The sequence below is a fragment of the Ruegeria sp. CL5 genome (genome assembly GCF_056536485.1).
Genome location: NZ_JBQFPS010000002.1, coordinates 392898 through 448263 on the forward strand (window position 1 = coordinate 392898; position 55366 = coordinate 448263).

At 57.2% G+C, this 55366-nt stretch carries 56 protein-coding genes (2 of these 56 only partly in view); 33 read left to right on the plus strand and 23 right to left on the minus strand.

What is annotated here, in order from left to right; translation table 11 throughout:
* The 3 genes from ACR0IU_RS05625 to ACR0IU_RS05635 all read right to left on the minus strand — a co-directional run.
* Positions 1-629: the 5' portion of an SDR family NAD(P)-dependent oxidoreductase gene (locus ACR0IU_RS05625; protein ID WP_480715542.1), read on the minus strand. Its footprint begins 103 nt before the window's first position; the window shows 629 of its 732 coding nt (coding positions 1-629); it begins with the start codon at positions 627-629; its stop codon lies beyond the left edge, outside the window.
* A gap of 12 nt (positions 630-641) precedes the next feature.
* Positions 642-1745: a mandelate racemase/muconate lactonizing enzyme family protein gene (locus ACR0IU_RS05630; RefSeq protein WP_480715543.1), complete on the minus strand. Its 1104-nt coding sequence runs from the start codon at positions 1743-1745 to the stop codon at positions 642-644.
* A 78-nt stretch (positions 1746-1823) separates the two neighbouring features.
* Complete coding sequence (locus ACR0IU_RS05635) at positions 1824-3374, minus strand: trimethylamine methyltransferase family protein (protein WP_480715544.1); 1551 nt, start codon at positions 3372-3374, stop codon at positions 1824-1826.
* 304 nt (positions 3375-3678) lie between these two features.
* Between ACR0IU_RS05635 and ACR0IU_RS05640 the strand changes: the two genes are divergently transcribed.
* Complete coding sequence (locus ACR0IU_RS05640; RefSeq protein ID WP_480715545.1) at positions 3679-4989, plus strand: YfiM family lipoprotein; 1311 nt, start codon at positions 3679-3681, stop codon at positions 4987-4989.
* 385 nt (positions 4990-5374) lie between these two features.
* Here ACR0IU_RS05640 and ACR0IU_RS05645 read toward each other — a convergent pair whose 3' ends face one another.
* Positions 5375-6460 carry a DUF2652 domain-containing protein gene (locus tag ACR0IU_RS05645; protein WP_480715546.1) on the minus strand — a complete coding sequence of 362 codons (1086 nt, stop codon included), beginning with the start codon at positions 6458-6460 and terminating at the stop codon, positions 5375-5377.
* A gap of 254 nt (positions 6461-6714) precedes the next feature.
* Positions 6715-7965: a tyrosine--tRNA ligase gene (gene tyrS / locus ACR0IU_RS05650; protein WP_170773883.1), complete on the minus strand. Its 1251-nt coding sequence runs from the start codon at positions 7963-7965 to the stop codon at positions 6715-6717.
* Between the two features lie 231 nt (positions 7966-8196).
* Here tyrS and ACR0IU_RS05655 point away from each other — a divergent pair, with 231 nt between their 5' ends.
* Positions 8197-9276 (plus strand): anhydro-N-acetylmuramic acid kinase, encoded by a 1080-nt coding sequence (locus tag ACR0IU_RS05655; RefSeq protein ID WP_480651664.1) that lies wholly within the window; start codon positions 8197-8199, stop codon positions 9274-9276.
* Positions 9277-9377: 101 nt separating this feature from the next.
* On the opposite strand, the gene ACR0IU_RS05660 is transcribed toward ACR0IU_RS05655, so the two are convergent.
* On the minus strand, positions 9378-9797 hold the full coding sequence (locus tag ACR0IU_RS05660; protein ID WP_480715547.1) for a cupin domain-containing protein: 420 nt from the start codon (positions 9795-9797) through the stop codon (positions 9378-9380).
* Positions 9798-9884: 87 nt separating this feature from the next.
* Between ACR0IU_RS05660 and ACR0IU_RS05665 the strand changes: the two genes are divergently transcribed.
* Positions 9885-11303, plus strand: a complete 1419-nt coding sequence (locus ACR0IU_RS05665; RefSeq protein ID WP_480715633.1) for a protein adenylyltransferase SelO — start codon at positions 9885-9887, stop codon at positions 11301-11303.
* On the opposite strand, the gene ACR0IU_RS05670 is transcribed toward ACR0IU_RS05665, so the two are convergent.
* Complete coding sequence (locus ACR0IU_RS05670; RefSeq protein WP_480715548.1) at positions 11279-12190, minus strand: FHA domain-containing protein; 912 nt, start codon at positions 12188-12190, stop codon at positions 11279-11281. The two genes, ACR0IU_RS05665 and ACR0IU_RS05670, sit on opposite strands and share 25 nt — an antisense overlap.
* Before the next feature lie 215 nt (positions 12191-12405).
* Here ACR0IU_RS05670 and ACR0IU_RS05675 point away from each other — a divergent pair, with 215 nt between their 5' ends.
* The 6 genes from ACR0IU_RS05675 to ACR0IU_RS05700 all read left to right on the plus strand — a co-directional run bounded on the left by ACR0IU_RS05675 (position 12406) and on the right by ACR0IU_RS05700 (position 16754).
* Positions 12406-13110 carry an endonuclease/exonuclease/phosphatase family protein gene (locus tag ACR0IU_RS05675; protein ID WP_029621850.1) on the plus strand — a complete coding sequence of 235 codons (705 nt, stop codon included), beginning with the start codon at positions 12406-12408 and terminating at the stop codon, positions 13108-13110.
* Positions 13111-13182: 72 nt separating this feature from the next.
* Positions 13183-13596, plus strand: a complete 414-nt coding sequence (locus tag ACR0IU_RS05680) for a Fur family transcriptional regulator (protein ID WP_010440496.1) — start codon at positions 13183-13185, stop codon at positions 13594-13596.
* A gap of 136 nt (positions 13597-13732) precedes the next feature.
* Positions 13733-14611 (plus strand): DMT family transporter, encoded by an 879-nt coding sequence (locus ACR0IU_RS05685; protein ID WP_480715549.1) that lies wholly within the window; start codon positions 13733-13735, stop codon positions 14609-14611.
* Between the two features lie 144 nt (positions 14612-14755).
* On the plus strand, positions 14756-16033 hold the full coding sequence (gene eno, locus ACR0IU_RS05690; RefSeq protein WP_480715550.1) for a phosphopyruvate hydratase: 1278 nt from the start codon (positions 14756-14758) through the stop codon (positions 16031-16033).
* A 135-nt stretch (positions 16034-16168) separates the two neighbouring features.
* Complete coding sequence (locus ACR0IU_RS05695) at positions 16169-16486, plus strand: hypothetical protein (RefSeq protein ID WP_480606050.1); 318 nt, start codon at positions 16169-16171, stop codon at positions 16484-16486.
* A gap of 100 nt (positions 16487-16586) precedes the next feature.
* Positions 16587-16754: a hypothetical protein gene (locus tag ACR0IU_RS05700; protein ID WP_010440483.1), complete on the plus strand. Its 168-nt coding sequence runs from the start codon at positions 16587-16589 to the stop codon at positions 16752-16754.
* Here ACR0IU_RS05700 and ACR0IU_RS05705 read toward each other — a convergent pair.
* From ACR0IU_RS05705 to mazG, 3 genes are all read right to left on the minus strand, one after another.
* Positions 16751-17200 carry a GNAT family N-acetyltransferase gene (locus tag ACR0IU_RS05705; RefSeq protein ID WP_480715551.1) on the minus strand — a complete coding sequence of 150 codons (450 nt, stop codon included), beginning with the start codon at positions 17198-17200 and terminating at the stop codon, positions 16751-16753. The two genes, ACR0IU_RS05700 and ACR0IU_RS05705, sit on opposite strands and share 4 nt — an antisense overlap.
* Complete coding sequence (locus ACR0IU_RS05710; RefSeq protein ID WP_480715552.1) at positions 17197-18135, minus strand: nucleoside hydrolase; 939 nt, start codon at positions 18133-18135, stop codon at positions 17197-17199. Before ACR0IU_RS05710 ends, ACR0IU_RS05705 begins: the two co-directional genes overlap by 4 nt.
* A 63-nt stretch (positions 18136-18198) precedes the next feature.
* Positions 18199-19056, minus strand: coding sequence for a nucleoside triphosphate pyrophosphohydrolase (gene mazG, locus ACR0IU_RS05715; RefSeq protein WP_037321041.1), 858 nt, complete (start codon positions 19054-19056; stop codon positions 18199-18201).
* Between the two features lie 66 nt (positions 19057-19122).
* Here mazG and ACR0IU_RS05720 point away from each other — a divergent pair, with 66 nt between their 5' ends.
* From ACR0IU_RS05720 to ACR0IU_RS05735, 4 genes are read left to right on the plus strand one after another with little or no spacing between them, the layout of a single operon-like run.
* Positions 19123-20286, plus strand: coding sequence for a M20 aminoacylase family protein (locus tag ACR0IU_RS05720; RefSeq protein ID WP_480715553.1), 1164 nt, complete (start codon positions 19123-19125; stop codon positions 20284-20286).
* Positions 20287-20298: 12 nt separating this feature from the next.
* Positions 20299-21267, plus strand: a complete 969-nt coding sequence (gene speB / locus ACR0IU_RS05725) for an agmatinase (protein WP_480715554.1) — start codon at positions 20299-20301, stop codon at positions 21265-21267.
* Positions 21268-21326: 59 nt separating this feature from the next.
* Entirely contained in the window at positions 21327-22274 is a 948-nt protein-coding gene (speB, locus tag ACR0IU_RS05730; RefSeq protein WP_480715555.1) for an agmatinase, read from the plus strand.
* A 55-nt stretch (positions 22275-22329) separates the two neighbouring features.
* The gene (locus ACR0IU_RS05735; protein ID WP_480715556.1) at positions 22330-22731 is read left to right on the plus strand and encodes a DUF1499 domain-containing protein; all 402 of its coding nucleotides are present in this window, start codon (positions 22330-22332) and stop codon (positions 22729-22731) included.
* Here ACR0IU_RS05735 and ACR0IU_RS05740 read toward each other — a convergent pair.
* Positions 22657-22959, minus strand: a complete 303-nt coding sequence (locus ACR0IU_RS05740; protein WP_480715557.1) for a hypothetical protein — start codon at positions 22957-22959, stop codon at positions 22657-22659. The two genes, ACR0IU_RS05735 and ACR0IU_RS05740, sit on opposite strands and share 75 nt — an antisense overlap.
* 62 nt (positions 22960-23021) lie before the next feature.
* Here ACR0IU_RS05740 and prfA point away from each other — a divergent pair, with 62 nt between their 5' ends.
* The 3 genes from prfA to ACR0IU_RS05755 all read left to right on the plus strand — a co-directional run bounded on the left by prfA (position 23022) and on the right by ACR0IU_RS05755 (position 25738).
* Positions 23022-24077: a peptide chain release factor 1 gene (prfA, locus tag ACR0IU_RS05745; RefSeq protein WP_170540433.1), complete on the plus strand. Its 1056-nt coding sequence runs from the start codon at positions 23022-23024 to the stop codon at positions 24075-24077.
* Positions 24074-24931 carry a peptide chain release factor N(5)-glutamine methyltransferase gene (gene prmC / locus ACR0IU_RS05750; RefSeq protein WP_480715558.1) on the plus strand — a complete coding sequence of 286 codons (858 nt, stop codon included), beginning with the start codon at positions 24074-24076 and terminating at the stop codon, positions 24929-24931. The genes prfA and prmC overlap by 4 nt, the downstream gene beginning before the upstream one ends.
* A gap of 228 nt (positions 24932-25159) precedes the next feature.
* A complete protein-coding gene (locus ACR0IU_RS05755; RefSeq protein WP_480715559.1) occupies positions 25160-25738 on the plus strand; it encodes a DUF4167 domain-containing protein in 579 nt (192 codons plus the stop codon).
* A 56-nt stretch (positions 25739-25794) separates the two neighbouring features.
* On the opposite strand, the gene rsmA is transcribed toward ACR0IU_RS05755, so the two are convergent.
* From rsmA to lptG, 5 genes are all read right to left on the minus strand, one after another.
* Positions 25795-26637 (minus strand): 16S rRNA (adenine(1518)-N(6)/adenine(1519)-N(6))-dimethyltransferase RsmA, encoded by an 843-nt coding sequence (gene rsmA, locus ACR0IU_RS05760; RefSeq protein WP_170773904.1) that lies wholly within the window; start codon positions 26635-26637, stop codon positions 25795-25797.
* Positions 26638-26718: 81 nt separating this feature from the next.
* Positions 26719-27684, minus strand: a complete 966-nt coding sequence (pdxA, locus tag ACR0IU_RS05765; RefSeq protein WP_480715560.1) for a 4-hydroxythreonine-4-phosphate dehydrogenase PdxA — start codon at positions 27682-27684, stop codon at positions 26719-26721.
* Positions 27681-28934, minus strand: a complete 1254-nt coding sequence (locus ACR0IU_RS05770) for a peptidylprolyl isomerase (protein WP_170470756.1) — start codon at positions 28932-28934, stop codon at positions 27681-27683. Before ACR0IU_RS05770 ends, pdxA begins: the two co-directional genes overlap by 4 nt.
* Positions 28925-31090: an LPS-assembly protein LptD gene (locus ACR0IU_RS05775; protein WP_480715561.1), complete on the minus strand. Its 2166-nt coding sequence runs from the start codon at positions 31088-31090 to the stop codon at positions 28925-28927. The genes ACR0IU_RS05770 and ACR0IU_RS05775 overlap by 10 nt, the downstream gene beginning before the upstream one ends.
* On the minus strand, positions 31090-32190 hold the full coding sequence (gene lptG / locus ACR0IU_RS05780) for an LPS export ABC transporter permease LptG (RefSeq protein ID WP_480715634.1): 1101 nt from the start codon (positions 32188-32190) through the stop codon (positions 31090-31092). Before lptG ends, ACR0IU_RS05775 begins: the two co-directional genes overlap by 1 nt.
* A gap of 219 nt (positions 32191-32409) precedes the next feature.
* On the opposite strand from lptG, the gene ACR0IU_RS05785 reads away from it, so the two are divergent.
* Genes ACR0IU_RS05785 through ACR0IU_RS05795 form a run of 3 tightly spaced genes read left to right on the plus strand, consistent with a single transcriptional unit; the run spans position 32410 to position 35430 of the window.
* Positions 32410-33888 (plus strand): leucyl aminopeptidase, encoded by a 1479-nt coding sequence (locus tag ACR0IU_RS05785; RefSeq protein ID WP_480715562.1) that lies wholly within the window; start codon positions 32410-32412, stop codon positions 33886-33888.
* 4 nt (positions 33889-33892) lie between these two features.
* Entirely contained in the window at positions 33893-34351 is a 459-nt protein-coding gene (locus ACR0IU_RS05790) for a DNA polymerase III subunit chi (protein WP_480715563.1), read from the plus strand.
* A 32-nt stretch (positions 34352-34383) separates the two neighbouring features.
* Positions 34384-35430 carry an aldo/keto reductase gene (locus ACR0IU_RS05795; protein WP_480715564.1) on the plus strand — a complete coding sequence of 349 codons (1047 nt, stop codon included), beginning with the start codon at positions 34384-34386 and terminating at the stop codon, positions 35428-35430.
* Between the two features lie 75 nt (positions 35431-35505).
* Here ACR0IU_RS05795 and ACR0IU_RS05800 read toward each other — a convergent pair whose 3' ends face one another.
* Positions 35506-36492 carry a GlxA family transcriptional regulator gene (locus ACR0IU_RS05800; protein ID WP_480715565.1) on the minus strand — a complete coding sequence of 329 codons (987 nt, stop codon included), beginning with the start codon at positions 36490-36492 and terminating at the stop codon, positions 35506-35508.
* Positions 36493-36624: 132 nt separating this feature from the next.
* Here ACR0IU_RS05800 and bcoG point away from each other — a divergent pair, with 132 nt between their 5' ends.
* Genes bcoG through ACR0IU_RS05815 form a run of 3 tightly spaced genes read left to right on the plus strand, consistent with a single transcriptional unit; the run spans position 36625 to position 39802 of the window.
* On the plus strand, positions 36625-37548 hold the full coding sequence (gene bcoG / locus ACR0IU_RS05805) for a 3-dehydrocarnitine:acetyl-CoA trimethylamine transferase BcoG (RefSeq protein ID WP_480715566.1): 924 nt from the start codon (positions 36625-36627) through the stop codon (positions 37546-37548).
* 29 nt (positions 37549-37577) lie between these two features.
* Positions 37578-39044, plus strand: a complete 1467-nt coding sequence (locus ACR0IU_RS05810) for a carnitine 3-dehydrogenase (RefSeq protein ID WP_480715567.1) — start codon at positions 37578-37580, stop codon at positions 39042-39044.
* Positions 39041-39802 (plus strand): SDR family oxidoreductase, encoded by a 762-nt coding sequence (locus ACR0IU_RS05815; protein WP_480715568.1) that lies wholly within the window; start codon positions 39041-39043, stop codon positions 39800-39802. The genes ACR0IU_RS05810 and ACR0IU_RS05815 overlap by 4 nt, the downstream gene beginning before the upstream one ends.
* 1 nt (position 39803) lies before the next feature.
* Here ACR0IU_RS05815 and ACR0IU_RS05820 read toward each other — a convergent pair whose 3' ends face one another.
* Together ACR0IU_RS05820 and ACR0IU_RS05825 are read right to left on the minus strand one after the other, a co-directional pair.
* Complete coding sequence (locus ACR0IU_RS05820) at positions 39804-39986, minus strand: hypothetical protein (protein ID WP_010440418.1); 183 nt, start codon at positions 39984-39986, stop codon at positions 39804-39806.
* 76 nt (positions 39987-40062) lie between these two features.
* A complete protein-coding gene (locus ACR0IU_RS05825) occupies positions 40063-40929 on the minus strand; it encodes a helix-turn-helix domain-containing protein (RefSeq protein WP_480715569.1) in 867 nt (288 codons plus the stop codon).
* A gap of 108 nt (positions 40930-41037) precedes the next feature.
* On the opposite strand from ACR0IU_RS05825, the gene ACR0IU_RS05830 reads away from it, so the two are divergent.
* The 3 genes from ACR0IU_RS05830 to ACR0IU_RS05840 are packed head-to-tail and all read left to right on the plus strand — an operon-like array spanning position 41038 to position 43060.
* Entirely contained in the window at positions 41038-41241 is a 204-nt protein-coding gene (locus tag ACR0IU_RS05830) for a DUF2061 domain-containing protein (RefSeq protein ID WP_010440411.1), read from the plus strand.
* On the plus strand, positions 41234-42136 hold the full coding sequence (locus ACR0IU_RS05835) for a fatty acid desaturase (RefSeq protein ID WP_480715570.1): 903 nt from the start codon (positions 41234-41236) through the stop codon (positions 42134-42136). The genes ACR0IU_RS05830 and ACR0IU_RS05835 overlap by 8 nt, the downstream gene beginning before the upstream one ends.
* 21 nt (positions 42137-42157) lie before the next feature.
* Positions 42158-43060 (plus strand): EamA family transporter, encoded by a 903-nt coding sequence (locus ACR0IU_RS05840; RefSeq protein WP_480715571.1) that lies wholly within the window; start codon positions 42158-42160, stop codon positions 43058-43060.
* On the opposite strand, the gene ACR0IU_RS05845 is transcribed toward ACR0IU_RS05840, so the two are convergent.
* The 3 genes from ACR0IU_RS05845 to ACR0IU_RS05855 all read right to left on the minus strand — a co-directional run bounded on the left by ACR0IU_RS05845 (position 43057) and on the right by ACR0IU_RS05855 (position 47144).
* Positions 43057-44409: a DEAD/DEAH box helicase gene (locus ACR0IU_RS05845; RefSeq protein WP_480715572.1), complete on the minus strand. Its 1353-nt coding sequence runs from the start codon at positions 44407-44409 to the stop codon at positions 43057-43059. The genes ACR0IU_RS05840 and ACR0IU_RS05845 overlap by 4 nt on opposite strands.
* A gap of 183 nt (positions 44410-44592) precedes the next feature.
* On the minus strand, positions 44593-45498 hold the full coding sequence (locus ACR0IU_RS05850) for a glycosyltransferase family 2 protein (RefSeq protein ID WP_480715573.1): 906 nt from the start codon (positions 45496-45498) through the stop codon (positions 44593-44595).
* 41 nt (positions 45499-45539) lie between these two features.
* The gene (locus tag ACR0IU_RS05855) at positions 45540-47144 is read right to left on the minus strand and encodes a peptide chain release factor 3 (protein WP_480715574.1); all 1605 of its coding nucleotides are present in this window, start codon (positions 47142-47144) and stop codon (positions 45540-45542) included.
* A gap of 108 nt (positions 47145-47252) precedes the next feature.
* Between ACR0IU_RS05855 and ACR0IU_RS05860 the strand changes: the two genes are divergently transcribed.
* From ACR0IU_RS05860 to ACR0IU_RS05895, 8 genes are all read left to right on the plus strand, one after another.
* Entirely contained in the window at positions 47253-47615 is a 363-nt protein-coding gene (locus ACR0IU_RS05860) for a SnoaL-like domain-containing protein (protein WP_170396787.1), read from the plus strand.
* Positions 47616-47687: 72 nt separating this feature from the next.
* On the plus strand, positions 47688-48467 hold the full coding sequence (locus tag ACR0IU_RS05865) for an SDR family oxidoreductase (protein WP_480715575.1): 780 nt from the start codon (positions 47688-47690) through the stop codon (positions 48465-48467).
* A gap of 2 nt (positions 48468-48469) precedes the next feature.
* Positions 48470-49582 carry a hypothetical protein gene (locus ACR0IU_RS05870; protein WP_480715576.1) on the plus strand — a complete coding sequence of 371 codons (1113 nt, stop codon included), beginning with the start codon at positions 48470-48472 and terminating at the stop codon, positions 49580-49582.
* A 96-nt stretch (positions 49583-49678) separates the two neighbouring features.
* A complete protein-coding gene (locus ACR0IU_RS05875; RefSeq protein WP_480715577.1) occupies positions 49679-50725 on the plus strand; it encodes a methyltransferase domain-containing protein in 1047 nt (348 codons plus the stop codon).
* Positions 50726-50805: 80 nt separating this feature from the next.
* Positions 50806-51891, plus strand: a complete 1086-nt coding sequence (locus tag ACR0IU_RS05880; RefSeq protein ID WP_029621845.1) for an ABC transporter ATP-binding protein — start codon at positions 50806-50808, stop codon at positions 51889-51891.
* 118 nt (positions 51892-52009) lie between these two features.
* Positions 52010-52792, plus strand: coding sequence for a 5'/3'-nucleotidase SurE (gene surE / locus ACR0IU_RS05885; protein WP_170470720.1), 783 nt, complete (start codon positions 52010-52012; stop codon positions 52790-52792).
* Positions 52789-53439, plus strand: a complete 651-nt coding sequence (locus tag ACR0IU_RS05890; protein WP_480715578.1) for a protein-L-isoaspartate(D-aspartate) O-methyltransferase — start codon at positions 52789-52791, stop codon at positions 53437-53439. Before surE ends, ACR0IU_RS05890 begins: the two co-directional genes overlap by 4 nt.
* 59 nt (positions 53440-53498) lie before the next feature.
* A complete protein-coding gene (locus ACR0IU_RS05895) occupies positions 53499-54662 on the plus strand; it encodes a peptidoglycan DD-metalloendopeptidase family protein (RefSeq protein WP_480606009.1) in 1164 nt (387 codons plus the stop codon).
* A 63-nt stretch (positions 54663-54725) separates the two neighbouring features.
* Here the strand turns inward: ACR0IU_RS05895 and ACR0IU_RS05900 are convergent, their stop codons facing one another.
* Positions 54726-55366 carry the 3' portion of a helix-turn-helix transcriptional regulator gene (locus ACR0IU_RS05900; protein WP_170540139.1) on the minus strand. The gene runs 31 nt beyond the window's last position, so only the last 641 of its 672 coding nucleotides appear in the window; the start codon falls outside the window, past its right edge; its stop codon occupies positions 54726-54728.

Below are 55366 nucleotides of genomic sequence, written 5' to 3' on the forward strand. Positions count from 1 at the left end.
TCGGCAATCCGGCCCAACGGCACTGATTTTCCAAGCTCGGCAACGGCACTATCGGGATCAAACCCCCGTTTTGCAAAGCCGGAGCGCAGCATCGGTGTGTTCACTTCATTCGGGCAAACGGCGTTTATGCGGATGCCCTGATGCGCGTGATCCTGCCCCATGCATTGTGTGAGGCTGGCAATGGCCGCTTTGGTCATGCAGTAGATCGCATGATCCGGGCCGGGTCGGAGGCCCCAGCAGGACGCGATGTTCACGATTGTTCCGCCTCCTGCCGCGGCCATGATTGGAATGGCGGCCCGGCAGATGCGGAACGGCGCCTCGACATTCACGCCCAGCGACAGGGACCAATCCTCATCCGAAGCCTCGGTCACAGCCCCGCGCGTGATAACGCCAGCGTTGTTGACCACGATATCAAGACCGCCCAGGGCCTGTGCGGCTTTGGCGGGTAGCCCGTCGGCATAGGCCGGATCCAACAGATCGCCGGGCAGATGCGCTTCTGCTTCGATCCCCTCCAGCGAGCGGTCAGCCACCGCCACTTGCGCACCTGCTGCGCGCAGGCGCTGTACGAGAGAGGCTCCAATACCTCCGGCGGCACCGGTCACTAGGGCTGTTATTCCATTGAACTCCATGTTTGCCCCCAATCAGAACGATGCGACTGGCGCGCCAAATCGGCTTTCGTCAGGTGATACGCCAAGCCCCGGTGCGGTCGGAACGCGAATATGGCCGCCCTCAATCCGGATGCCGTTTTCGGGATCATAGTTGCCTTCGATATAGGGTGCAGCGAGCCATACGCCTTCGAGTAGTTCAGGCTTTACCGTCGCGCCGATGTGGGTGCAGGCAGCCGCGATAATGTCTCCGCCCCAACTGTCATCACAGGTATGGGGTAGGTTGCGGGCCTCGCACAGGTCGCGGAAGGCGCGCATCGGGTGCAGGCCGCCTATACGCGTAACTTTCATGCCGAACCCGTCCACCAGCCCAGTGCCTGCCGCGGTGATGATGGTGTTCAGACTGGTGCTGTTTTCATCCATGTAGATCGCGTGGCCAACCTGTGGTCGGATTTTCTGCAGATCTTCGATCGTGTTGCAGGGCTGCTCCATGATGAATGGAATGTCGGGACATTCGCGGCTGACACGCAGCGCGTCGCGCGTTGTCCAGCCACGGTTGCCATCCACGGCAAGGCGCATGCCCGAGCCGCTGATTACCTCCCAAACTTTGCGGATGGTTTCGATATCCAGTTCGACCGGGCGACCGCCGACCTTGATCTGCAGGCGAGGATAGCCTTCGGACTGCTTATCCGCAGACAACCGGGCGATGTCATCCGGTGCGCCGACGCCTGTTGCGTAATACGAGGGCACTTTGTCGGTTACAGCACCTCCCAGCAGGGTCGATACACTTACACCATAGTGTTTGCCCAACAGATCGTGCGCCGCGATATCAATTGCCGCTTTGGCGTAGTTATGACCGTTCAAAAGGCCGTCCATTTGGCGATGCAAGCCAAGCGGCGAGACCTCAGCGCCCAGCAGATCTGGTGCCATCTGCGCTAGCGCGGCCCGTGCGCCTGCCGAATGTGCTTCGGCATAGGTGGGACCGACCGGACAGGTCTCGCCCCATCCGACAAGGCCGTTATCGGCAACCAGTTTGACCAGAGTTGTATCCAGAGCCCAGACCTGGGCGCGGGCCATGGTGTATGGGCCATTTTTCACCGGTAGATCATGGCCGTAGATGTGGATTTCAGCAATTCTCACGTTTTGTGTTTCCCGATGTCTCTGAATGGAAAAGACCCGCCCAATAGTTCGGGCGGGTGAGTTTCAGGGGAGTGTATCTCAGTATATTTGATTCAACTCATCGGCTGCCGGAATTTCTCGTTCACGCCGTGCGATGTAGTCCAGCAGCTCTTCGTTCTTTGCGATGTCGAGAGTCGGCTCCTGATACTCGGCTAACAGTTTCCGGGCGTGTCTGAGGGCGCGTTCGGTGATCTCGACGCAGCCCTCGGCCTGCCATTGCTCGATCGAGTTATTGTCGAACATGTCGGGCATGAAGAACGCGCTTTGGAAATTGTCCTGCGTGTGGGGGTGCCCCAGATAGTGCCCGCCCGGGCCGATATCACCGACGGCAGAAACGGCCTGATCAAAATCGTGCCACTTTGGACCCTCGGCCATGCGATAAGCCATGGCACATTGTTCTGCATCGACGATGAACTTAGCGGTCGAGCAGTGCATCCCGGCTTCGTTCCAGCCTGCCGAATGCCAGATATAGTTCGCCCCTGCATGGATCACGGCCTGCAGAGTGGTTGCGGATTCATAGCCTGCCTGTGCGTCAAAGGTTTTTGCCCCGCCCAGCGTGTTCGAGGTGCGCCATGGTACGTCATAGTACCGGGCCATCTGTCCGATCATGAAGTTCATCAGGCTGATCTCGGGCGTACCGGCCATCGGTGCACCAGATTTCATCGATACAGTCGACAGGTAGTGCCCGTAAATCGCAGGCGCGCCTTTGCGGATCACCTGCGTATAGGCCAACGCGCTGAGCGCTTCGGCGTTCAGCTGCGCCACGGTGGCGGGTACACTGGCAGGCGTGTTGGCCCCGCCTAGTACGAAGGGCGAGCACAGCACAGGCTGCTTACGGCGACAGAAGGCCCGCATTGCCCCCAACATGGTTTCATCCCAGACTAGCGGGGAGTTGCCGTTGCAGTTGCCAGTGGTGACAGGGTGATCCTCAAGGAAATCCTCGCCAAACAGGATCGCGCACATCTCCATGACATCTTCGGCATTCTTGGGACTGGTGGTCATGCCCATGAAGGTCTTGTCCGAGTGTTTCATCGACGAATAGGTGATCCGCAGATGTCGCTGGCTGATCGGGTGGTCATAGGGTTCGACGATATGATGGGCCGACGAATGAAGCGCGGGTAACATGTGGCTGAGCTTGTGGAACATCGCCAGATCTTCCAGCGTCGGGTTGCGGCGCACATCGTCCAGATCGCGCAGGAACGGCGCGCCGGTCATCGGTACAAAAATCGAGTGTTTGCCACCAAGTCGAACGTTCTTTTTCGGATCGCGCGCGTGGTAGGTGAAGTCTGACGGGATGGTCGCGATCAACTCGCGCACCAGACCGCGATCCAGATAGACCAGTTCACCTTCAACTTTGGCACCGGCCTTTTTCCAGTCTTCCAGCGCGATGGGGTCGCGGAACTGGACACCCACGTTTTCCAGAATTTCCATCGATGCCGCATCGATGCGTTCAACCTGAGTTCCGTCCATCACTTCGCAGAGCGGTAAGCCATGGGTCAGCCCTGGTAGCATCTCGAAATTTGGAGCGGTGCGGATGGCGCGTCGGGCAGAGCGCCCTCCGGTACGTGTGGCAGTGGCAGTTCTGGTCATATGGTGCCTCCTTCCGGTTCAGAGTGGAACGGAAAGGGTGGGGCTCACATGCAGGAATGCGAAAGTCTGTTGCGAAATACGACGCCGGGAGTCGTCAATAATGCGGCAATCCGAAGAAGGTTATTGATGTTGGTATTGTTGTCTCAGGTTTGACAGTCTCATGACCAATTAAGCATTGGCATTTTCCGATGCTTGGGCTGCATTATCCAAATTCGTTTCACAGGTTGGCGTTCATCGATTTCAGATGATTTCTTTTTTGAGGGCTTGCATACTTAAATAGTGTTGTTGGCCGAGTGGATTATGCATGTTGCGCAGGTTTCTAAAGATATCGATAATTTCATTTGCCGCAGTGTTGATGGCTTTGATTGTGTTTGTCCTGGTCGTCGTCGAGGACGCTCCACTAGTCGAAGCAGGAGCACCACCTTCTCCTAAAGATGTGACAGAAGCGCGTGAATTCGTACGAGGCCTGAGGTCCGCTATTCAGCCAAAGCTATCAGAAACGGCTTCATTCACTACGAACGAGGATCAACTCAATAGTGTCTTAAAGCTAGGAGGGCGCTTCGTTCCCGGATTTCGCGGCGAACTCAGTGTTGATGGTAAGAGCGTTTATGGAATTGCCTCAGTCCCGGTTCCGTACACTAACAAATGGATGAACCTGCGTGCATCTGTACCTGAATTTGAAGGCCCATTTGTGCTTTCAAGCGTTCAACTAGGGCCCGTCACAGTCCCTCCAAGTCTCGCAATTAGCCTCGCGCGAATAGGCGGTAATGTAATTGTGGGAGAGCAGTTCGGTAATATCGTTCTGAACGTCGCGGATAGCATGCATATTCATGATGGCAACGTGGCCTTCCGTCTGACGATGAACGAAATGGGTAGTAACGGATTAATGCGAGGGATTTTTGGGAGCTTGCGTGGTTCCGACATGCCCGACTCAGGAGACATTGACCGCTATTATTTGGAGTTTCGTTCAGCAATGGATCTCGGCGAACTGCCGACAAGCGGAAGTTACCTGCCCTACTTGCTGTTTATGCTAGAGGCCGCTCAAGAAGGAAGCCAATCCGAGGGTGTGGCGAACGCTTACACGTCCGCGATTATTGCCCTTACACTGATTTGTGGCGCGAAAGACTTTACCTTGATTGTTGGTGGTATGGTTGGAAGTGAATTTGCTGAGGACAATAACTGGAAAGCTGATTGTGGTGAATTGACTCTGAATGGGCGCATTGACAGTCGCCGACACTTCACAACTGCCGCCGCGTTGCAAGCTGCAAGCAACCGTGGCTTTGCCGTATCAGTAGGAGAATTCAAGGAGCTCTACGACACCGTTAAGTCTGGAGGTTTCGACTTCACCGACTTGGCGGCGAATAATTCTGGAATTCGGATGTCGAACAAATTTATGTCTACACCAGCCCCTGATTGGGCTGAACTCATACATGGGATCCGGTCGGAAAATGATGTCATCATAGGATTCGAAGATATTCCCCAGATCATGTCCGAAGAAGATTTTGAGAATAACTACAAAGATGTCGAGAGCATCGAGTATCTTAAAATGCTGAATCTGATCGAGGCTCGGATCGATGAACTTGAATTGCATAGACGCGGTAATCGCATCGATTGAACGTCATTCACCTTTGGTGGACTTAGACGCGAGGAAATGCCCAGTCCGAACTCAAAGCGCACCTCTGCCAGCCTGGCGCTAATATAATTCAGATTGAATTGTTCAATCTGAAATACCAGCTGCTAATCTGTGGAAGCCCAAAGGTGGCCGTTTACCTAGATCAACCCAGTTTCACCACCGTTCCACTTTTTTCTGCACTTTGTATGATCGGCGTTGGCAGCACCGACGCGGTGACCATCAGGCCCGCATCTGCCACCTTGCGGGCAACCGGTACAATCTGGCTCTAGGTGAACAACCCTGATTGCAAAGATAGCATATTGTTCGATGATGGTACGATATTCTCAGCCCATCAAGGTGCGTAGATGCCGTCAAAGATTCAGCGTTATCACTCTTGTTTCTTTTGATTAAACTCCAGCGCCATCTCATCGAGAATGCCAAAAGCCACCGGATAAAAGCTTTCGAATAATTCGATCACCGCAGCTTCCTCCGCCGGATGATGTTTTCCGTCAGAGTCTGTTAGTCGGCCCATACGAAATACAATTTCGGTGCCTTCTTCAGTCGGGACCAATTCATAAGTCTCAATATTCGTAAGACCTTCGATGGAGGAGTTGTGCAGAATGTCGGTTACATATTCGAATGGCTGCCAGTCGACGATCAGCATCTGAAAATGTGCGGCTTCATGAATGCAGTGCAAACGAACGCCGACCGATGTGCGCGATGCATCTCCTTCGCGGTAGGCGTCCTTCAACATCATCCAGCGCATCTTGAGCCGGGGATCTGTAAGCATTTCCCAAGCCACTCCCGGGGGTGCGTTCAGCATGTGCCGAGTTGTGAATACGGCATCTTCGTCTGTAACGCGGACAGGTCCGGCGACTTCTCGGTATCGTTGCCAGGCTGCAGCAAGGTCATACACCCGCATCGGCACGTCGCCAAAGTGCTCGAACTGAGCGCTGTATTGCATGAGATCAGACTCGATGCCCATTGCCTGGAACGCGTCTTCCGAGAACAGCGCGTAGCTGAGGATACCAGTATACTCTTTCACATCGGTTTTCGCCATCCGATGCACGAGTATGACGTCAGCACCGGAAATATCTTTCATTGGGCCAATCGAAAGCTCTTCAAATTTCCCGTGATGCGCAAGGATCTTCAGATCGAGATCAGCAACGTTGCGACATGCATTGCAGGGACAAGTTGTGTTCTGCACAATGTTTCGACGGCGTTCGGCAAACGCCCGATAAAGGCTTTCACATATGTTGAGGAAAGTTTCACCTGAAGGGAACGGTCCACTCGAATACGCGAGAACGGCGTCACCCTCGAGGCCTCGCAACTTCATCGGGTCTTTCAGTTCCATCACAATTGCCTCAAGCAAAGAATGGATGATTGGGTTGGCGTGTTCCAACTCAGACCGGGTCAAGTATCCTGTGTAACCGGTGATATCGGCGATTAGCAGGTAACCTGTCTGAACAGACATAATCACAATATCCCTAATTTCGAACGTCAAAACTCATGGTAGACTTTGAAACTATTTCGGGCAACGCAGTTCAAAAACAAGAGCTGAACGACCAGAAATGGCACAGGCTGATACCAGTTTCTGACAATTGATCTTCTCTTTCGGACCCATGGCGATCTTCGTCGGGTGAATGCAAAAAAAATTGCAGATCGAGTTACTCGATCTGCAACAATTTCTCCAAAGGACAAATGCTTGATAGAAGTTCTTTGACTGGATTAACCAAGTTTCACCAGCGCGTGGCGCTTCTTACCTGCGCTCAATTTGATGGGCGATGACAGTGCGCCTGCGTCGATCATCAGGCCCGTATCAGTCAGCGGGGCATCATCCAGCTTGGCGCCGTTTTCGGCGATCAGGCGCTTGGCCTCTTTACCGGATTTGGCGAGGCCAGATTTAACGATCAACTGAACGATGGACATGCCGTCACCCAGTTCCGATGCGCTGAGGGTTAGGGTCGGGAGGTCTCCGCCAACGCCGCCTTTTTCGAACACTTCGCGCGCGGTTGCCTCTGCGGTTGCTGCGGCTTCGGCACCGTGCAGCAGGGTGGTGACTTCGTTTGCAAGGCGCACCTTGGCCTCATTGACCTCGGACCCTTGCAGCGCGCCCATGCGATCGCATTCGTCGACCGGAAGCTCGGTAAAAATTTTCAGGAACCGGCCTACATCAGCGTCGGTGGTGTTGCGCCAGAACTGCCAGAATTCGTAGGGCGACAGCATATCGCCGTTCAGCCACACGGCACCGCCCTGCGACTTGCCCATTTTACGGCCATCGCTTGTGGTCAGCAGGGGCGTGGTCAGGCCGTAGATTTCGTGATCCAATACGCGGCGCGTCAGGTCGATGCCGTTCACGATGTTGCCCCACTGGTCCGAGCCGCCCATCTGCAGAACGCAACTATACCGGCGGTTCAGTTCGAGGAAATCATAGGCCTGCAGGATCATGTAGTTGAATTCGAGGAACGACAGTGATTGCTCGCGATCCAGCCGCGATTTCACGGATTCAAAGCTCAGCATCCGGTTTACTGAGAAATGCCGCCCGATATCGCGCAGGAAATCGAGGTAGTTCAGGCTGTCCAGCCACTCGGCATTGTTCAGCATCAGCGCGCCGGTCTCGCTGTCATCATAGGACAGGTATTTCGAGAACACCTGTTTCATGCCCGCGATGTTGGCGTCGATTTGTTCAGGGCCCAGTAGCGGGCGCTCGTCCGAGCGGAACGAGGGATCGCCGACCTTGGTTGTGCCGCCACCCATCAGGGTGATCGGTTTGTGCCCGGTCTTTTGCAGCCAGCGCAGCACCATAATGTTCATCAGGTGTCCCACATGCAGAGACTGCGCCGTGGCGTCATAGCCGATATAAGCCGTCTGCACCCCAGAGATCAGCGCGTCGTCAAGGCCCTGATAATCGGTGCAGTCGGCGAGAAAGCCGCGCTCGATCATCGTGGCGATGAAATCCGATTTGGGGTGGTAGGTCATATCGTGCCCTTTGGGTTAGGTTTGCGGGGCACTGTATATGCGGCGTCAGAGGCAAGGAAAAGGCACCATTTCCAAGAAAAATGCCGCTCGCGCAGGATGTGGCTTGCCTTGTCTTTGTATTACCGTGCAGGTTGTGCCCAGAACCCTGCGAAACGGGTGTATGAACGGAACAATGAGGTCGATGTGGGCAGGGTCATCAGCAAATCGGGAGCGATCAGATCGTTAGGCGCCATGTCAGGAACCTCTCTGGACGGTGTCGACGCGGCAGTGATCGAAACCGATGGGCAGGAAATTTTTGATTTTGGACCAATTGCCTACCGGGCGTATTCAGAGGAAGAGCGTGAGACCTTGCGCTCAGCGCTCGGGCAGTGGCATGGCTCCAAAGTCGATACTGCAGCTGAATTGGTAACTCGCGCGCATGCCGAGGTTCTGTCTGAATTCGAAGAAGTTGACCTGATCGGCTTCCACGGCCAAACGCTGGCGCATGAACCACGTGGGCGTGGGACTTTGCAGGTGGGTGACGGTTTGGGCCTGTCGCAGGCCCTTGGATTACCAGTGGTTTGGGACTTTCGCAGCGACGATGTGGCGCTGGGCGGCGAAGGGGCACCGTTGGCACCGTTCTTTCACTTTGCCTGCGCCAAGTGGATTGGGGCGCAAGAGCCGATGTGTTTCCTCAACCTGGGAGGTGTGGGAAACCTGACTTATGTCGATCCGTCATTTGATGGACCCGAAGCACCTGGGGCGTTGCTGGCTTTCGATACCGGGCCAGCCAATGCGCCGGTAGATGACCTGATGCAGGCGCGATTGGGCCTGCCGATGGACCAGGATGGCGAGCTGGCGCGTGGTGGGACGGTCGAAACCGGTGCGCTGGAGCTGTTTCTGGCCGAACCTTTCTTTAATCGTATGCCCCCCAAGTCGCTGGATCGGAATGATTTCTCGGAAATGATCGATCTGGTGAAGGAACTGAACGACGCAGACGCGGTCGCCACGTTGACGGGCATGAGTGCAGCAGGTGTTGTGCAGGGAATGGAGCATTGCCCCAAGCCACCTTCGCGCATTCTGGTGACCGGGGGTGGCCGCAAGAACCCGGTGTTGATGGAAATGCTGCGCGTATCGCTGGATTGCCCGGTAGGGCCGGTTGAGGCGGTTGGTCTGGACGGCGATATGCTTGAAGCCCAAGCATTTGCCTATCTTGCGGTCCGGGTGGCGCGGGGCTTACCAACATCTGGTCCGGGTACAACCGGGGTCAGTGCGTTGGTTGGAGGCGGCGTCGTGTCGTCGCCAGCGCGGAGTGAGGTGGTTGGCGGGTAGGGCGCTCTGCCCTCGGTCGCTGCGCGTCCTCCCACGGGGTATTTTGGGCCAGATGAAGAAGCAGATAGCTTTGGTGCGTAATCCTGTGGGTCCAGTGATTATTATTTTGCGGGTATATCGAAGTCGGGGCCTGCAAGCTCGAAACCTTCAAACTCAAAGCCTGGGGATACCGTGCAACTGACCAATGTGTAAGCGCCAGTGCTGCGCGCGGCTTGCCAATGCCCCTTGGGAACAATCAGCTGGGGTGCGCCGTTGGCCAAGTCCGGGGTGAGCGTGTAAGCGATTGCCGGACCCGCATCGGTTGCGCTGATCGACAAGGTCAACGGTGCGCCTGAATGGTAGAGCCAGATCTCGGTCGCGTCGACTTTGTGCCAATGGCTGCTTTGACCTTCGGTCAGCAGGAAGTAGATGCAAGTACCGGTGGCGCGGCCGGGATTGTCGGCCCGCCAGGTTTCTTTGAACCAACCTCCTTCGGGGTGCGGTTGCAGATCCAGGTGATTGATGATGTCTTGTGGTTTCATGGCGGCCTCGGGTTCGATTGCGCTGATTATGCACGGCGTCGTATGATCCGCTATGGCAATTGTGTAACCAGCGCATATGTTTGCCGCATGACCATGATGATCCCTTTTGACAATAGTTACGCCCGCCTGCCGGAGGGGTTCTTTGCGCGGCAGGCTCCTGTACCGGTCCGCGCGCCGCGTTTGATTGCGTTTAATACCGATCTGGCACAGCTATTGCGGATAACGCTCGATGAGGCTGAAGAGATGGCACAGGCGTTTGCAGGGAATATCGTTCCGGAAGGTGCCGAGCCCTTGGCGCAGCTGTATTCCGGGCATCAGTTTGGTACCTATAACCCCCAGCTTGGAGATGGACGTGCAGTTCTGTTAGGCGAGACCATCGGCGCAGACGGGGTCAGGCGGGATATTCAGCTGAAAGGCTCGGGCCAGACGCCGTTTTCGCGCCGGGGCGACGGGCGCGCCTGGCTAGGGCCGGTGTTGCGCGAATATGTCGTGTCTGAGGCGATGCATGCGCTGGGCATTCCGACGACACGCGCCCTGGCGGCGGTCGAGACCGGTGAGATCGTGTTACGGGAAGGTCCGATGCCCGGTGCGATCCTGACGCGCGTGGCGCAGAGCCATTTACGCGTGGGTACCTTTCAGGTTTTTGCCGCCCGAGAACAGTTGGACAATCTGCGAAAGCTGACAGACTATGCTATTCAGCGTCACTATCCGGACGCACAAGGTCCGATGGGATTGCTGCGTGCTGTGCGCGATGCGCAGGCGCGACTGATTGCCCAGTGGATGAGCGTTGGATTTATTCACGGGGTGATGAATACGGACAACAGCTCGATCGCGGGTGAAACCATAGATTATGGACCTTGCGCCTTTATGGATTCCTATCATCCGAATACGGTGTTCAGCTCGATTGACCGGATGGGGCGTTATGCCTATTCCAACCAGCCTGAGATTGCGGTCTGGAATCTGGCGCAATTGGCGACTTCATTGATTCAGCAGTTCGAAGACAAAGACGCGGCGGTTGAAGAAGCAACCGAAATTGTCCATGCCATGCCTGACCTGATGCAAGAGCATTGGTTGAAGAGGTTCCGGGCCAAGATCGGATTGGTTCGAGCTGAGGAGGGAGACCTTGAACTGATCTCGGACCTGCTGGTGCGGATGGCGCAGAATCAGGCAGACTTTACCAACACGTTTCGTGCGCTGGGCGGTGATCATGCGCGGGATCAGTTCACTGATCCTGCGGCGTATGACGAATGGGCTGAAGGATGGCGCGCGCGTTTGCAGCGCGAAGATACTCCTGACGTCGTAATGAGTGCTGCAAACCCGGCTTTCATTCCGCGCAACCACCGGATTGAGCAGATGATACAGTCGGCTGTTCAGGGAGATTACGGACCATTCCATCGTTTGAACGACGTTTTGTCACGACCCTACGAGGATCAGTCCGATGCGGTTGATCTGACACGCCCTCCATCCGAGAGCGAAGTGGTTCATGCCACGTTCTGTGGTACCTGACTGCGGCCCAAAAGCTCGAACTGCAGGCAGGTTTCGGACTGTTCAATGGGCAGCGCTGGAGAAATCCAGCCGCTGTCTGCCAACATGACGGATTCACGCTTGAGCTGGATTTCACGACCAGCCTCAGATTTCAGATAGGTACCGGATGTGCTGCGGTCTGAAAGGATCAATTTGCCATCCTTGATACTGAGAACAGCATGCAGGCGCGACACCCATGGTTGGGAGAGCACGACGTCGCAATCTTGTGATCGGCCAATTGCCAGTTCGCCATTCTCGTGGCAGCGCCACGAGCGCTCCCCATGGCTAAGCAAAAGGGTCAAGCGTTCCGCTGGCTTCCAGTGATCTTCGGTCCGGCCATGGGACAGCGGCAATCGGGTTTGCGTAAACGGGTCCATGTCCGGGTTCATCAGGGAATAGACCATGAACCGCTCTGTCAGACCCTTGAGGTTGAGTTGCCCAAGCGGTTTGAGAATCTGGCGCAAGTTTTCCTGTAGCATCGTCGCGACGCCATTGCTGACACAGGCCTCTCCTGGGTTGGCGGCTGTCGCAAGACGGGCGGTCACATTCACCGCTTCGCCATAAACACCTTTTTCGGCGATGACGATCGGTCCGCAATGTACACCAACATGCACCGACAGTGAGGTTTCCGGGGACTGTTCGATCAGACCCATCGCTGCATTCACCGCTGCGTTCGGATCCAGGAAAAAGCTTAGAACATCATCCCCTTTCTGGCCAACTTGTGTGCCACCATGGGTTGCAAGTACGCGACGTAGCCGATCAAGTTCCAATTGGATAAGACGCTGCGCTTCGCCTTCGCCCACTGCTTTGTACAATGGGGTGCTCCCTGAAATGTCTGCGATTACCAGGGTGGCGAATGTTGTATTCACGGTTGATCCTTAGTTTGGCTTTACGGGCACTTTACCCATAGAGATGCACGTGTACACGATATTTGCGTTTTGGTGGAGCGCATTGTGGCAAAAGCAATTTTAAGTTGAATGGTGGTGATTGAACCAAAGCAACCTATCTGGTTCCTGCGGGATTTTCATGTTGCACCAGGTGCTGAGCGTGGCACTCTTGGTGCTTGAGTAAACATCGGAATCCCATGGTCCTTCAGTCAACACTGCGTCTAGCCAGTTACAACATTCAGAAATGTGTGGGACTCGACTTCCGGCGTCAACCGCAGCGGATATTGCAGGTTATTGAGAGTATGCAGGCGGATATTGTTGTGCTGCAGGAGGCCGACAAACGTTTGCCACCGCGCCCTGCCGCGTTGCCGCATTTCATGTTGGACGAAGCCGGCTGGCAGATTGTCGATCTGGGTGGTGCGGGTAGCCTGGGTTGGCACGGCAACGCCGTCATCTGGCGTGGAGACACAATTGCGGTGCGCCGGACCGGGCATCACGAGTTGCCGGGGCTGGAGCCGCGTGGTGCTGTGCGGGTCGAATTTGATACACAGATCGGGCCTTTGCGCGTGATGGGGATGCATCTGGGGTTATTGCCCGCGTCGCGACGCCAGCAAATCAACCATATCAAGCGCTGTGACTCCGATCTTGAGGATATGCCCACCGTCTGGGCTGGCGATTTCAACGAATGGTCGCGACAACCGGTTCTGGATCATCTGGCTCCGGACATGAGGTTTTTGCCGCCCGTGCCCAGCTTTCCGGCGGCGCAGCCATTGGGGGCGCTGGACAGGATCGCAGTGGGACAGGGGCTTGAGGCAGCATTGCACGGGGTGCACGATGCGCGACCGGCGCACATCGCGTCTGACCATTTGCCGGTTTGGGCCGATTTGCGACGCGCTGCCTGATACGTAAATCCTGTGTGGCGCAAGGCACTCAGACATACTATGACAGAGTTTCGAACAGTTCCGGGGGTCACCATGTCCGATACGATTATCGCCCGTTGCGAAGCCAAGGGCCTGCGCATGACGGGTCAACGCCGGACCATCGCCCAGGTCTTGCAGCAGAGCGAGGATCACCCGGATGTGGAAGAGCTGTATGCCCGTGCCTCGGCCGAGGATTCGGGGATTTCGATCGCAACGGTCTATCGCACCGTTAAGCTGTTCGAAGAGGCCGGGATATTGGAGCGGTTGGAGTTCGGTGATGGCCGCGCGCGATACGAGGACGCAGAGCGTGATCACCACGACCACCTGATCGACATGCAGTCAGGCGAGGTTATCGAATTCGTAGACCCCGAGATTGAAGCACTGCAGGAAAAGATTGCGGCCAAGCTTGGGTATAAGCTGAAAGGCCATCGCCTGGAATTGTACGGCGTACCGCTGGAAAAAGACTGACTCATCACGAAAATCGATTGGTCGGCGCACGGGAAATCATCGAACATGTCGCAATACTGCTTGCGACGTCGCGAAGGTTACGATTTTTGTGCTGGAAGGACTCGCCTGTTAGCGGTCAATTCCAACGGAAACGCGCATGAACAACGTAAACGGCATTTTGCTGATCATCGGCTCGATGGCAGCCTTCGCGCTTGAGGACATGTTCATCAAGTACCTTTCGGTCAGTGTCTCGACAGGGCAGATCATGATCGTGTTGGGTCTGTTCTGCGGAACCGTCTTTGCAATCATGTCGTTGGTGACACGTAAACGCATTTTCGATCCTGTCGCGTGGGAACCGCTGCCACTGCTTCGGGCAGGGACCGAGGCTTTTGGAGCGCTCAGCTTCGTGACCGCTTTGTCATTGGTCGATCTGTCGACTGTTGCGGCGGTTTTTCAGGCGATGCCGCTATTCGTCACCATGGGGGCGGCGTTGTTTCTAGGCGAGCAGGTCGGCTGGCGTCGTTGGAGCGCCATCGGCATTGGCTTTGTTGGCGTCTTGATGATCATTCGCCCCGGACTCGAAGGTTTCCAGCCAGAATCTCTGTTTGTTTTGGTTTCGGTTGTTGCGATCGCAGCGCGTGATCTGATCACACGCAGGCTGGATGTTCGTGTAGCCTCGTCGGTCGTCGCATTGCAGGCCTATATCGGAGTAGCGCTGGCTGGTGCGGCCCTGATGGTGTTCACAGCACAGCCCATCGTGCCGCTGCAGCCTGCGCAGATCGGGCCTTATCTGGGTGCCATCGGGTTCGGCGTTTTGGGCTATTATGGCATCGTTACCGCGATGCGGATTGGTGAAGCTTCAGCGCTGACGCCGTTTCGATATACCCGGTTGGTGTTTTCGATCATGGCCGGGATGCTGATGTTCGGCGAACGCCCTGACAGCATGACGTTGGCCGGTGCCGGTCTGATTATCGGGTCGGGTCTGTACACCTTCATTCGCGAACGCCAGTTGGCGCGGACGCTGGCAGTCGCCTAAGCGCCCACGATCTGTTGGCGCAAACAGCAAACTGTTAGCCCTAAAGGCTGAAAAATATACGTGTTAGCGATAACGGAAACGGTTTACTTTTTGCCTCGTGCTGCTATGAGGCATGCAACTGTTGGCATCATCGGGACCCATATCATGAGCACGATCATCGACATCCACGCACGCGAAATTCTGGACAGCCGGGGCAACCCGACGGTCGAGGTGGACGTGATTCTGGAAGACGGCACTATGGGCCGCGCTGCCGTGCCCTCGGGCGCATCAACCGGTGCCTATGAGGCAGTGGAAAAGCGTGATGGCGACAAGGCCCGCTATATGGGCAAGGGCGTTCTGGAAGCGGTTGCTGCCGTTAACGGCGAGATCGCCGAGGAACTGGCGGGTTTCGACGCGACGGAGCAGGTGGCCATCGATCAGGCGATGATTGAACTCGACGGGACCGAGAACAAAGGCCGTCTGGGTGCGAACGCCATTCTTGGTGTCTCGCTGGCGACGGCAAAGGCGGCGGCGGATTTCACCACACAGCCTCTGTATCGCTATGTTGGCGGTACTTCGGCGCGCGTTCTTCCGGTACCGATGATGAACATCATCAATGGTGGAGAACACGCCGACAATCCGATCGATATTCAGGAATTCATGATCATGCCGACCTCGGCCGCGAATATCCGTGAGGCCGTGCGCATGGGGTCTGAGGTATTTCACACGTTGAAGAAAGAACTCTCGGCGGCTGGTCTGGCCACTGGTGTGGGCGATGAGGGCGGCTTTGCTCCGAACATCGCGTCGACTCGTGAGGCACTGGATTTCATTTTGAAATCCATCGAAAAAGCGGGCTACAAGCCGGGTGAGGAAATCCATCTGGCGCTGGATTGCGCCGCGACCGAGTATTTCAAGGACGGTAAGTACGTGCTGGCGGGTGAGGGCATTTCGCTGACATCCGATGAAAACGCCGCCTATCTGGCCGCACTAGTCAACGATTACCCGATCATCTCGATCGAAGACGGTATGTCCGAAGATGACTGGGATGGCTGGAAGGCCCTGACCGACGCTATCGGTGACAAGGTGCAGCTGGTCGGCGACGATCTGTTCGTGACCAATCCGGCGCGTCTGGCCGAAGGAATCGAGCGTGGCTGTGCGAACTCGATGCTGGTCAAGGTGAACCAGATCGGTTCGCTGACCGAGACCCTTCGTGCCGTCGATATGGCCCACCGCGCGCGATACACCAACGTAATGTCGCACCGCTCGGGCGAGACCGAAGACGCCACGATTGCCGATCTGGCGGTCGCGACAAACTGTGGCCAGATCAAAACCGGCTCGCTGGCGCGCTCGGACCGGTTGGCGAAATATAACCAGTTGATCCGTATTGAGGAATCGCTGGGCGAGGTCGCGGAATATGCAGGTTCGTCTATCCTGAAACGCTGATCTGCGTCTCTACATTTGGACTTGAATGGGCCTCGGCGGCATCGCCGGGGCTATTTTTTTCTTTGTCTTGTCGTCGTTCCGTCTAATCTGTGTGAGATAGGCCATCACGGGGTGGTCGATGAGAGAGGACGTCATATGAGCCATCTAAAACTCATCGTGGGTGCAGTTTCGCTGTTGATCTCGCCTCAGTTGGTGTTGGCTGATCGACCGCCAGAGGCAGTGTGCCAGAAGATGGTGGAAGGCGATCCCAGCGGGCAGATCACGATGGAGGAATGTCTGTGTACTTATAACGTCGCCGATACGGTGCTGGACGATGACATCAAAGCCCTTTTGTTCGACTCCTGGTACACCGGCGAGAACATAACCGAGCAGCTCAACGCGCTGCCGCAGCCCAAGCGGGTGCCAAGGCAACTGAAAACCATGGAACAGACGTTCAACAAGAATTGCCTCTAAGCTAGAATATTCCGACATAAAAATCATTATGTGTGAACTTGTTCCTATTGCGGCGGAACAAACCCCGATATTCTGCCTGTATTGCAGAAAGGGGGACGATATGTCTGCTTCAAAGATCTTTCTTGTAATTTCAATGCTTTCCGTCGGGCTTCTGGCCGCTTGCTCGGAGCCGGGGACCTATCCAATCACGGGGATGGAGGTCTCGCAGGATGATCCGGTGCAGGACATGGTGAATCCCGCTGTGATCTTCCGGGGTGAATCGCGCTAGAGCAATTTGCTCATCAGCATGTAGCGTTCGCGCGGTTTGAAACCCGACCGGAGATAAAGCTTCTGCGCAGCCTCATTGGTGCGGTCGACTTCAAGATGCAGGGCGGTCAAGCCAGCCTCGGCCAGCGCTTTGGGGAGATCGTGTAGCACTTCGGTTGCTATACCGCGGCCTCGGACAGCAGGGCGGATGTAAATCTCATCCACAAAAGCGTCCATGCCACCAAACTCGACCGACCAGCCGAAGGTGAGGATGACATAGCCCAGCGGCGCTCGGCCCGGCCCGATCAGATAGATGCAGCCATGCGGTATGCCATCCAGCAGAGGGGCCAGCGCGTTGCGGCGCTTCTCGTCATCCTGCGCGATGCCGGATTCCGAATGAAACGCTGCGACCAGTGCCATCAGGCGATCCAGATCGTCAGGACGGGCAAGGCGGAGTGCGGCAGTCATAGGCGGGCAAGCCTTTCTGTAAGCAGGTCGAAGAAGCCCTGAGCGTCCACGTCACCTATGAACATGGCATTTGGTGCGCGGTCGGTGACACCCCACCAGTCGGCCACAGTCATGCCCAACGTCAATTCTGATTGGGTTTCGATCTCAACATTGATGTGGCGGCCCGAGAACAGATCGGGCCGGATCAGATAGGCGGTCACGCAGGGGTCGTGCAGCGGCGCGCCTTCCGAGCCGTATTTTTCTTTGTCGAAGCGTTCGAAGAAATCGGTCATTTCTGCCACCGCATGACCGACCTTGCTGTCCAATGCTCGGAAGGCGTCATTGCGATGAGGCGTGACCAGCGCGTCATGGGTCACGTCCAGCGGCATCACCACGATGTGGGTGCCGGATTTAAACACGATATCAGCCGCTTCCGGGTCGACATAGATGTTAAATTCCGCAGCTGGAGTTATATTTCCAACTTCGAAATAGGCGCCGCCCATTAAAACGATCTCTTGCACCCGGTCGATGATATCGGGCGCCTTCAGAAAAGCCGTGGCGATGTTGGTCAGCGGCCCCAGCGGGCAGAGCGTGACCGTGCCGGGCTCATGCGCGCGCAGGGTTTCGATGATGAAATCGACCGCGTGTCCTTCGGCCAGAGGCATTTCAGGATCGGGGAGAACAGGACCGTCGAGCCCGGTTTTGCCATGAACATGTTCGGCGGTGACAAGCGGGCGTTTCAGCGGTCGGTCGCATCCGGCATAGACGGGGATATCGGTATGGCCCGCCAATTCACACACGATGCGTGCATTCTTGGCGGTTAGTTCCAGCGGAACGTTTCCGGCGACGGCGGTGATGCCCAGAACCTCGATCTCTTCAGGGCTGGCAAGGGCGAGAAGTATCGCAACGGCGTCGTCCTGACCGGGATCGGTATCGATGATGATTTTACGGGGCATTGGGGTCTCCGAGGGCCGTGAAGGTGGGACACTCGCAAGTGTCGCGGGACTTGTCTAGCCGAATTACGTGTCTGCCGGAGCATTCACCGGCGGGAGTTTGCCATTGGCGCGGTGCTCCTCGAATTTCACCTCATCCCACAGCGCATCCATTTCGGCCAGATCGCTTTGGGTGGGCGTTTTTCCGCGTTTAGCCAGCCGGGCTTCGACCTTCTCGAAACGGCGGGTAAACTTGGCGTTTGTGCGGCGCAGGGCAGCCTCGGGTTCGATGCCTAAGTGGCGGCCGAGGTTGACGATCACGAACAGCAGATCACCGAATTCATCTTCTAGCGCATCGGCATCCATGCTGTCGCGCGCTTCTTCCAGTTCGGCGGCCTCTTCGGTGATCTTTGCCAGCACATGGCTGGCGTCGGGCCAGTCAAAGCCCACACGCGCGGCACGTTTCTGCAGTTTATGCGCACGTAGCAAAGCAGGCAGGTTGGCGGCGACGCCGTCCAGTGCGCCTTTCTGTTCTTTGCCCGCGCGTTCGGCGGCTTTGATGGTCTCCCAATCCTTCGTTTGTTGGTCGGCGGACTTGTCACGGGATTCGTCACCGAACACATGCGGGTGGCGGTCAACCATCTTGTCCGACATGGTGCGCACTACGTCCTGAAAGGTGAAATGCCCAGCCTCTTCAGCCATTTGCGCGTGGAAGACGGATTGGAACAGCAGGTCACCCAGCTCCCCTTTTAACTCGTCATAGGCCTTGCGTTCGATGGCATCTGCGACCTCATAGGCTTCTTCGATCGTATAGGGCGCGATGGTGGCGAAATCCTGTTCGATATCCCAAGGGCAGCCGGTTTCCGGATCGCGCAGACGACGCATGATTTCCAGCAAACGCTCGATACCTGCGTCGGTATCGTGGATCAGAGGATTTTCGGCCATTGCGAACCCTTTCGTTCCGGTGTCAGATGCATCCATCCCGCAGTCAGGATCAGGAGTCCACCCCAGATGCCCGTCGTCAACCGAATTGCCGATTACGCCGCCGATATGGCCAAGTGGCGCCAGCACCTTCACACCATCCCCGAACTAGAATTCGAATGCTATGAGACCGCTGCTTTCGTGGCCGAGCGTCTACGCGAGTTCGGCGTGGATGAGCTGCACGAAGGGATCGCCAAAACAGGCATGGTCGCGATCATCAATGGGCAGGGCGAGGGTCCGACCATTGGTCTGCGTGCCGATATGGATGCGCTGCCGATTACCGAGGAGACGGGCGTAGATTACGCTTCGAAGAACCCCGGCATGATGCATGCGTGTGGTCATGACGGGCATACCACCATGCTGTTAGGCGCAGCGCGCTATCTGGCTGAGACGCGGAATTTCGCGGGTCGCGTTGCGCTGATCTTTCAGCCCGCCGAGGAAGAAGGTGGTGGCGCAGGCGTCATGGTTGAAGAAGGCATCATGGATCGGTTCGATATCTCTCAGGTCTATGGCATCCATAACACTCCGGGTCGGCCTGAAGGTCTGTTCGAGACCACGCCGGGGCCGCTGATGGCAGCTGTGGATACGTTCGAGATCCATATTCAAGGTGTTGGCGGCCACGGAGCCATGCCACATGAAACGAAAGACCCGGTGATGGCGGCTTGCGGGATGGCGCAGGCAATTCAGACAATTGTCAGTCGAAATCACTATGCACTTGACGATCTGGTGGTATCGGTGACGCAGATCCACACCGGAACGGTGAACAATGTCATTCCCGACACCGCTTATTTGAACGGCACTGTCCGCACCTTTGATCCTGTAGTGCAGAAAATGGTCAAAGAACGGATGGCGCAGATTGTGGCGGGGCAGGCGGCCTCGTACGGTGTTGAGGCCAAACTGGAGTATCAAGAGGGTTATCCTGCCACCATCAATGATGCCGAAAAGGCCGCGTTTGCGGCCGAAGTGGCGCGGGATGTGTCAGGTGCGGAACGTGTGAAGGATAATGCTGGGCGTGAGATGGGGGCAGAGGATTTTTCCTACATGCTGCAGGCCCGACCCGGTGCTTATCTGTTCATGGGTCAAGGAGAGGGTGCCGGGCTGCACCATCCGAAATACAACTTCAATGATGACGTCGCGCCGGTCGGAGCGTCCTTCTTTGCGCGGATCGTCGAAAAGGCACAGCCGTTGGGCTGATAGGGAAAAGACATGGCACTGGAAGATGCAAAGAACCAGGTGGATGAGGCGTTCACCAACCCCGATCTCAAGGGGCTGTCCTATGAGAACACCTTTGGCGGCGCGACCTCATTCCTGCGGCGGCTCTATACCAAAGACCTGACCGGAGCGGATATCGCGGTAACCGGCGTGCCTTTCGATCAGGCGGTGACAAACCGCCCCGGAACCCGGCTTGGCCCTCGTGCGATCCGCGAGGCCAGTTCGTTGCAATCGCCTGATGCGCCTTATGGCTGGCCTTTTGATGCTCTGAGTGAGCTGGCCATCGTGGATTATGGCGACATGGCCTATGACTATGCCAATATCCCGGCTTTTCCCGACACGCTGACCGACCACATCCGTACCATTCTGAAGGCCGATGTCGCTTCGGTCACGCTGGGCGGGGATCATTATATCAGCTTCCCGATCCTCAAAGCTTATGCCGAGAAATATGGGCCGATGTCGCTGCTGCAATTCGATGCGCATACGGACACCTGGGCCGATGATGATATGTCCCGCGTGGATCACGGGACGATGTTCTACAAGGCCGTGAAATCGGGGATCGTGGACCCGAAACATTCGGTTCAGGTGGGGATACGCACCACAAATGAGGACACGCTAGGCGTCAACATCATCGATGCGCGCGAAGTTTACGAATCCGGTCCCGCCGCTGTGGCGCAGAAGATCAAAGGGATATTGGGCGACAGACCCGTTTATCTGAGCTTTGACATAGACGGTCTGGACCCGGCTTTTGCCCCGGGCACCGGGACACCGGTCTGGGGTGGGCTGAGCTCCATTCAAGCACAAATCATCCTGCGGGACATTGCCGGGATCAACATCAAAGGTGGCGATGTGGTCGAGGTCTCTCCGCCATACGATACCTCCGGTGCAACGGCGATTGCGGGGGCCCATGTGGCGACGCAGATCATTTGCCTGTTGGGGTGGAACAAGCTGGTGAAGCCTTAACCTTTGGTTAGGCATAATACCGGTATCTGCTTGGTGAGGCACCGGATCGGAGACAGTACATGACCGAATATAACCAACCCATTGGAGGCAATGATCTGGCGCGGTTTTCGGGGCCGAATACATTCATGCGCCTGCCGCAGGCGTCGTCGCTTGAAGGGCTGGATGTGGCGATCCTGGGCGTTCCGATGGATATCGGTACGTCCTGGCGTTCGGGAACGCGATTCGGGCCCAAGCAGATCCGTAGCGAAAGTGCGATGATCCGACCTTATAACATGGCCAATGGGGCGGCCCCGTTTGAGCATTTGCAAATCGCAGATATCGGGGATCTGGCGATCAACACCTTCTCTCTGGCGGACAGCCTGAAGATCATCAAGGACAGCTATGACGGCATTCTGGCGCAGGACGTGACCCCGGTGGCGATGGGAGGGGATCATTCGATCACCCTGCCGATCCTGCGGGCAATGGCGGCCAAACACGGGCCGGTCGCTCTGGTGCATGTGGACGCTCATGCTGATGTCAATGACGAGATGTTTGGCGAGAAGGAAACCCATGGCACTGTCTTCCGCCGCGCCTATGAGGAAGGGCTGATCGTTCCTGACACGACCTTCCAGATCGGCATTCGCGGATCAGGCTATGCCGCCAGCGACTTTACCGAGGCGCAGGGCTGGGGCTTTCGCCAGTACCCGGCGTGGGAGCTGTGGCAACAGAACCTGACCGAAATCGGCTCACTTATCCGCAAGACGGTCGAGGATCATCCGGTTTATATCACCTACGATATCGACAGCCTCGACCCGGCTTATGCGCCCGGCACCGGCACGCCCGAGATCGCGGGTCTGACAACGCCACAGGCGCTGCAACTGATCCATGCGCTGGCGGGCATGAACGTGGTTGGCTGCGATCTGGTCGAGGTCTCTCCGCCCTATGATCCGTCGGGCAATACGGCGCTGACGGCAGCAAATCTGCTGTTCGAGATGCTGTGCATTCTGCCGGGCGTGACGCCACGATAGGGGTGTTGGTCGCCCTCGGACCGGGTAGGCTTTGCGCAAAGGGATCGAAGGGCAGATGAAAATGGTGCTTTGGCTGTTGATTTCGGTGGGCATTGCGATGGGTGCATATGTTCGCCTTGCGCCGTCTGACCCAACGCGCTGGCATGTTGCCCCCGAAGGATTGGATCGAGATTTTAGGAACGGCGTAGTGCGGGTCGTTGAGGCAGCCCCGGAAGCGATGGAGCAACTCGATCATATCGCCCGCTCGACGCCGCGCACGACCGTGCTGGCAGGTTCGATCGAAGAGGGAATGATAACTTATGTCATCCGTTCCAAGGTATTCGGGTTTCCCGACTACACCACCGTTCAGCATGACGGGGATAAGCTGCGCATCTATGCGCGCTCAAGATTTGGTCGGAAAGATTTCGGCGTCAATCGACAGCGGGTCACCCACTGGGTTGCTTTGCTGCAACCCTGACGACAAACACCCCTCCTGCACCTCACGCCACATGGGCACGTTCAACGACATCTGGCATTGGGCCATGAACATGCGGCCGTCGACCTGCAGGCAGATCATCTCTCCCAATTCGACGCGGGTGCCTGATTTGTCGGTGCAATAGCAGTCCTGCACCTTGCCCCCGGGGCCAATAACGTCGGCCATACCAGGAGTTGCAACAAGTGTCAGGGCCAGGATCAGTTGTTTCATGCGCTAAGCCTAGCACAAGGCAAGGCCTTGACCAAAGCCCCCGGATGATAGACACCGCGCGGATGATCCCCGAAGAACGCCTAGAACAGATCACCCAGCGATTCCAATATCTCGAAGCGGCCATGGCTGATGGCGCATCGGGCGGAGATATTGCGGCCTTGGCTAAAGAATACTCGGACCTCAAGCCGGTGGTTGATCAGATCATGGCATGGCGTTTGTTGGTCTCCGATTTGGCCGAGGCCGAAGCGATGCTGGCCGACCCAGACATGAAAGAGCTGGCCGAGGAGGAAATTCCCGAACTGCAGGCGCGAATCCCCGAGGCCGAACATGCCTTGCAGCTGGCATTATTGCCCAAAGACGCGGCGGATGCGCGCCCGGCGATGCTGGAGATACGGCCCGGTACAGGTGGCGATGAGGCGGCTCTGTTCGCCGGAGACCTGCTGCGGATGTACCAGCGATACTCCGAGGCGCGTGGCTGGCAGTTTGAAATCATCGAGGAACAGGCCTCGGATCTCGGCGGGATCAAAGAAGTAGTGGCTCATATCAAGGGCGACAACGTCTTTGCGCGGATGAAATATGAATCTGGCGTGCATCGGGTACAGCGTGTGCCCGAAACCGAAAGCGGCGGGCGTATTCACACTTCGGCAGCGACCGTCGCGGTTTTGCCTGAGGCTGAGGATGTAGACATCCAGATCGACGCGAATGACATCCGCATCGACACGATGCGCAGTTCCGGCGCGGGTGGGCAGCACGTTAATACGACGGATTCGGCGGTGAGGATCACGCATCTGCCCAGCGGTATCGTGGTGACCAGCTCCGAGAAATCGCAACATCGCAACCGTGAGATTGCGATGCAGGTGCTGAAAACGCGCCTTTACGATCTGGAGCGGCAGCGGATCGACAGTGAGCGGTCAGCGGATCGCGCCAGCCAAGTGGGCTCGGGTGACCGGTCGGAACGGATCAGGACTTATAATTTCCCACAGGGTCGTATGACGGATCACCGCATCAACCTGACGCTCTATAAGCTGGATCAGGTGATGCAGGGCGATCTGGATGAGGTGATTGATGCGCTAACCGCAGATGATCAGGCCCGGCTGCTGGCCGAGATGGCGCAATGATTGCGGCACTGACAGCTGCGCAGGCCATGGTAGCGGCCACCGCGCGTTTGCGCGCGGCAGGGGTGCCCGATCCGGCGCGGGATGCGCGGGTGCTGCTGGCCCATGCGGCACGGATCGAGGCCAGCCGTGTGACGCTGATCGCACCCGAGGAACTGCCCGTTGATATCGCAGAGCGCTATGACCAGTTGATTTCTCTTCGTGCCATCCGGGTGCCGGTGTCGCACCTTCTGGGCGAGCGCGAATTCTATGGTCGTCGGTTCCGGGTCAGCCGCGATGTACTTGACCCTCGTCCCGAAACCGAAGCTTTGATCGAAGCAGCTCTAAGTGAACCGTTCGATCATGTTCTGGACCTGGGTTTGGGCTCGGGCTGTATCTTGATTACCTTGCTAGCTGAACGGTCGAGCGCCTCGGGCGTCGGGGTGGATTTGAGCGAAGCGGCCTGCCTGCAGGCCAGCGCCAATGCTGTTCAGCATCAAGTTCAGGCGCGTTTGGAGATTCGGCGGTCGGATTGGTTTGAAAACATTCAGGGGCAATTTGACCTGATTGTTTCGAATCCGCCTTATATTTCGGCGGAAGAAATGAATGATCTTTCGCCGGAAGTACGTGAACATGAGCCGCGCATGGCTTTGACGGATGAGGGCGACGGATTGGATGCGTACCGTCGTATAGCGGCCTCGGCCCCAGATTATCTGATGCCTGGCGGGCGTATTTTGGTAGAAATCGGTCCAACACAAGGCGCTTATGTATCAGCGTTATTTGATGCCGCTGGACTGACGCGCACGCAGGTGATTCCTGACCTGGACGGGCGTGACCGGGTTGTAGGGGCAAGAATGCCACCATCCAGGGGAATCTGAAGCTGAAAAATGCCGATTGATGTAAAAAAGCTGCGACAATTGTGAGAATCCTCTTGTCTGAGCGCTCTGGACATGTTTACTCAGGATTAGTCGGCGAGGTTGACGCTGTTTCAGCGCACCCCTGACGCCAAGCCCAAAAAGTCGATAGCGCGTAACGGCACAAAGCCACTGAGCAGCGTTAGATACGGGTTGATCGACAGTGAATTGATAAGGCTGACGTAAAGTAAGATGAGATCTTCCAAATCCCGCTCGCGGGCCAAGAACAACCGCAATCGTCCTTCTGGCGGCAACGTCGTAAACCGGGTTTTCGACAGCTCGGGTCCTGAGGGCAAAGTGCGTGGCACACCGCAGCAGATCATTGACAAATACAACCAACTGGCGCGCGACGCACAGCTGTCGAATGACCGTGTGGCGGCCGAGAACTTTCAGCAACACGCCGAGCATTACCTGCGCATGCTGAGCGAGGCGCAGCGCGAGATCGAAGCGCGCCGCGAAGAGCAAGAGCGCCAGAACCGCGAACGGCAAGCTGAACGTGACCGTGAGCGCGCCGAACGTAAGGAGCGCGAAGCGGCTCGTCAGGCGGACCCTGCCGAAGCTCCACAACCTGATGTGATGGATTTCGCCTCGGCCGAACCGACACCTGAAAGTGGGTTGGTCGAGACACCCGAAAGCAAAGGTGCCGAAGCTCCGGCTCAGGAGAAGAAGGAAAAGCCGGCGCGTAAACCGCGGGCGCGCAAGCCCAAAGCACCGCCTGCAGCTGAGGATACGCCCGCCGATACAGGCGACGCACCAGAAGCGGCCGAATAAGATCGGCTCACGCCGACAAAAGCCCCGAGGTTTTTACCTGGGGCTTTTTATTGCGATCAGGGTTTCTGAATTTCGCGAGCCAAGGCACAGAAAGCTTCCAGCGGAATCTGCTCGGCGCGTTCAGTGGGTTTGATACCAGCGGCAAGCAGGCGGTCTTCGATATCCGGGGCCGTACCTTTGAGCGAGGCACGCAGCATCTTGCGACGTTGATTGAAGGCCGCCGCGACCACGCGGGACAGGGTGCGGGCGTCCGCTGGATACCGGGGCTCGGGCAACGCTGTCAGGTGAACCACCGCACTGGAGACCTTCGGTGGAGGTGTGAACGCTCCGGGCGGCAGGGACATCGCGATGCGCGCTTCGGCCCGCCATTGGGCGAGGATGGCAAGGCGGCCATAGGCCTTGCTGCCGGGTTGGGCTACGATCCGCTCGGCCACTTCGCGCTGGAACATAAGGGTCAGGCTTTGCCAGAAAGGTGGCCAATCGGGCGGGGTGAGCCAGCGGACCAGAAGCTCGGTCCCGACATTATAAGGCAGGTTCGCGGCCACGCGAATTGGAGGCGTCAGATGGGCCAATGGATCGATTTCCAGCGCATCACCGTTGATGACCTCGAGCCTGCCGGGATAAGCGGCGGCAATATCGTTCAAGGCTGCGATGCAGCGAGTGTCTTTTTCAACGGCGACGACTTTGCGGGCCCCCTCAGACAGCAGGCCACGGGTCAAACCACCAGGTCCCGGCCCGATCTCAAGGACATCGCATTCGTCCAGGTCTCCGGCCTGCCGCGCGATCTTTGCCGTCAGGTTGAGGTCGAGCAGAAAGTTCTGACCCAGCGATTTGCGGGCCGAGAGCTGATGGGTGGCGATAACCTCGCGCAGCGGGGGGAGGGAGTCGATGGCGCTCATGGCTTTATCGTTGTTCGGATTGGATTTGGTGCGCCAGATATTTTTTGCCTCCGGCGGGGATATTTTTGGCCAGATGAAGCATTAGCGAGATTGCGCCATCTTCTGGGCCAGTCTGAGCGCCTCGATCAGGCTGGTTGGGTTTGCGATGCCTTGGCCTGCAATGTCCAAGGCCGTGCCGTGATCTGGCGAGGTTCTGACGAAGGGCAGGCCCAGCGTCACGTTTACACCTCGGTCAAAATCCAGCGTTTTGATCGGGATCAGCGCCTGGTCGTGATACATTGCAATCGCCGCGTCGTAGCGCGCACGTGCCGCGGCGTGGAACATGGTATCTGCGGGGTGCGGGCCGGTCACCGAATAATCACTGGAGGAGAGATCGGCGATCAGCGGCGCGATCCAGTCGAGCTCCTCAGTCCCCATCTTTCCCTCTTCGCCCGCGTGGGGATTCAATCCAGCCACGGCGATTCTGGGATTGGGGATGCCAAACTGGTCGCGCAAACCCCGTGCGGTGATCTCGATCGTTTCACGCAAAACTGCCGGAGTGAGCGCGCTTGTGACTTGCGATAGCGGAATATGGATGGTGGCTGGTACCACCCGCAATTGATCGCTCGCGAGCATCATCACGGCGCGCGACTGTCCCGCCAGTGAGGCTAGGAATTCGGTATGTCCCGGAAATGCAAATCCAGCCCCATCGATCAGTGCCTTCTTGTGGATCGGTGCTGTACAAAGCGCCGATGCTGCACCGGATTGGACCAACTCGACACCCCGTTCAATAGCATCAACGACAGCGGGCGCATTTTTGGCTTCGGGATGTCCGGGTGTATTAATAGACGAAAACTCGACATGCAGAACGGGCAGGGCAGTGGCGCTTGCTGCACGGGCTTCTGCTGGGTCGGATATCCGAGTGATCGGAGTGCCTGCCGGGAGGTGCGAGGCATCGCCGATATAGAAGAACGGGCATTCATCGCGCAATGATTGCCAGGCTTTGGCCGCGATCTCGGGGCCTATTCCTGCAGGTTCGCCGCAGCTGAGTGCGATAGGTGGTGTCATTGCTCGATAATGACGGCTTCGGCTCGGAGCTGTTCCAGCAGGCTGTCTGCAAGAGCCTGTAAGCGTTGTTGTGTCAGCGCGTTGGCTACGTCCACTCGGGTCGTTTCTTCACCCAGATCGCGGGTTCTGTTGCACAGCATCAGGAACATCAGCGTCTGACCGTTGTTTCGTGTCAGTGCAGTTGAAACCTCATTTGGGTCAAGTTTGGCCAGTTCCAATGCAACATCGCGTGGTATCTCAGACGGTTTAGCGGTGTTACGATCAAGAATATCCGGCGACTGACCCTTGGCCAATCCATAGAGATCATCGCAGGTGTCGATCTCTTCCTTGAGTTTGGTGGCTTTTGCGAGCGTATCTGTATTGCGGCCACCTGGGAGGTAATAGATGGCGTAGTCGATTTCGGAATATCGCGGCGCGCTGCCCGCTGTTTCACGGATACCCCTCATCTGGAATAGCGCCACAGCGTTTGGCAGCGCAAGCGGATCGGTAATCTCACCGTTTTTCAGGCCCAGGATGACCGGCTGCAGAGCGGGTGGCAGATTTGTAATCGAAAGCCATTCGAGCCGCCCACCATTTTCACGTGTAGCCGCTGCTGAGTACTGTGTTGCGGCGGCCGAAAAGCTCTCCTGATCGGGGAGCAATGCAATTTCGTCGGCCAGAGCCTCGGCTTGAGCCAGTGTTTGTGGGGTTATTGGAATGATGATTTCTGACAATAAAACCTGCAAGCCGCCGCCGCCGCCCTGTCCCAGTGCGCGATTGATTTCATCCTCGCTCGGCCGGGCCTGCGACAAAAAGCGAGTGGCGACATAATCCCGCCAGGATAATTGATCGGCCACGAAATCCCGTACGGTTTCCGTGGAAACACCCTCTTCGTTCAGTAGTCTTAGAAACTCGTCCGTGCTTAGGTTGCCGCGTGAGGCGAATTCATCAATTCCAGATTGAACATCTTCCGGCGTCGCCTGAATCCCGGCATCACGCATAGCCTGTTTACGCAGCCTGTCATCGATCAATGCATTGCGGACTTCTGTGTCGGAACTGCCGGGGATACCCAAAAGATCCAGAAACTGTTGGCGCTGTTGCAGTTCATACCAAGTGACAATGTCTTGATTGACCCGGATTGCAGGAGAGAAAAGGCTTTGACTCTGGGCCGGGGGTGTCGCCAGGGCAACAAACGCGGCGGCCAATACCGGCAGGACCGAATTACGATAGCCCGCGCGAAGAGATTTTGTGAAACCTGAGATCAACTGCATCTTCTCTTAAACTTTTGTCCATTGCCTTCGACGGAGTACCCTGTCAGGGCTACGGTAAAGCCGAATTCCGTCGAAGGCTCAATACTTGATGTGGAGGTAAAGCGTCTGTTGACGTTCACATTCACCTGCACGCACTCATTCTGGTAGGTCAAACCAAATCCCAGGCGGAGTGGCTCAGATTCGCTGAAATCATAGCGCGCGCTGGCGCGGGTCAGCCAGTTCTGGTCCACACGATAGCGCCCTGAAGCACGCAGTTCTGAAATTTTATCGTTGTTGAGCTCAGCAGGGTCTGGCTCGAGCCAGATATAACCGGCAGCTAATGCAGTATCCCCTTTTATCCAAGCTGCGCGCAACTCGGCCTTGGTAAAGCTGAAATCACTGTTAAGCAGTCCACGTGCTGCCAATGTCAGTCCATTGCCATTGTCAAGTTGACCGGCCAGCAGAATGTCCGATTTCGTCCCCTGCAACCCTGAAGTCAATGTGAAATCCGGATCTGCGTCGGACCGAAAAACTTGCCCGATTGTTGCGAGTGCCCGCCAACCATCAGCGTTGTAGCGGGACCAATTCAAGCCAATCACCGCGGTTGTGCCATCTTCGCGCCGGTCCGGTGCAGGAAATCGCGAAAGCGCGAGCAGATTGCCCTGATCGAATTCTTGAAATGTGCTTTCGTCGTTAGGCACATCGTTATCCGAAACATGTGTCCAACCGATTTGTGCAATAGGTTCCAGAATTTGCGTTGCGCCAGATTGCTCGCGCCGCAACATTGGGTAGCGCAAAGTAAAGGCCGCGCGCGGCGTCGAGCGCGTCACATTGTTCGGATAACTGCTGTCATTTCTGATGTTGAACGTGTCAATAGCTGCGCCTAGTTGGGCCTCTGCACGTAGCCCGTTTGTGAGGGTCCAATTGCGCAGCCATTCAGCGTCAAAAGTTGCGCGGGCGACATCGCGCCCAACAATATCTTCATCACTGGTGCGTGTGTGAGTGTGTCCAAGAAAGGCCAGCTGAACTTCACCCCCGAGCGCCTTTGGGAACAAACGTTTTCGATAGTTGAGATCGAAGACGCGAGAGGGGATCTCTTCCTCATTTTCGCTATCCCGCAGGCTTTTGTAGTGGATGAAGCCGGTTTTGAACGCAGTGTCGCGTTTTATCCTTTCAAGGGCGATCTCGCTGCGCAGGCGATCAAAATCGGGCAGGCCATAGTCGGCCAGATACGAGTCGTCCGAGGTTGTTTTGATGTCAAACGTCAGTCGATAGCTGTTTCCCAGGCTGAAACGACCATCTGCAAAGAGGTATCCGCGATCTTTGCCAGGTCGAAGATCGTCTCGCGTATAGGCGCCTCTTAATCGGATGCGACCGGATTTGAACGCCTGTCTGTACCGGAATCCGAGGGTGCGGGTTTTGGATGACAGATAGGGCGTCAGCGTCAGGTCTTTGTGATCCCCGATCTTGAAGAAATAAGGGACCTGTACGCCAGTATCCAACTGTGAGGTTGTGCGGATTGATGGCACCAAGAAACCTGTCGCGCGTTCGAGAGTTGGATCGGGCAGGCGCAGGGTGGGGAAATAAAAGACAGGTACATCCAGAATGCGGAACTGGGCGCCTTCAAAATACAGCTGCCTTTCGAGCTGATCATGCGTGACTTTGCGTGCGCGAATTTGCCAGATCGGAGGGGTGCCGTTTGCGCAGACATGACACGAGGTTGCCGCCACTTTGCTGAACTGTGTGTATCGCCCCACCGCCCGGGTAGCTTGGACCGAAGCGATCTGAACCTGCTGCTCAAATACCATACGCGCGCCCATCAACAGGCCATTCTGGATGCCGCTATCCAATTGTGCAGAATCGGCCAGCAATGTACTGTCCCCACCTTGATCGATCCGGATCGGGCCGACCAGAGTCAGCTCACCTGTTTCACGATCATAGGTGACGCTTTGGGCTGTTAGTTTCACGTCGCCCTGAAAAGCTTCGACATTTCCTTCGGCGACCAGTTTGCGGTCCGGGGTGATGAAAATCTCATCGGCCACAAGTAGGGCTGGTTGATTTTGCTCAGCCGTACCGGTGTCGTTGGTGGCGCCTGGCACTTCCGACTGTGCCATAGCAACAGCAGGCAGGGACAGGATCAATGCGGTCGAAAGTAGTAAGGAGAGGATAGGGCGCATCAGCCGTCCTCCGCATGAAGCAAAAGACCCAGTGACAAAAGGATACCCGCAAAAGGTGGAGCCCAGGCCGCAACAAGGATCGGCAATTGTCCATTCTCGCCAAGAATTTGCGCAAAGTTTCGAATGAAATAAATGCCGAACCCCAGCAAAACGGCAGTTAGTACGGCAACACCCGTGCCACCAAACCGGACATGGCGCATTGTAAAGGCCGCACCGATCAGAACCATTGAGACCAGAAACAGCGGACGGGCGAGCTGTACCTGCAACCAGACTTCATATTGTTTGGTGGAAAATCCGGCCTCTTCCAGATCGCGGATCAATTGCGGCAAGTCGTAGACGGATACTGAATCCTGCTGCCCCAAAGTGTCCAGAATCCGTTCTCGTGTCAGCGTTGTCGGGAGGTTCAGTACCTCGTGCGTGCTGGAATTTGCTTCGGGGTTAAGGTCATCCTGAATAGGCCAGATCTTGGCCTGATGCAGGGTCCAGAACCCATCCTCAAGATCGGCCTGTTGGGCTGAAATTTGTTGGTTCGGTTTACCGTCGGGTGCGAATGTGGTGATGGTTACGTCTTTCAAGGCGAACCTATCTCCGTTGACCGTGCCGGTTGCGTGGATCACCGACTGGCCATTGGCTGAACCCTGGCGCAGCCAAAGCCCTTCGCGGCTGATCGAAAGGGCTGAGCTGCCCTGGTTGCGATAACTATCCGACAGACGTTGAAGCTCCTCGGACGTTGCGGCCGCAATCGGGTTCAGCATAGCCACAGCAAGTGCACCTATTGTCAACGCCAGCAATACCGGGGCCAGGAGCGCACGAATGCCGGATCGGCCGATGGCGCGGGTTACGACCAATTCTGAACTGCGGGCAAGGCCAACAAACAACGCGATTGTGGCAAGGATCATGAGCAACGGCAGCATCTCGCTGATCGCTGCAGGCGTGTTTAGCAGCGTCAACTGCAGCAACTGCCCAAAGCTCAGACCTAAGCCGTCAAACCGGCGCACCTGCTCGATCAGATCGATCAGGATCATCAGAGTCAGAAAAATACCGCCGATCACAAGAAAACTCTGAATAAAGCGGCGGGCAAAATAGCGGTCGAGGATCACGTGGTCATCCCCGTCAGACCCCGGCATTCAAGAATCACGATCGGGCATTGAATCATGCGCGACGGCCTGTAACTGCCGATTGGTGTCACGTTCTCTCCCCCGAGCCTGCCGTTATTTTCGCGCGACCATAATGCAATTGGTCGGCGGGGAAAACTGCTATCTGGTCAATGGTGGCTGCGCGGGCTAGGTCTTATGCAACGCATATTTCAGGAGAATGATATGAGCAGTCTCATGCCCGTCCGTTTCACCCCTTTTGACCTTGATGCGATGGCGCAGGCCGAAGGGCGCGTGGCCATTCTCATTCCCGCCGATGGCAAGATGAGCCCTGCCGCGCGACGGGCCAATCGGTTGACCAAAGGTGGAATTGCACGGCTGGTAGAAAGCGAGCGTTTCAGCAAAGTGAAATCGGGTGATGTAATCTCGCTCGCATGGCCGGCAGGAATGGAGGCCGAGGCGCTGGATATTTTGGTCCTGCCGCGCCGACCCGATTTCGACGAAGCACGAAAGGCCGGGGCTAATCTGGCAAAGCTGTCTGCTGGTAAATCCGTGCTGGTCATGGCCGCCAACCACGCGCGAATCGAAGAGTTGGCTTTGGGCATGGTTCTGAGGGCCTACGATTTTGATGTCCACAAAACCAAGGAATCTGATCTGTTGGGCGAGATTGTCATCGGTCATTCAAAGCCCGAGGAGGCCGAGGCCACATTTGCGCCGCTCTATGCCGTCGCGGATGGGGTGCGCATGACACGGGATCTGACAAATGAACCCGCAAATGTGCTGACGACAACCGAATTCGCGGACAGGTTGGTCGAGATGGAATCGCTGGGCCTGAAGGTCGAGGTTCTGGAAGAAGACAAGTTGGCCGAACTGGGCATGCGCACGCTGCTGAGCGTCGGGCAGGGCTCAGTCAGTCCCTCGAAAGTTGTGGTGATGCAGTGGGATGGTGGTGACAAGGATGACGCGCCGCTGGCCTTGGTCGGCAAGGGTGTTGTGTTCGATACCGGGGGTATCTCGCTGAAGCCCGCGGGTGGCATGGAAGACATGACCATGGACATGGGCGGCGCGGGTGTTGTTGCCGGAACCATGCGTGCGCTGGCCAAGCGCAAGGCCAAGGCCAATGTCGTTGGGCTGGTCGGGTTGGTCGAGAACATGCCGTCGGGCAATGCTTCACGCCCCGGTGATGTCGTCAAATCGATGAAAGGCGACACTGTTGAGATCATCAACACCGACGCAGAGGGTCGTTTGGTTCTGTGCGACGTCATGTGGTACGCACAGGATCGGTTCCAGCCGGTGGGCATGATCGATCTGGCCACTTTGACGGGGGCAGTGATCATCGGACTTGGGCATGAGAATGCCGGTGTGTTTTCGAACAATGACACGTTCTGTGATGCCTTCCTGAAATCCGCCAGGGCCGAGGATGAAGGCGCATGGCGGCTGCCATTGGGCGAAGGTTATGACAAGCAGCTAAAATCACGCATTGCGGATATGAAGAACGTAGGGGGACGGCCAGCCGGTTCGATCACCGCGGCGCAGTTCCTGCAGCGCTTTGTCAAGGAAGAGACACCTTGGATTCACCTCGATATCGCTGGTGTGGCCTCGGTGTCCTCCGAGACGTCTTATGCGCCCAAAGGGGCCACCGGCTGGGGCGTCCGTGCGCTAAGCCGCTTCGTACAGGACAATTTCGAGACCACGGGCGAATAGATCTGTGGGCGCGGTCTATTTCTACCACCTGACTCGTCAGCCGTTGGAGCACACCCTGCCTGTGCTGTTGGACAAGGCGCGGCAGGCCGGGTGGCGGATTGCCGTTCGGGGGACTGACCCAGCGCGGATGGACTGGCTGGATGAAAAACTGTGGCTGGGTCCCGAAGAGGGGTTCCTGCCACATGGCCGTGAAGGTGGCCCGCATGACGCGGCGCAGCCGATTTTGCTGACGACCGGACCAGAGGCCGCCAATGGGGCGACTTGCGTGATGGCCGTCGATGGGGCGCCGATTGAGGCGGACGAGGTTTCGGCGTTGGAGCGTGTCTGTATTCTGTTTGACGGCAACGACCCGGAGGCGGTGCAACATGCGCGTGGGCAATGGAAATCCCTGATCGGCTCAGGATGCACGGCTCAATATTGGTCCGAGGAATCCGGACGATGGGAGAAGAAGGCCGAGGCTTGATCGGCAGCATTAATTTTTTTGGGAGATTTTAAATGGATATGAAGCCTTTGGGGCGTACCGGGATCATGGTGTCGGATTTATGTCTGGGCACAATGACCTTTGGTACACAAACATCGGAAGCCGAGGCGCACCGCCAGATGGATACGGCGCTTGCGGGTGGAATCAACTTTGTCGACGCCGCCGAGATGTATCCGGTGAATCCAATTTCCAAGGAAACAATCGGGCGTACCGAAGAGATTCTGGGCAACTGGAATGCCGCCAATCCCTCGCGGCGTGGGGACTATGTGCTGGCCACGAAGCATTCCGGTGAGGGGTTCGTGCATGCGCGCAATGGGGCTCCGATCTCGAAAGAAACCATTCCTGAGGCGATTGAAGGATCATTACGTCGATTGCAGACGGATGTCATCGACCTCTATCAGTTCCATTGGCCAAATCGCGGCAGCTACATGTTCCGGCAGAACTGGGACTATGCGCCCTTGGGGCACAACCGGAATGAGATCGTGGATGAGATGCGCGAGAGTCTGGTGGCGCTGCAAGCACAGGTGGATAAAGGAAATATCCGCGCCTTTGGTCTGTCGAACGAGAGCGCATGGGGCACCGCGCAGTGGTTGCGGGCATCGGATGAGGTCGGCGGACCTCGGGTCGCGTCGATCCAGAACGAGTATTCGCTGCTCTGCCGGTTGTTCGATACGGATCTGGCTGAATTGTGTCTGCTCGAAGATGTCGGGTTGCTGTCGTTCTCACCCTTGGCGGCGGGTTTTCTCACGGGGAAATATCAAGGTGGTGCTATTCCAGAAGGATCACGCATGGCGTTAGTCCCGAATATGGGTGGGCGCAAAACGGATCGCGTGTATGATGCTGTGGCTGCTTATCTGGATATCGCGCAGCGACACGGGTTGGATCCGGTGCACATGTCCCTGGCGTGGTGTTGCAGCCGGCCGTTTATGGGATCGACCATTTTTGGCGCGACGACGGTGGCGCAGTTGGAGCATGTTCTGGTGGGCAAGGATCTGAAGCTTTCGCCCGAAGTGATGGCCGAGATCAGTGCGGCGCACCGGGCGTTTCCGATGCCATATTGAAGGGATGGGGGCTCTGCCCCCGTCGCCTTTGGCGACTCCCCCGAGGTATTTTTGACCAGATGAAGCTGGATCGCCTCAGTGATGGGTGGGTTGTGTGCGGTCTTGCCTGAGGTCGCGGGCCGATAGGCCATGCGCGGTGCGGAAGGCCCGGGCGAAGCTGGATTGTGACGCGAAGCCTGTGGCGAGTGCCACGTCCATCAGCGGCAGGTCGGTATCGGCTACGAGACGGCGGGCCTCGGCCAATCTGAGCTGCAGGTAGTGGTCTTGCGGTGTGGTATTCAGGCGTAGCCGGAATTGCTGCTGTAGGGTGCGGGCGCTGGTGCCGAGAGCGTCAGCGATGTCAGCCAGCGGAAGAGGTTCGTCCAAAGACGATTCCATCAGCGAGTTTGCCTTGGCGGTCAGGGCAGTATGGCGATGCGGTGCGCCGGTACGGCTTTGCGGTTTTGAGGGTTCGGATGTGCCTTCGTAGAGGAACAGTCCGGAGACCCGGGCAGCAAATCCTGCACCGTGGCGGGCGGCGATGATGTGCAGCATCATATCGATCGCTGGGACAGCACCGCCCGAGGTCAGGCGGTTTTCAGACACGGTGAACCGGTCGGGTCGCACATCGACATTTGGGAAGCGGCCAGAAAAATTCTCCAAGTCCTCCCAATGCGTCGTCGCAGCGTGACCATCCAGCAGTCCAGCCTCGGCCAGCAACCAGGGGCCGCCATCTATCCCGGCCATTGTGGCGCCAGAGGCGGCGATCCGGCGGAGACCGGCAAGCAAGCTGGGCGTTGCGTGACGCGCGAGTTGGAAGCCCGCAACGACAATCATCAGGTCGCAGCCTTGCAGGCGTGCCAAAGGGATGCCTTGTACATTCAGAGCGCTCGTTAACATGGCGGGCTCAGCAGTGGCGGTGACGTAGTCCCAGTCAAAAGCGGGTCGGTCTGCCAATCGGTTGGCCGCGCGCATCGGGTCGACCGCAGCAGCAAAGCTGAGCGTGTTGCATTCGTCCAGCACCAGCACCGCCGTTTTCAGGGCGCGATGTTCAGGTTGGAGTATGTTTTTTGCGGATTTCATCAAGTCTGATTCGCATTCTGCCAAGTGGTTTGTCCAAGGCTGCGCCAGAGTTGGCGTTGACGCAAATCGGAATCCGGGGAGAAGCCTGGGGAAAACCTTAGGTAAAACCGGGTATAAGCTGGGGAAAACGCCATGCCTTTGGAAATGAACCGCGAAGTCTTTATCACCTGTGCCGTGACTGGGTCGGGCGGAACACAGGATCGCAGCCCTCATGTCCCGCGCTCACCCAAGCAAATCGCCGACAGCGCGATTGCTGCAGCCAAGGCCGGTGCGGCGGTGGTGCACTGCCATGTGCGCGACCCTGAGACGGGTGCACCGTCGCGCGATCTGGCGCTGTATCGTGAGGTGACGGACCGTATACGTGATGCTGAGGTTGATGCAGTGCTGAACCTGACGGCTGGCATGGGCGGAGACATGGTGTTCGGCGGGATCGAAAATCCGCTGCCATTGGCGGAGGCCGGAACCGATCTGGTTGGTGCTACCGAGCGTGTGGCACACGTGGCCGAGTGCTTGCCGGAAATCTGCACCTTGGATTGTGGCACGATGAACTTTGCCGAAGCCGACTATGTGATGACCAATACCCCCGGCGCTTTGCGCGCGATGGGGCAAATGATGACCGATCTGGGTGTGAAGCCCGAGATCGAGGCCTTTGATACCGGTCATCTGTGGTTTGCCAAACAACTGGTGAAAGAGGGTGTTCTGGAACCGAATGCGCTGGTGCAACTGTGCATGGGTGTGCCCTGGGGCGCGCCGGATGATCTGAACACCTTCATGGCGATGGTAAACAACGTGCCAGAAGACTGGACGTTCAGTGCGTTTTCATTGGGTCGAAATGAGATGGCCTACGTGGCGGCATCGGTTCTGGCGGGTGGCAATGTGCGTGTCGGGTTGGAGGACAATCTGTGGCTCGAGAAGGGTGTATTGGCCGAGAACTGGCAGTTGGTCGAGCGTGCGGTCAGCATCATTGAAAGCATGGGTGCGCGCGTGATCGGGCCGCAGGAAGTGCGTGAGAAACTGGGGCTGGTCAAGCGGGCACCGGCAGGAGTGGCGGGCTGAAGCCCGCCCTACGTGTAAGGTCAAGCGATATGAAAAAGATTGCTGCAATCATTGGTGGCGGTGTGATCGGCGGCGGATGGGCTGCGCGGTTTCTCCTGAATGGCTGGGATGTTCGGGTGTTTGATCCGGATCCGGAGGCGGAACGCAAGATTGGCGAAGTGCTGGATAATGCACGCCGCTCCCTGCCGGGCCTGAGCGATGTGCCCCTGCCGCCGGAGGGGGCGCTGAGTTTTCATGATGAGATTGGTGACGCCGTAGACGGCGCCATATGGATTCAGGAAAGCGTGCCGGAGCGGCGCGACGTGAAACTGAAGGTCTACAAAGGCCTGCAGGAGGCATGTGACCCCGGTGCCATCATTGGGTCTTCGACCAGCGGGTTCAAACCGTCTGAGCTGCAGGAAGGTGCGTCGCGGCCCGAGCAGATCGTGGTCACGCATCCATTCAACCCGGTTTATCTGTTGCCGTTGATCGAACTTGTGCCGACAGACAAAAATACGCCTGAGATGGTCGCGAAGGCGAAGGAACTGCTGACCTCGGTCGGGTTCTTTCCGTTGCATGTCAAAAAAGAGATCGACGCGCATATCGCGGACCGTTTCCTTGAGGCCGTCTGGCGCGAGGCGCTGTGGCTGGTCAAGGACGGTATCGCAACAACCGAGGAGATCGACGAAGCCATCCGCATGGGGTTTGGCATCCGCTGGGCGCAGATGGGGCTGTTCGAAACCTATCGCGTGGCCGGGGGCGAAGCCGGGATGCGGCATTTCATGGCGCAGTTTGGTCCGGCGCTGAAATGGCCCTGGACCAAGCTGATGGACGTGCCCGAGTTCACCGATGAACTGGTTGATATGATCGCAGATCAGTCGGATGCACAATCGGGCATGCACTCAATTAGGGAGTTGGAGCGCATTCGCGACAACAACCTTGTGGGCATGATGCGGGCGCTGAAGGCGCAGAACTACGGGGCCGGGGCGGTGTTGAACCAACATGACGCGGCGCTGAAACCGGGAGCCTTGCCGACCCTGGATCAGGCGGATCTGAGCCAACCCATTCTGACGCTATCGCGCGCCGTGCCGCTGGATTGGACGGATTACAACGGCCATATGAACGAGGCCAAATACCTTGAAGCTTTTGCAGCCGCCACGGATCGGTTCATGGAGATAATCGGCTGCGACATGGAGTATATCTCCACTGGCGGCAGCTATTTCACCGCCGAGAACCACATCCGATATATGCAAGAGACCCATGCCGGTTCACGGATCGAGTGCCGTACGCAGATGCTGTTGGGGCAGGGCAAGAAGCTGCATGTCTTCCACAGCATGTACGAAGGTGAGACGTTGTTGGCCACTGGCGAAAGCTTTTTGTTGCATGTCAGCCTTGAAACCCGCCGCCCCAGTCCGCCATCACCCGAAATCGAGGCTGCAATGGCGCGGATTGCTGAGGCGCAGGCCGGATTGCCTTATCCGGAAGGTGCGGGCGCTGCGATCCGCAAACCTGCATGACCAGCCGGGTTCTGATTACTGCCGGCGCCTCGGGTGTCGGTCGCGCAATGGCGGAGGCGTTTGATGCTGTCGGGGCGCAAGTCTGGGTGGCGGATATTGACGCAGATGCGCTGGCAGAATGTCCATCAGACTGGAAGCAAAGTCTATTGGACGTTTCGGATGAAATCGCTGTTTCATCTACATTCAAAGAAGTTGAGGCCGCGTGGGGTGGGCTCGACGTGCTGTGCGCGAATGCAGGGGTCGCCGGGCCGACCGCTGCGGTTGAGGATGTGCCTCTAACTGATTGGCGTTCTTGTCTTTCAGTAAATCTGGAAGGGGCGTTTTTGTGTTCCAAATATGCTGCTCCAATAATGAAGCGGCAAAGGAGTGGTGCGATCCTGATCACGTCTTCGACTGCAGGCCAATACGGCTATCCCAACCGCGCGCCTTATGCGGCGGCGAAATGGGGCATGGTGGGCTTGGGCAAAACGCTGGCGATGGAACTGGGGCCGCACGGAATCCGATGCAATGTAATCTGCCCCGGTTCAGTAGAAGGACCACGCATGGAGGGCGTGCTGCAACGCGAAGCCGTTGCAAAGGGCATGACCCGGGATCAGGTTTACAACGGTTACGCCTCAGGCACGTCCATGGGCCGCTTCGTCGAGGGGCGGGACATTGCAAACATGGCTGTATTTTTGGCGTCAGATGCGGCGCGGCTGGTGTCGGGTCAGGTGATCGCGGTGGATGGTCATACAGTCAATCCTGACCCGAAACTGTAGATCAGCCCTGATTGGGGCCGCGGATCTGGCGGATGGCGCTGCGGACGGCTTTCCAGTCCTGCGCCTCCTGCTGGTTTCCGGCGGCTTGGCTTTCGCGCATTTTCTGCGCAGCTTCGGCCTCGGCCCGATCTCCATGAGCCGTGTAAAGGGCACGTGCGTATTCTGCGGTTTTGAGTGCGTCCATTCCCGTCATCCTCCATCTCAGATCGGAATGTCTATGGGTTCGCGCCAAGTGACTATACAACAGGATATCGCTCAGGTCATGTCTGTGTAATTTCGGCACGCAATTGCTGCAAATGCGTTGGGAAATCACGGGCGGTCATCTCCGCCTCGCGCACAAGCCGATCGAAATGAAGAGTGAACACCTCAATCCGGTCGCGGTCGCGGAAGGCCATATAGTGGCTTCCAGCATAGAATACACATAGAAGCGGACCGAATATCGTAACCGGGGCAGAGTAAAGCCGTTTGGCATTAAATAGATAAATGCGAAGGCGGGGGTAGAGCTGTTTGCATAAGCTTAGCAGATGGTCGATCTGATCCAGCCGGACCTGCAGGGGCAGCCCCTCATAGTATCCGGTGGCGTGAGCAAAGCTGTGGAGCTCATAAAGCGGCATCGCAATTTCATAATCGGACTGTGCGCTACGCATCCAGGCCAGCCGGTCCGCCGAAGCGCCAATGGCTTGATCCGCAGTACGGCCCAAATGCGGAGCGTATTCCCATTCCAAAACTGCACGGGTCTTGAGCATGTCGGGCAGGGTGGCGGGAACATAACGTATTTTGTAGCCGGCGGCCTCTTGGTGCCATTCAAAGATTCGCTCATCTACAAGCGCTCGCGCGGCTTCAGTCAGCGTAAGGGAGCTGGCCAGCAATTCCGCCGCGCTTTCAGGTCGGTTGGAGAGGCCTAGCAACCAGTCGGCGGATACCCCGAGCGCCGAGGCGCAGCTGCCAACCACATGCGCATTAGGCAGGCGTGCGCCTGCTCCGGTCAGCAATTGTGAGACAGTTGATCGGTCAACACCGATGCTACGTGCCAGCGCACTCTGACTTACGTCGCGATCTTGCATCGCCCTGGCCAGGCGTTGCCGGAACTGCGAGGCACGATCCCGTTTGTCGATTTTTTCAATCATATGGTCATTTATATCACCTATGTTGTGAATTGTTAATCATATTCAGAATTCCCGACCTTTGGATGTGTCTGTAACGCTGGTGTTACAAAAACAAGAATGGGGTCTGGAATGGAAACGCGACGCAGGTCGGTCGTGAAAGCGCTGGTGTGGAATGCGATGGGACTGGCGATGATGACGCTGGTTGGTTTGATCGCTACAGGCTCGGCAGCGCTTGGGGGAATGGTTGCTCTGGTCAACACGGCCATTGGTCTGACGATGTACGTGATTTACGAACGCGTATGGGCCGGGATTTCGTGGGGCCGCAATGGCTGATCCCACCACACCCAAATCGCCTGAGTGGGCGACATTTGCCCTGATCCTCGCGTGTTACTCCGTTTGGCTTGGCGTGATCTTCTGGCTGGCTGGCGTGTCCCTTTGGCTGGCAATCCCAGTCATGGGGCTGGTCGCCGCTTTGCATTCCTCGCTGACCCATGAGGCGCTGCACGGGCATCCCTTTCGCCAGAAATGGCTAAATGAGGCGCTGATGGCACTGCCGCTGACCTTGTTCATTCCATACAATCGGTTTCGGGACCTGCATCTGGCGCATCACTGTGATGCGAACCTGACCGATCCTTACGATGACCCTGAGACCAACTATCTTGACCCGCAGGTCTGGGCGTCTCTGGCCGGTTGGCAGAGGCGGATGTATCAGGTGAACAATACTCTGCTTGGGCGGATGGTTCTGGGGCCTGCAATTGGGCAGATTGCGTTCCAGAGGGATGAAATACGAGGTGCATTGCGCGGGGATCGGGAGATTCTGTTGGCATGGGCGCTACATTTGCCCGGCGTTGTTGCGGTGCTTTGGATCGCTGCACTTTCGCAAATGCCGATTTGGGCCTTTGCCTTATCTGCATATATCGGGCTGGGTCTGGTCAAGATCCGCACATTCCTGGAGCATCGCGCCCATGAGAAATCCCGTGCCCGGACTGTGATTGTTGAAGACCGTGGCATCCTTGCATTTCTGTTTCTTAACAACAACCTGCACGTCGTTCATCATATGAATCCAGCCGCGCCGTGGTACCGTTTGCCGACACTCTACCGTGCAGGAAAAGAGCGCTATCTGGCTTGTAACGAGGCCTATGTATACCGTTCATATGCGCAGATATTTCGGGAATATTTCTGGCGCGCCAAGGATCCGGTGGCGCATCCGCTCTGGCCAAAGCCTTGATTTAACGACAGAAGGGAAACCATGAGTTTATGGATTCCCGTCACCATCGCAGCCGCATCGTTCCAGACGGTGCGGTTCATGCTGCAGAAATCGCTGAGCAGTGCGAAACTTACGGCTGCCGGGGCGACATTTGCACGATTTGCCTATTCGATGCCGTTGGCCTTGCTGGGGCTTATTATAGCTTTGGGCGCGACAGGGTACGAATTACCAGCGTTGACGGCGAAGTTCTGGATCTTTGCGGTAATCGGCGGGACCTCGCAGATATTGGCCACGATCTGCGTTGTGGCGCTGTTCAAGCAGCGTAACTTTGCAGTTGGGATTACGTTCAAGAAAACCGAGGTTATTCAAACCGCTATCGTTGGGTTCCTCATCCTCGGCGATCAGGTGTCAACCGGGGCGCTTGGAGCAATTCTGCTTGGATTGTTGGCCGTTCTGCTGCTGTCAAAAACACCCGGAGGCACCGGGGCTTGGTGGCAACATCTAACAAACAAAGCCTCGCGCCTTGGTCTGGGGTCAGGCGTATTGTTCGCCTTTTCCTCGGTCAGCTATCGCGGTGCCTCACTGCAACTGGGCGATATCGATGCGTGGTTCCGGGCACTGGTGACGCTGGCTGCGGTGGTCACGTTCCAGTTCCTCAGCATGTGGCTTTGGCTGTTGTGGCGAGACCGGGCCGAGTTGCGCGCAGTGTGGGAAACCCGTCAGACCGGGATCTTCGTAGGTCTGACCAGCATATGCGGTTCGTTCTGCTGGTTCTTTGCATTCACACTACAGAACGCGGCCTATGTGAAGGCGCTGGGTCAGATCGAACTGATCCTAAGCCTGTTCGCATCTCTGCTATTTTTCCGCGAAACCATTACCCGGCGAGAGGTCGCCGGGATGGCGTTATTGGGCCTGTCGATATTGGCGCTTGTACTCGCGATCTAACCGGCGCGACGCTCGTCAAAGCTGAGGGCGATAAAGCTGGGAAGGTGATCCCCCATGCCCACAACTGCTGGCCCGCCATCGTCGCGGCGCCCACGGCCACGACTTTTGGGCTCACGATCTTTCCGGCTTTCGCTTTTCTTGCTGTCTGCGGCCTTGGCCTTTTTCTCAGGCTTTGGCGCTTCGGGCTTGGGCTCGTCTGCCTTGACCGGATTGTCGATGCGCGGAATGTCCTTCTGGATCAGGCTCTCGATCGCGGCCAGCGCCTTTTCATCGCGGCCCGAACAGATCGTGATCGCTTTGCCTTCACGTCCAGCCCGACCAGTACGACCGATACGGTGGACATAATCCTCGGCATGGCCGGGAACGTCGAAGTTGAACACATGGCTGACCGAGGGGATATCCAGACCCCGCGCCGCGACGTCTGACGCAACAAGCAACCGCAAGGATCCATCGCGGAACCCGTCCAGCGTTTTCATCCGCTGAGACTGGTCTAAATCGCCATGAATTGCGGCAGCGTTATAGCCGTATTTCTTCAGCGATTTGGCGCAAATATCTACATCGGTCTTGCGGTTGCAGAAGATGATCGCGTTGGTGCATTTGTCGCCCTCGGCATCGATCAGAGCGCGCAGGGTTTTGCGTTTCTGGCTGGCTTCGCGATCACGACGGCCGCCTTTGAACATCACCACACCCTGTTCGATAGTTTCCGAAGCTGTGGCCTGTCGGGCAACCTCGACACGGGCGGGGGCCGACAGGAAGGTGTCAGTGATCCGTTCGATCTCGGGAGCCATGGTAGCTGAAAAGAACAGGGTCTGGCGGGTAAATGGCGTCAGCGAGAAGATGCGCTCGATATCCGGGATAAAGCCCATGTCGAGCATCCGGTCGGCCTCATCCACAACCATGATCTGCACGCCGGTCAGCAACAGTTTGCCACGCTCGAAATGATCCAGCAGACGGCCCGGAGTGGCGATCAACACGTCAACACCGCGATCGATCAGGGCATCTTGTTCCTTGAACGAAACGCCACCGATCAGCAGCGCTTTGGTCAGCTTAAGGTGCTTGGCGTAGGTGTCGAAATTTTCGGCCACCTGTGCCGCCAGTTCCCGAGTCGGGCACAGCACTAGCGAGCGAGGCATACGTGCGCGGGCACGCCCACGGGCCAACAGAGTGATCATCGGCAGGGTAAAGCTGGCGGTTTTTCCGGTGCCGGTCTGAGCGATTCCCAGAACATCGCGCCCTTCCAGTGCGGCTGGAATTGCGCCTTCCTGGATCGGGGTCGGAGTTTCGTATCCAGCTTCCTCAATGGCTTTGAGGACCTTCGGGTTCAGGTTCAGTTCGTTAAACTTTGTCATGTATGTCCGGTTCATGCGGACACTAGACCTGGCCCGCGCGTCAGAAAATGCCGGGCCCGGATGGCCATGCGCCCCATGCGCGTTTCGGCTGTGGCGCGGGCATAACAAAAACGTGGGGCAGGGTCAAATGAAGTCGGCTTAACCTGTTCCATATCCGCCGACAACAGGGATTTCCGCAACAATTCAGATGCTTCCGGGAAAGTGTTTCGCGACTTTCCGGTCCAGGTCCAGCGGGCGATGGCGCATCATGTCATTATCTTCAAGCCGTTCTAGAACCTCAGGGTCAGCGGCACTGATTTCATCATAGAATTCCTTAAGACCATCTAGCCCGTATTCGGCTTCCAGAAGTGTGAACAATTCGAACCTGTCTAGCGCGCCGATCTTTCGCGGGCGATCCGGGCTGGCCTGGTACGAGCCGCGTTCAAGGCGGAAGCGGTAATGCGCCAGCCAATGCTCCCAATCCGGGGCGTGGCGGTGGCAGAGATCGATCTGCGGCAGTTCGATTTTGACGGGTAGAAATTCGCCGTGCTGATAAAGATTGTGGATGCGGTCGCTCAGTTTTTTCAGGCCACGGCGCACGAATAGTTTGCCCTGAATGTGGCTCATGAAACCGGCCAGAACATAAGCGCCGAATTTGGGGTAGAGCGACTCGACCAGCGCCTGTCTGTTCTTTCCTTCGGGAATGAAGGCTTTGTAGAGGTCCTCGCCCCCCGCTAAAGCCTCTATCGGGCGGACGCGGACGGCGGGGGTGTCATCCGGAATTTGGCTCAGCAGATCTGGGATCGGGGACATCGGCCAAAGGAACTCGTCGACGTCGATATGCGCGACCCAGTCCAGATCGGTCCGATTATAGATCAAATTGGCATTCGACGATTGCCGGACCTGATGTTTGTCCGGCCTCTCACGACCGCGACGCTTCCAGAACGCCGCATCGCAAGTGCGCACCCGGATCCGGGGGTGTTCGCGCAGGGCCGTGATGTCGCCTTGGACCGGCGCATCCAGAAAGATGTGAAGCCGGTCCGCGCCGATATCGAGGTGGTGGGCGGCAAAGCGCAGAATATCTTCACGCGGGGCGCGGATCGTGGACACAATCCCCCATGTGGTCTTATCTGGATTGGCCGCGGAATCCGTCAGGTCATCATTTCCTTCGTCGCGGTCAGGTTCAGCGCTGGATAGTCACGAACCACTCGGTCAATATCCCATTGCAGACGCGTCAGATAGACGATGTCGCCGTCATGGTCATGCGCGATGTGCTGTTTGTTGGCGTTGACGAATTTATCGACCTCGGCCTTGTCACCGCTGACCCAGCGGGCCGAGGTGAATTGAGACGCCTCAAACCGCACAGGGAGACCGTATTCCATCTCGATCCTACTGGCGAGCACTTCGAATTGCAGCGCACCGACAACCCCGACGATAAAGCCTGAGCCGATCGAGGGTTTAAAGACCTTGGCCGCGCCTTCCTCGGCAAACTGCATCAGGGCTTTTTCCAGATGCTTGGCTTTCATTGGATCGCCCGCGCGCACCGTTTGCAGCAATTCCGGTGCGAAGGAGGGGATGCCGGTTACTCGGATTGCCTCACCCTCGGTCAGCGTGTCACCGATGCGCAGTTGGCCGTGGTTAGGGATGCCAATGATGTCTCCGGCCCAGGCTTCTTCGGCCAGTTCCCGGTCGGACGCGAGGAACAGGACGGGGTTCGAGATCGCCATCGGCTTTTTCGACCGTACATGAGTCAACTTCATGCCACGTTTGAAATGACCGCTTGCCATGCGGACAAAGGCCACCCGGTCGCGGTGCTTGGGGTCCATATTGGCTTGAACTTTAAACACGAACCCGGCCACTTTCTTCTCATCGGGTGCGATCTGACGTGGTTCTGCCGACTGAACCTGAGGCTGCGGGCCATAGGCGCCGATTCCCTCCATCAACTCTTTCACACCAAATGAGTTGATCGCCGAGCCGAACCAGATCGGGGTCATGTGCCCTTCCAACACCGCCTGCGGGTCGAGTCTAGGCAGCAATTCGCGCGCCATCTCGACCTCTTCCAGCAGTTTGTCCAGCAGTTCAGCCGGCACATGCTCGGCCAGCTTGGGGTCATCCAGCCCGTTGATCTGGATGCTTTCGGCCACCTTGTTGCGATCGGCGCGGTCCATCAGCTCGAGCCGGTCACGCAGCATGTCGTAGCAACCAATAAAATCGCGACCCACACCAATCGGCCACGCGGCAGGCGTGACGTCGATGGCCAGCATCTCCTGAATTTCGTCGATGATCTCGAACGTATCGCGGCTTTCGCGGTCCATCTTGTTACAGAAGGTCAGGATCGGCAGATCGCGCAGGCGGCAGACTTCGAACAACTTCTGCGTCTGGCTTTCCACACCTTTCGCACCGTCAATGACCATGACGGCGGCGTCTACGGCGGTCAGCGTGCGATAGGTATCTTCCGAGAAATCCGAGTGGCCGGGGGTGTCCACCAGATTGAACCGGAAATTCCCGTAGTCGAAGGACATCGCCGAGGCCGAGACCGAGATACCGCGATCTTTCTCCATCTGCATAAAGTCCGACCGCGTGCGCCGTGCCTCACCCTTGGCGCGCACCTGACCGGCCATTTGAATGGCACCCCCGTAAAGCAGGAACTTTTCCGTCAGCGTTGTTTTGCCCGCATCCGGGTGCGAGATGATGGCGAATGTCCGGCGACGGGCAATCTCGGGCGGCAGGGTGGGTTGGTTCGAGGTATCAAGCATAAACGCGCGTATAGGCGGGGAATCCTGCCGAGGCAAGACAAAGGGGTGGTTCGAATCATGGGGGTATGGCAATAAGAACATATAGTGAACAAAATATGGAGTGGACCAATGAATTTGAAAGAAATCGCAGACGAATTGGTTGCGGGTTGCCGAGAAAACCGAGCCAAGGAGAACCTCGAGAAGCTTTATGCCTCGGATGCTGTTTCTGTTGAGGGACAGGATTTTGCGGGCATGGGGCGCGAGACGCACGGATTGGAAGCCATTCGTGGCAAGCACGAATGGTGGGAAGGCGCTCATGAAGTATCGGGCGCGTCCGTCAGTGGCCCGTACCCGCATGGTGACGACCGCTTTGCCGTGATCTTTGAAGTGCAGGGCAAGGTGAAAGAAACCGGTGAAAGCTTTGATATGCGTGAGGTCGGTGTTTATCACGTCGCCGATGGCAAGATCGTGCGTGAAGAGTTCTTTTATTAATCCGCAAGATCCCATTCTGGCCTTCTTTGCCGGGCCGATGTTAGATGTGTGCCGAAGATAGGGAGGGTCAGAATGGACTTGGGAATTCGCGGAAAACGCGCGCTGGTTTGTGCCAGCAGCAAAGGCTTGGGATTGGGCTGTGCCGAGGCGCTGGCCGAAGCCGGCGTCGATCTTGTGATGAACGCGCGCGGAGCCGAAACGTTGGAGGCCGAAGCCACGCGTTTGCGATCATCATATGGCATTGCCGTGCAGACAGTGGCATGTGATGTTACCACACCAGAGGGTCAGGCCGAGGTGATAAGTGCTGCGCAGGGTGCTGATATCCTTGTCACAAACGCGGGCGGCCCTCCGCCCGGCATGTGGTCGGACTGGGAGCGTGATGATTTCATCAAAGCACTGGATGCCAATATGCTGACACCCATAGCTTTCATGAAGGCTCTGCTGCCGGGCATGATGGATAAGGGCTGGGGTCGCGTGGTGAATATCACCTCGCAGTCGGTACGCGCGCCGATTGCGGTGCTGGGCCTGTCGAATGCGGCGCGAACTGGATTAACCGGCTATGTTGCGGGCACATCGCGCCAGGTGGCGCCACATGGCGTGACGATTAATAATCTGCTGCCAGGTATCCACGCCACCGACCGCGCGAACGCGCTGGATGGCGGGGTGTCAGAGCAGAAAGGTATTACGATGGCCGAGGCACGGGCTGAACGCGCTGCAACCATCCCAGCGAGACGCTATGGCACGAGGGAAGAGTTTGGGGCGACCTGCGCGTTTCTATGCTCGCAACACGCCGGGTTCATTGTCGGGCAGAACATTTTGCTGGACGGTGGTGGCACCAATCTGACGATGTAGGTATGGCACAGAACTTTTCTCTGAAAGATCAGCTGTTCAACGCGGAAAAGGTAAGCTTTCTTGCGGGCTTGTTCGCCAAGGCTGATTCCGATTTCAAGGAAGAAGCATTCGCGGCGAAAGTGATGTCGCGTTTGCCCGAGCTTGAACTGAAAGAGCGTATGGCGTGGATTGCAGAGTGTCTGCAAGAATCGGTGCCCGGCGATTTACCGGCAGTGGCACCGGTCATTCTGCGGGCGCTGCCGCCTCCTCTGGACCCCGCCAAAAGTGATGACGACTTCGGAGACTTTATCTTTGCGCCCTTGGGTGATTGGGTTTGTGCAATCGGCCTGGATCATCCCGCTTTGGCGCTGGATGTATTCGAAGAGCTGACCCAGAGATTTTCGATGGAATGGGCGATCCGCCCGTTCCTCAATCACCACTCCGAACTGGTCATGGCGCGGATGCAGGCTTGGTGCACGCATCCCAGCTATCACGTGCGTCGTCTGGTCAGTGAGGGCACGCGACCGCGTTTACCGTGGGGGCAGGCCGTTGGCTTGGCAATGTCAGACCCATTGCCGTTATTGGACCGGTTGCACGGGGATCGGACGCGCTATGTGACGCGCTCGGTCGCCAATCATCTGAATGATATCACCAAGAAAGACCCCGATCTGGTGCTGGAACGTCTGTGTAGCTGGGGCGAGACAGGGCGGCAGGACAAGGACGAACTGAACTGGATGACATCTCATGCATTACGAGGCCTTGTGAAAACTGGGCATCCCAAGGCGATGAAAGTGCTTGGATACGATCCCGATGCAGATATTGCGGTTGAGATTCAGGTAAATGGTCCGGCCCGGATTGGTGATGCGCTGGAGTTTGAAACCCGCCTGAGCGGCGCAGAAGATCAGCCAGTCTTGGTCGACTATATCGTTCATTTCCAACGGCCTGGCGGAAAGATCTCACCCAAGGTTCACAAGTTGAAACAGGCCGAGCTTACAGGTGGTCGGTTGACACTTAGAAAGCGGCACAAGCTGAAGGGCAATGCAACAACGTTCAAGTTGGTTCCTGGGCCGCATCGGTTGGAGATTCAAGTGAACGGCCGCGTGCACGCAGGCGTGGATTTCGACCTGCTCGCCTGAGCCCTGTCACGGTTTCGTCAGATCGGGCGCTGGTGGATTGCGTGGTGTGGATTGCTGCACTAGCTGCAAAAGACCAGTGACAAAAGGATTGCTCCGATGAAGCACGAGGCTGTGCAGAACTACTATGGTGAGGTGTTGCACGGCAGCGCGGATTTGCAAACAAATGCCTGCTGTACTCCGGATGATATGCCGGATCACTTCAAGAAAATTCTGTCGCAAATTCATGATGATGTGCTGACACGTTACTATGGATGCGGGCTGATTGCTCCGTTGGATCTGGAGGGAATGCGTATCCTGGATCTGGGCTGTGGTGCGGGGCGCGATGTGTATGCTTTATCCGCGATGGTCGGTGAAAAGGGCCGTGTTGTCGGCGTTGACATGACGCCTGAGCAGCTCGACGTGGCGCGTGCGCATCAGGACCATCACACGCAGGCATTCGGACATTCGGCCAGCAATGTCGAGTTTCACCAAGGCTATATCGAAAAGCTGGATGAGCTGGACCTCGAACCGGGATCGTTCGATATCATCGTCTCAAACTGCGTGATCAATCTGGCGACCGACAAGGCCGCTGTGCTGCGCGGTGCGCATCGGCTGCTGAAAGAGGGTGGCGAGATGTATTTCTCGGACGTCTATGCCGACCGCCGGGTGCCCAAGGCGATGGCCGAGGATGAGATCCTGTATGGCGAATGCCTGTCGGGCGCGCTCTATTGGAATGACTTCCTGTCGATGTCACGTGCTGTCGGGTTCGGCGATCCCCGCCGGGTCACGCATCGGCCTTTGACCATCGAGAACCCAATTCTGGAAGAACGGGTCGCACCGCTGAGCTTTATTTCGGCCACCTACCGTCTGTTCAAGCTGCCGGAGTTGGAACCTGCATGCGAGGATTACGGTCAGGCTGTGATCTACAAGGGCACAGTGCCGCATGCGCCGCATGAATTTGTGCTGGATGATCACCACACGATTGAAACTGGCAAAGTGTTCCCGGTCTGTGGCAATACATGGATGATGTTGCAAGACACTCGTTTTACACGACATTTCGAATTCATCGGCGATTTCTCAACCCACTATGGGATCTTCGAAGGATGCGGCGGTGATAGCCCGTTTGTTGTACAGGGCGAAGCTGCGTCAACTGGGTGTTGCTGATCCCTTGCGCCTGATGGGCGGGGTTGCTATCCCCGCCTAAGCCCGATGGAATTGATCGGGAAAGGCAACGGGGTCCATCGGTGACAGTGACGACAACTCCTCCTCGATTGGAAATCCGCAATCTGGTTGCGCGCTTTGCTGGGCGGACGGTTGTGGATGATGTGTCCTTGACCGTTCAGGCAGGGCAGGTGACCTGTCTGCTGGGACCGTCAGGTTGTGGCAAGTCAACCACCTTGCGCATGATCGCTGGCGTCGAGATGCAGACCTCGGGCGAGATTTATGTCGATGGCAAATTGATTTGCGACACTGTGTTTCGAGTGCCCCCTGAGCGGCGCGAGATTGGGCTGATGTTTCAGGATTTTGCCCTGTTTCCGCACCTCAGCGTGGCAGACAACGTCGCGTTTGGCCTAAAGGGCAGCAAAGAACAGAAACGCGCACGGGTCGAAGAGTTGCTGACCAAAGTCGATTTGATGCGGTTTATTGATGGATTTCCGCATCAGTTGTCGGGAGGGGAGCAACAGCGTGTGGCTCTGGCGCGGGCGCTTGCACCACGTCCACGGATCATGCTGATGGATGAGCCGTTCTCGGGCCTCGATAATCGCCTACGAGACGGTATTCGAGATGAGACGCTGGCAGTCCTTAAGGAAGAGGATGCTGCCGTTCTGTTGGTCACGCATGAGCCAGACGAGGCGATGCGGATGGCCGATGAGATCGCGCTGATGCGGCGCGGTAAGATTGTGCAGCAAGGGGCGCCGTACAATGTCTATACCCGTCCTGCAGACAAGGCTGCAGTTGCATTCTTTAGTGATGTCAATGTGTTGAAGTCCCAAGTTAATGGTGCTTTGGCGCATACTCCGTTTGGCCGTTTTCTCGCGCCAGGTGTGCCGGACGCAACCGATGTTGAAATCGTGTTCCGGCCCCAGCATGTCAAACTGGATTTCGACCGCAATGGCAAAGGACCTGCGCCGACACCTACAGACGGTGTTGCAGCCCGAGGCGTGGTTGAGCGTGCTCGATTTCTGGGAAATGAAAGCCTTGTCGAGTTTCGCATGGACTACGATGGCTCGATCCTGAAGGCCACGGTTCCGAACGTGTTTGTGCCCAAAGAGGGCCGGGTCATGTGGCTGACAATTCGCCGCGACCGGTGTTTTGTGTTCCCGGCCTGACGCTCAGACCCTGCATTTTCACCCAAGTGGTGCGTGAAAGCCTCAGATTGCGTATGCGCATTGCTTGTCGCAGCGCAGAGGCGGGTCTATCAAGGGCAAAACGAGGGGTGGACCGGGCATGCGAATTCTTCTGACCAATGATGACGGCATCAACGCGCCGGGACTGATCGTGCTGGAAGCGATTGCAGCTGAACTGGCTGGCCCCGAAGGCGAGGTTTGGGTGGTCGCACCTGCATTTGAGCAATCAGGCGTCGGTCATTGCATCAGCTATACCCACCCGATGATGGTGGCCAAACTGGGTGAGCGTCGCTTTGCCGCCGAAGGGTCTCCCGCGGATTGCGTTTTGGCCGGCCTGCACGACGTGATGAAAGACGCTCCGCCCGATCTGGTGTTGTCCGGGGTGAACCGGGGCAATAACTCGGCTGAAAACACCTTGTATTCCGGTACGATCGGTGGGGCGATGGAGGCGGCCCTGCAGGGTCTGCCCGCGATTGCCTTGTCACAGTATTTTGGCCCGCGCAATTTGGGGCTGGAAGATCCGTTTGAGGCAGCAGCCCGTTACGGAGCGGGGCTTGTTCGGCGCATTTTGGATGCCACCCCGCCAGAATCGGGTGATTATCGACTGTTCTACAACGTAAATTTTCCACCGGTCCCCGCTGATGAAGTGCTGGGTGCCCGGGTAGCACCGCAGGGATTCCGCCGGGATACGCATTTCTCGGTCGAACCCCACAGCTCGCCGTCGGGGCGGCGGTTCCTGTGGATCAAGGGCGGATATCAGCACAACCCGACTGCTCCGGGTACGGATGCCGCCGTTAACCTTGAAGGGTATATCTCAGTGACACCGATGCGAGCCGATCTGACCGCCCACGACACGCTAGAGGCGTTGAAGGTCATCGAATGACAGGACCAAGCGCTGAAACCATCATGCAGTTCCTATTTGCGCTGCGTTCGCGCGGGGTCACTGATGCGCGCGTTCTGGCCGCAATGGAGCAGATCGACAGGGGCCAGTTTGTGAGGGGTCTGTTTGCTCAGCGGGCTTATGAGGACACACCGTTGCCGATTCCCTGTGGTCAGACCATAAGCCAACCGTCGGTTGTGGGTCTGATGACGCAGGCTTTGCAAGTGCGCCCGCGGGACACGGTTCTAGAGGTGGGCACCGGATCGGGTTATCAGGCGGCGATTCTGTCCAAACTGGCGCGCCGGGTTTATACTGTCGAACGCCATAAACGGCTGGTGCGTGAAACCGGTGAGCTATTTCGTGAGTTGGGGCTGACAAATGTGACGGCGATGCTGTCGGATGGTTCTTTTGGATTGTCCGAACAGGCACCGTTCGACCGTATCATTGTAACCGCTGCCGCCGAAGATCCTCCGGGGCCACTCTTGGCGCAGTTGAAAATCGGCGGTATCATGGTGTTACCCGTGGGCCAGTCGGATGCGGTGCAGACCCTGATCCGGGTCACGCGCACCGAGACCGGTCTGGATTACGACGAATTGTTGCCGGTCCGTTTTGTGCCTCTGCTTGAGGGGCTGGGAAAAGACGGTGCGTAAAGGTATATTAAAAGGCGCCGGAACCCCGGAGAACAGGGGCAGGCGTTGAGGACAAAAAAATGAGAGCAGTTTCCAATTCAGCAATGCGCCGTTGTGTAACGGGCGTGGCCGCGCTGGCAATTCTGGCCGGGTGCGAAGGACCGTTCGACTATGACTTGCGCGGGAATGTTGGCGGGTTTTCTACGACCGATGCCGCTCTGGCAGCCACCGCCAGCCGACCGTCGCCGGATGCACGGGGAGTGATAACCTATCCAAACTATCAAGTGGCAGTGGCCCGCAGGGGGGATACGGTTGGTGATGTCGCTGCCCGTATCGGCATGCCAGTGGCCGAACTGGCGCGATTTAATGGTTTGCAGCCGAATGACTCTCTACGGGACGGCGAAGTGCTTGCACTGCCGCGTTCAGTCGGTGCTTCGAGTGGTGTTGATATTGCAACCATAGCTGGGACTGCGATTGATGACGCACCCGATACCGGTTCGGTTCAGACATCCACCCTGCAACCTGCGCAACCCGCCGCGACCCCTGCGCCTGCTGCATCCGGGCCAGAGCCCATTCGGCATAAGGTAAAACGCGGCGAAACCGCCTATACGATTTCGCGTCTCTATCAGGTGTCGGTAGAATCGCTTGCTGAATGGAACGGGTTAGGATCGGATTTCACCGTGCGTGAGGACCAGTATCTGCTGATCCCCGTCAAGGATCAGGCAGCGCCGCGCGCTGCCGCACCAGCAGCAACCGCGACGGCTGTGACACAGCCGGGAGAGGGCTCTCCGACGCCAACACCGCCAAGCGCGACACAGCCATTGCCGGATGAGAAGGTTGCCGCTGCAACACCTGCACCAGATGTAACTGCCGAAGCCCCTACGAATTCAGGCAGTTCAGCATTGGCAGCGCCTGTGAACGGGAGGATCATTCGCACTTATGCCAAAGGCAAGAACGAAGGGATCGACATTGCGGCGTCTCCAGGTGCTTCTGTAACGGCGGCCGAGGCGGGCACAGTTGCAGCGATCACGGAAGACGCCGATCAGGTTCCGATCATTGTGGTCAAGCACAACAATGATTTACTGACCGTCTACGCCAATGTCGACAATATCACTGTGAAGAAGGGTGACAGGGTGCGACGGGGTCAGAAAATCGCCGCGCTGCGTGGTGGCGACAATGCCTATGTGCATTTTGAGGTGCGTCAGGGGTTCGAGTCGGTTGATCCTGAGCCCTATCTGAAGTGACCTGAATGGCCCGTTCCGGGCCATGCCTCCGGCGGGGATATTTGTGGCCAGATGAAGGGCGGTTCACCCATAGGGGTCATAGTCGCTAAGCCGTTTTCCGGGTTCGTCTGAAAAGAGTTCTGGCAAGGGTGTGATGGCCTCGATCAGGTCGATGCGGAAAACGCGGAAGCCATTGCGAAGTTCGCACCATGCGGTGAGGGTCCAGACGCGGCCCCAGTATTCCATGTGCAACGGGCGGATGGTGCGGTCGGTCAGGATCCCGTCAATGCGGCGGTAACTCAGTTGTAATTTCTGGCGCGATTTGATCGCGGCGCGGATCGGGGCCATGTGGGCCAATCCGCGCGCAGCATCGGCAAACGGGTAGACGGCGAATTTCCAGGTGTCGGCCTCTGCCACGACTTGAGTGGGCAGTACGGCGTCAATCTTGTCGGCCAGAGATTCAGCGGCGGACTTGAGATCGGGATCGGCGGCTTCAGCCACGATGGCCATGCCGAGGTTCAGAGCCTCAAGCTCGGCAGGTGTCAGGTTCAGCGGGGGTAGGGTGATCTGTTCCCGCACCATGTAACCCACGCCGCGTTCACCTTCGACCGGCACGCCCGACGCCACCAGCGTATCCATATCGCGATAGATCGTGCGGACCGACACCTCGAGCCGGTCCGCGATGTCCTGAGCGCGGTGCAGTTTACCGTCGCGCAGGATCTGAA

Coding starts and splice junctions, on each gene's coding strand:
- ACR0IU_RS05635 (WP_480715544.1), bottom strand. CDS start 3,374: ATGACCAGAACTGCCACTGCCACACGTACCGGAGGGCGCTCTGCCCGA.
- ACR0IU_RS05640 (WP_480715545.1), top strand. CDS start 3,679: ATGTTGCGCAGGTTTCTAAAGATATCGATAATTTCATTTGCCGCAGTG.
- ACR0IU_RS05645 (WP_480715546.1), bottom strand. CDS start 6,460: ATGTCTGTTCAGACAGGTTACCTGCTAATCGCCGATATCACCGGTTAC.
- tyrS (WP_170773883.1), bottom strand. CDS start 7,965: ATGACCTACCACCCCAAATCGGATTTCATCGCCACGATGATCGAGCGC.
- ACR0IU_RS05655 (WP_480651664.1), top strand. CDS start 8,197: ATGTCAGGAACCTCTCTGGACGGTGTCGACGCGGCAGTGATCGAAACC.
- ACR0IU_RS05660 (WP_480715547.1), bottom strand. CDS start 9,797: ATGAAACCACAAGACATCATCAATCACCTGGATCTGCAACCGCACCCC.
- ACR0IU_RS05665 (WP_480715633.1), top strand. CDS start 9,885: ATGACCATGATGATCCCTTTTGACAATAGTTACGCCCGCCTGCCGGAG.
- ACR0IU_RS05675 (WP_029621850.1), top strand. CDS start 12,406: ATGGTCCTTCAGTCAACACTGCGTCTAGCCAGTTACAACATTCAGAAA.
- ACR0IU_RS05680 (WP_010440496.1), top strand. CDS start 13,183: ATGTCCGATACGATTATCGCCCGTTGCGAAGCCAAGGGCCTGCGCATG.
- ACR0IU_RS05685 (WP_480715549.1), top strand. CDS start 13,733: ATGAACAACGTAAACGGCATTTTGCTGATCATCGGCTCGATGGCAGCC.
- eno (WP_480715550.1), top strand. CDS start 14,756: ATGAGCACGATCATCGACATCCACGCACGCGAAATTCTGGACAGCCGG.
- ACR0IU_RS05695 (WP_480606050.1), top strand. CDS start 16,169: ATGAGCCATCTAAAACTCATCGTGGGTGCAGTTTCGCTGTTGATCTCG.
- ACR0IU_RS05700 (WP_010440483.1), top strand. CDS start 16,587: ATGTCTGCTTCAAAGATCTTTCTTGTAATTTCAATGCTTTCCGTCGGG.
- ACR0IU_RS05705 (WP_480715551.1), bottom strand. CDS start 17,200: ATGACTGCCGCACTCCGCCTTGCCCGTCCTGACGATCTGGATCGCCTG.
- ACR0IU_RS05710 (WP_480715552.1), bottom strand. CDS start 18,135: ATGCCCCGTAAAATCATCATCGATACCGATCCCGGTCAGGACGACGCC.
- mazG (WP_037321041.1), bottom strand. CDS start 19,056: ATGGCCGAAAATCCTCTGATCCACGATACCGACGCAGGTATCGAGCGT.
- ACR0IU_RS05720 (WP_480715553.1), top strand. CDS start 19,123: ATGCCCGTCGTCAACCGAATTGCCGATTACGCCGCCGATATGGCCAAG.
- speB (WP_480715554.1), top strand. CDS start 20,299: ATGGCACTGGAAGATGCAAAGAACCAGGTGGATGAGGCGTTCACCAAC.
- speB (WP_480715555.1), top strand. CDS start 21,327: ATGACCGAATATAACCAACCCATTGGAGGCAATGATCTGGCGCGGTTT.
- ACR0IU_RS05735 (WP_480715556.1), top strand. CDS start 22,330: ATGAAAATGGTGCTTTGGCTGTTGATTTCGGTGGGCATTGCGATGGGT.
- ACR0IU_RS05740 (WP_480715557.1), bottom strand. CDS start 22,959: ATGAAACAACTGATCCTGGCCCTGACACTTGTTGCAACTCCTGGTATG.
- prfA (WP_170540433.1), top strand. CDS start 23,022: ATGATCCCCGAAGAACGCCTAGAACAGATCACCCAGCGATTCCAATAT.
- prmC (WP_480715558.1), top strand. CDS start 24,074: ATGATTGCGGCACTGACAGCTGCGCAGGCCATGGTAGCGGCCACCGCG.
- ACR0IU_RS05755 (WP_480715559.1), top strand. CDS start 25,160: ATGAGATCTTCCAAATCCCGCTCGCGGGCCAAGAACAACCGCAATCGT.
- rsmA (WP_170773904.1), bottom strand. CDS start 26,637: ATGAGCGCCATCGACTCCCTCCCCCCGCTGCGCGAGGTTATCGCCACC.
- pdxA (WP_480715560.1), bottom strand. CDS start 27,684: ATGACACCACCTATCGCACTCAGCTGCGGCGAACCTGCAGGAATAGGC.
- ACR0IU_RS05770 (WP_170470756.1), bottom strand. CDS start 28,934: ATGCAGTTGATCTCAGGTTTCACAAAATCTCTTCGCGCGGGCTATCGT.
- ACR0IU_RS05775 (WP_480715561.1), bottom strand. CDS start 31,090: ATGCGCCCTATCCTCTCCTTACTACTTTCGACCGCATTGATCCTGTCC.
- ACR0IU_RS05785 (WP_480715562.1), top strand. CDS start 32,410: ATGAGCAGTCTCATGCCCGTCCGTTTCACCCCTTTTGACCTTGATGCG.
- ACR0IU_RS05795 (WP_480715564.1), top strand. CDS start 34,384: ATGGATATGAAGCCTTTGGGGCGTACCGGGATCATGGTGTCGGATTTA.
- ACR0IU_RS05800 (WP_480715565.1), bottom strand. CDS start 36,492: ATGAAATCCGCAAAAAACATACTCCAACCTGAACATCGCGCCCTGAAA.
- bcoG (WP_480715566.1), top strand. CDS start 36,625: ATGCCTTTGGAAATGAACCGCGAAGTCTTTATCACCTGTGCCGTGACT.
- ACR0IU_RS05810 (WP_480715567.1), top strand. CDS start 37,578: ATGAAAAAGATTGCTGCAATCATTGGTGGCGGTGTGATCGGCGGCGGA.
- ACR0IU_RS05815 (WP_480715568.1), top strand. CDS start 39,041: ATGACCAGCCGGGTTCTGATTACTGCCGGCGCCTCGGGTGTCGGTCGC.
- ACR0IU_RS05820 (WP_010440418.1), bottom strand. CDS start 39,986: ATGGACGCACTCAAAACCGCAGAATACGCACGTGCCCTTTACACGGCT.
- ACR0IU_RS05825 (WP_480715569.1), bottom strand. CDS start 40,929: ATGATTGAAAAAATCGACAAACGGGATCGTGCCTCGCAGTTCCGGCAA.
- ACR0IU_RS05830 (WP_010440411.1), top strand. CDS start 41,038: ATGGAAACGCGACGCAGGTCGGTCGTGAAAGCGCTGGTGTGGAATGCG.
- ACR0IU_RS05835 (WP_480715570.1), top strand. CDS start 41,234: ATGGCTGATCCCACCACACCCAAATCGCCTGAGTGGGCGACATTTGCC.
- ACR0IU_RS05840 (WP_480715571.1), top strand. CDS start 42,158: ATGAGTTTATGGATTCCCGTCACCATCGCAGCCGCATCGTTCCAGACG.
- ACR0IU_RS05845 (WP_480715572.1), bottom strand. CDS start 44,409: ATGACAAAGTTTAACGAACTGAACCTGAACCCGAAGGTCCTCAAAGCC.
- ACR0IU_RS05855 (WP_480715574.1), bottom strand. CDS start 47,144: ATGCTTGATACCTCGAACCAACCCACCCTGCCGCCCGAGATTGCCCGT.
- ACR0IU_RS05860 (WP_170396787.1), top strand. CDS start 47,253: ATGAATTTGAAAGAAATCGCAGACGAATTGGTTGCGGGTTGCCGAGAA.
- ACR0IU_RS05865 (WP_480715575.1), top strand. CDS start 47,688: ATGGACTTGGGAATTCGCGGAAAACGCGCGCTGGTTTGTGCCAGCAGC.
- ACR0IU_RS05870 (WP_480715576.1), top strand. CDS start 48,470: ATGGCACAGAACTTTTCTCTGAAAGATCAGCTGTTCAACGCGGAAAAG.
- ACR0IU_RS05875 (WP_480715577.1), top strand. CDS start 49,679: ATGAAGCACGAGGCTGTGCAGAACTACTATGGTGAGGTGTTGCACGGC.
- surE (WP_170470720.1), top strand. CDS start 52,010: ATGCGAATTCTTCTGACCAATGATGACGGCATCAACGCGCCGGGACTG.
- ACR0IU_RS05890 (WP_480715578.1), top strand. CDS start 52,789: ATGACAGGACCAAGCGCTGAAACCATCATGCAGTTCCTATTTGCGCTG.
- ACR0IU_RS05895 (WP_480606009.1), top strand. CDS start 53,499: ATGAGAGCAGTTTCCAATTCAGCAATGCGCCGTTGTGTAACGGGCGTG.